The organism is Mycolicibacterium bacteremicum (assembly GCF_002086115.1).
In the GTDB taxonomy this organism is placed as follows: Bacteria; Actinomycetota; Actinomycetes; order Mycobacteriales; family Mycobacteriaceae; genus Mycobacterium; species Mycobacterium bacteremicum.
This window is the reverse complement of sequence record NZ_MVHJ01000007.1, coordinates 1-57,671: the sequence shown is the minus strand read 5'-3', so window position 1 is coordinate 57,671 and position 57,671 is coordinate 1. Positions and strand designations below refer to the sequence as shown.

Annotated in this window: 56 protein-coding genes and 1 tRNA gene (1 of these 57 running past the window's edge); 27 read left to right on the top strand and 30 right to left on the bottom strand. The window is 68.1% G+C overall.

Going from position 1 to position 57,671, the window contains the following annotated elements; genetic code table 11:
- Positions 1-530 carry the 3' portion of a DUF1295 domain-containing protein gene (locus BST17_RS10290; RefSeq protein WP_083057650.1) on the top strand. It extends 358 nt beyond the left edge of the window, so the window shows 530 of its 888 coding nt (coding positions 359-888); its start codon lies off the left edge, out of view; the stop codon is at positions 528-530.
- Positions 531-588: 58 nt separating this feature from the next.
- On the opposite strand, the gene BST17_RS10285 is transcribed toward BST17_RS10290, so the two are convergent.
- Positions 589-852 carry a hypothetical protein gene (locus tag BST17_RS10285; RefSeq protein ID WP_083057648.1) on the bottom strand — a complete coding sequence of 88 codons (264 nt, stop codon included), beginning with the start codon at positions 850-852 and terminating at the stop codon, positions 589-591.
- 224 nt (positions 853-1,076) lie between these two features.
- Here BST17_RS10285 and BST17_RS10280 point away from each other — a divergent pair, with 224 nt between their 5' ends.
- Complete coding sequence (locus BST17_RS10280; protein WP_083057646.1) at positions 1,077-1,655, top strand: TetR/AcrR family transcriptional regulator; 579 nt, start codon at positions 1,077-1,079, stop codon at positions 1,653-1,655.
- A gap of 7 nt (positions 1,656-1,662) precedes the next feature.
- Here BST17_RS10280 and BST17_RS10275 read toward each other — a convergent pair whose 3' ends face one another.
- Positions 1,663-2,430 carry a FadR/GntR family transcriptional regulator gene (locus BST17_RS10275; protein ID WP_083057645.1) on the bottom strand — a complete coding sequence of 256 codons (768 nt, stop codon included), beginning with the start codon at positions 2,428-2,430 and terminating at the stop codon, positions 1,663-1,665.
- 46 nt (positions 2,431-2,476) lie between these two features.
- Here BST17_RS10275 and BST17_RS10270 point away from each other — a divergent pair, with 46 nt between their 5' ends.
- Genes BST17_RS10270 through BST17_RS29485 form a run of 6 tightly spaced genes read left to right on the top strand, consistent with a single transcriptional unit; the run spans position 2,477 to position 8,878 of the window.
- Complete coding sequence (locus BST17_RS10270; RefSeq protein WP_083057643.1) at positions 2,477-3,634, top strand: acyl-CoA dehydrogenase family protein; 1,158 nt, start codon at positions 2,477-2,479, stop codon at positions 3,632-3,634.
- Positions 3,631-4,551: an acyl-CoA dehydrogenase family protein gene (locus BST17_RS10265; RefSeq protein WP_083057642.1), complete on the top strand. Its 921-nt coding sequence runs from the start codon at positions 3,631-3,633 to the stop codon at positions 4,549-4,551. The genes BST17_RS10270 and BST17_RS10265 overlap by 4 nt, the downstream gene beginning before the upstream one ends.
- Positions 4,548-5,717, top strand: a complete 1,170-nt coding sequence (locus tag BST17_RS10260) for an acyl-CoA dehydrogenase family protein (protein ID WP_083057640.1) — start codon at positions 4,548-4,550, stop codon at positions 5,715-5,717. Before BST17_RS10265 ends, BST17_RS10260 begins: the two co-directional genes overlap by 4 nt.
- Positions 5,717-6,736: an acyl-CoA dehydrogenase family protein gene (locus BST17_RS10255; protein WP_083057639.1), complete on the top strand. Its 1,020-nt coding sequence runs from the start codon at positions 5,717-5,719 to the stop codon at positions 6,734-6,736. Before BST17_RS10260 ends, BST17_RS10255 begins: the two co-directional genes overlap by 1 nt.
- Positions 6,737-6,779: 43 nt before the next feature.
- Positions 6,780-8,228 (top strand): neutral zinc metallopeptidase, encoded by a 1,449-nt coding sequence (locus BST17_RS10250; protein ID WP_083057637.1) that lies wholly within the window; start codon positions 6,780-6,782, stop codon positions 8,226-8,228.
- A complete protein-coding gene (locus BST17_RS29485) occupies positions 8,225-8,878 on the top strand; it encodes a DUF4333 domain-containing protein (RefSeq protein ID WP_083057635.1) in 654 nt (217 codons plus the stop codon). Before BST17_RS10250 ends, BST17_RS29485 begins: the two co-directional genes overlap by 4 nt.
- Here the strand turns inward: BST17_RS29485 and BST17_RS10240 are convergent, their stop codons facing one another.
- The gene (locus tag BST17_RS10240; RefSeq protein WP_083057634.1) at positions 8,879-10,135 is read right to left on the bottom strand and encodes an ammonium transporter; all 1,257 of its coding nucleotides are present in this window, start codon (positions 10,133-10,135) and stop codon (positions 8,879-8,881) included.
- A gap of 501 nt (positions 10,136-10,636) precedes the next feature.
- On the opposite strand from BST17_RS10240, the gene BST17_RS10235 reads away from it, so the two are divergent.
- Positions 10,637-12,877, top strand: coding sequence for a C39 family peptidase (locus tag BST17_RS10235; RefSeq protein WP_133053532.1), 2,241 nt, complete (start codon positions 10,637-10,639; stop codon positions 12,875-12,877).
- Between the two features lie 76 nt (positions 12,878-12,953).
- On the opposite strand, the gene BST17_RS10230 is transcribed toward BST17_RS10235, so the two are convergent.
- Together BST17_RS10230 and BST17_RS10225 are read right to left on the bottom strand one after the other, a co-directional pair.
- Entirely contained in the window at positions 12,954-13,793 is an 840-nt protein-coding gene (locus BST17_RS10230; RefSeq protein WP_083057630.1) for an SDR family NAD(P)-dependent oxidoreductase, read from the bottom strand.
- A complete protein-coding gene (locus BST17_RS10225; protein ID WP_083057629.1) occupies positions 13,790-14,128 on the bottom strand; it encodes a hypothetical protein in 339 nt (112 codons plus the stop codon). Before BST17_RS10225 ends, BST17_RS10230 begins: the two co-directional genes overlap by 4 nt.
- A 148-nt stretch (positions 14,129-14,276) precedes the next feature.
- Between BST17_RS10225 and BST17_RS10220 the strand changes: the two genes are divergently transcribed.
- Entirely contained in the window at positions 14,277-15,110 is an 834-nt protein-coding gene (locus tag BST17_RS10220) for a MerR family transcriptional regulator (RefSeq protein WP_083057627.1), read from the top strand.
- Positions 15,111-15,261: 151 nt separating this feature from the next.
- Here the strand turns inward: BST17_RS10220 and BST17_RS10215 are convergent, their stop codons facing one another.
- Together BST17_RS10215 and BST17_RS10210 are read right to left on the bottom strand one after the other, a co-directional pair.
- Complete coding sequence (locus BST17_RS10215) at positions 15,262-15,975, bottom strand: helix-turn-helix transcriptional regulator (protein ID WP_083057935.1); 714 nt, start codon at positions 15,973-15,975, stop codon at positions 15,262-15,264.
- Positions 15,976-16,149: 174 nt separating this feature from the next.
- On the bottom strand, positions 16,150-16,551 hold the full coding sequence (locus BST17_RS10210; protein ID WP_165762260.1) for a nuclear transport factor 2 family protein: 402 nt from the start codon (positions 16,549-16,551) through the stop codon (positions 16,150-16,152).
- A gap of 278 nt (positions 16,552-16,829) precedes the next feature.
- On the opposite strand from BST17_RS10210, the gene BST17_RS10205 reads away from it, so the two are divergent.
- The 4 genes from BST17_RS10205 to BST17_RS10190 all read left to right on the top strand — a co-directional run bounded on the left by BST17_RS10205 (position 16,830) and on the right by BST17_RS10190 (position 21,242).
- Complete coding sequence (locus BST17_RS10205) at positions 16,830-17,390, top strand: lipocalin-like domain-containing protein (RefSeq protein WP_083057624.1); 561 nt, start codon at positions 16,830-16,832, stop codon at positions 17,388-17,390.
- A 246-nt stretch (positions 17,391-17,636) separates the two neighbouring features.
- Entirely contained in the window at positions 17,637-18,080 is a 444-nt protein-coding gene (locus BST17_RS10200) for a (2Fe-2S)-binding protein (protein WP_308214671.1), read from the top strand.
- A gap of 1 nt (position 18,081) precedes the next feature.
- Positions 18,082-19,053 carry an FAD binding domain-containing protein gene (locus BST17_RS10195; RefSeq protein ID WP_083057622.1) on the top strand — a complete coding sequence of 324 codons (972 nt, stop codon included), beginning with the start codon at positions 18,082-18,084 and terminating at the stop codon, positions 19,051-19,053.
- Positions 19,050-21,242: a xanthine dehydrogenase family protein molybdopterin-binding subunit gene (locus BST17_RS10190; protein WP_083057621.1), complete on the top strand. Its 2,193-nt coding sequence runs from the start codon at positions 19,050-19,052 to the stop codon at positions 21,240-21,242. Before BST17_RS10195 ends, BST17_RS10190 begins: the two co-directional genes overlap by 4 nt.
- Positions 21,243-21,509: 267 nt before the next feature.
- Here BST17_RS10190 and BST17_RS10185 read toward each other — a convergent pair.
- Positions 21,510-21,593, bottom strand: a tRNA-Leu gene (locus BST17_RS10185).
- Between the two features lie 317 nt (positions 21,594-21,910).
- Here BST17_RS10185 and BST17_RS10180 point away from each other — a divergent pair.
- The 3 genes from BST17_RS10180 to BST17_RS10170 are packed head-to-tail and all read left to right on the top strand — an operon-like array spanning position 21,911 to position 23,168.
- Positions 21,911-22,402 (top strand): hypothetical protein, encoded by a 492-nt coding sequence (locus tag BST17_RS10180; protein WP_234807618.1) that lies wholly within the window; start codon positions 21,911-21,913, stop codon positions 22,400-22,402.
- A 26-nt stretch (positions 22,403-22,428) separates the two neighbouring features.
- A complete protein-coding gene (locus tag BST17_RS10175) occupies positions 22,429-22,818 on the top strand; it encodes a hypothetical protein (RefSeq protein ID WP_083057618.1) in 390 nt (129 codons plus the stop codon).
- Positions 22,815-23,168, top strand: a complete 354-nt coding sequence (locus BST17_RS10170) for a DUF3817 domain-containing protein (RefSeq protein WP_083057616.1) — start codon at positions 22,815-22,817, stop codon at positions 23,166-23,168. Before BST17_RS10175 ends, BST17_RS10170 begins: the two co-directional genes overlap by 4 nt.
- Here the strand turns inward: BST17_RS10170 and BST17_RS10165 are convergent.
- The 11 genes from BST17_RS10165 to clpS form a co-directional block, all read right to left on the bottom strand.
- Positions 23,116-24,591: an MFS transporter gene (locus tag BST17_RS10165; RefSeq protein ID WP_264001981.1), complete on the bottom strand. Its 1,476-nt coding sequence runs from the start codon at positions 24,589-24,591 to the stop codon at positions 23,116-23,118. The genes BST17_RS10170 and BST17_RS10165 overlap by 53 nt on opposite strands.
- A gap of 148 nt (positions 24,592-24,739) precedes the next feature.
- The gene (rdgB, locus tag BST17_RS10160) at positions 24,740-25,339 is read right to left on the bottom strand and encodes an RdgB/HAM1 family non-canonical purine NTP pyrophosphatase (protein ID WP_083057932.1); all 600 of its coding nucleotides are present in this window, start codon (positions 25,337-25,339) and stop codon (positions 24,740-24,742) included.
- Positions 25,336-26,118, bottom strand: a complete 783-nt coding sequence (rph, locus tag BST17_RS10155) for a ribonuclease PH (protein ID WP_083057612.1) — start codon at positions 26,116-26,118, stop codon at positions 25,336-25,338. The genes rdgB and rph overlap by 4 nt, the downstream gene beginning before the upstream one ends.
- Before the next feature lie 34 nt (positions 26,119-26,152).
- The gene (locus tag BST17_RS10150; protein ID WP_234807617.1) at positions 26,153-26,920 is read right to left on the bottom strand and encodes a cyclic nucleotide-degrading phosphodiesterase; all 768 of its coding nucleotides are present in this window, start codon (positions 26,918-26,920) and stop codon (positions 26,153-26,155) included.
- 167 nt (positions 26,921-27,087) lie between these two features.
- Positions 27,088-27,747, bottom strand: a complete 660-nt coding sequence (locus BST17_RS10145) for a rhomboid family intramembrane serine protease (RefSeq protein WP_083057606.1) — start codon at positions 27,745-27,747, stop codon at positions 27,088-27,090.
- 10 nt (positions 27,748-27,757) lie between these two features.
- Entirely contained in the window at positions 27,758-28,726 is a 969-nt protein-coding gene (locus tag BST17_RS10140) for a cysteine synthase (RefSeq protein ID WP_083057604.1), read from the bottom strand.
- A gap of 2 nt (positions 28,727-28,728) precedes the next feature.
- Positions 28,729-29,010, bottom strand: a complete 282-nt coding sequence (locus BST17_RS10135) for a MoaD/ThiS family protein (protein ID WP_083057603.1) — start codon at positions 29,008-29,010, stop codon at positions 28,729-28,731.
- 11 nt (positions 29,011-29,021) lie between these two features.
- Positions 29,022-29,441, bottom strand: a complete 420-nt coding sequence (locus tag BST17_RS10130) for a M67 family metallopeptidase (RefSeq protein ID WP_083057601.1) — start codon at positions 29,439-29,441, stop codon at positions 29,022-29,024.
- A gap of 1 nt (position 29,442) precedes the next feature.
- Positions 29,443-30,513: a P1 family peptidase gene (locus BST17_RS10125; RefSeq protein ID WP_083057599.1), complete on the bottom strand. Its 1,071-nt coding sequence runs from the start codon at positions 30,511-30,513 to the stop codon at positions 29,443-29,445.
- Positions 30,510-31,094 (bottom strand): oxidative stress transcriptional regulator AosR, encoded by a 585-nt coding sequence (gene aosR / locus BST17_RS10120; protein ID WP_083057598.1) that lies wholly within the window; start codon positions 31,092-31,094, stop codon positions 30,510-30,512. Before aosR ends, BST17_RS10125 begins: the two co-directional genes overlap by 4 nt.
- Positions 31,095-31,097: 3 nt before the next feature.
- A complete protein-coding gene (clpS, locus tag BST17_RS10115; RefSeq protein WP_083057596.1) occupies positions 31,098-31,400 on the bottom strand; it encodes an ATP-dependent Clp protease adapter ClpS in 303 nt (100 codons plus the stop codon).
- Positions 31,401-31,465: 65 nt separating this feature from the next.
- On the opposite strand from clpS, the gene BST17_RS10110 reads away from it, so the two are divergent.
- The 3 genes from BST17_RS10110 to BST17_RS10100 are packed head-to-tail and all read left to right on the top strand — an operon-like array spanning position 31,466 to position 36,269.
- Entirely contained in the window at positions 31,466-32,797 is a 1,332-nt protein-coding gene (locus BST17_RS10110) for a nicotinate phosphoribosyltransferase (protein ID WP_264001980.1), read from the top strand.
- Positions 32,794-34,776, top strand: a complete 1,983-nt coding sequence (locus BST17_RS10105; protein WP_083057595.1) for an ATP-dependent DNA helicase — start codon at positions 32,794-32,796, stop codon at positions 34,774-34,776. Before BST17_RS10110 ends, BST17_RS10105 begins: the two co-directional genes overlap by 4 nt.
- A gap of 59 nt (positions 34,777-34,835) precedes the next feature.
- On the top strand, positions 34,836-36,269 hold the full coding sequence (locus BST17_RS10100) for a neutral zinc metallopeptidase (protein ID WP_083057593.1): 1,434 nt from the start codon (positions 34,836-34,838) through the stop codon (positions 36,267-36,269).
- Between the two features lie 13 nt (positions 36,270-36,282).
- Here BST17_RS10100 and BST17_RS10095 read toward each other — a convergent pair whose 3' ends face one another.
- The 3 genes from BST17_RS10095 to glgP all read right to left on the bottom strand — a co-directional run bounded on the left by BST17_RS10095 (position 36,283) and on the right by glgP (position 40,719).
- Positions 36,283-37,044: an MspA family porin gene (locus tag BST17_RS10095; RefSeq protein WP_083057592.1), complete on the bottom strand. Its 762-nt coding sequence runs from the start codon at positions 37,042-37,044 to the stop codon at positions 36,283-36,285.
- 113 nt (positions 37,045-37,157) lie between these two features.
- Positions 37,158-38,021, bottom strand: coding sequence for a Vgb family protein (locus BST17_RS10090; protein WP_083057590.1), 864 nt, complete (start codon positions 38,019-38,021; stop codon positions 37,158-37,160).
- Positions 38,022-38,124: 103 nt separating this feature from the next.
- A complete protein-coding gene (gene glgP, locus BST17_RS10085; RefSeq protein WP_083057589.1) occupies positions 38,125-40,719 on the bottom strand; it encodes an alpha-glucan family phosphorylase in 2,595 nt (864 codons plus the stop codon).
- 218 nt (positions 40,720-40,937) lie between these two features.
- Here glgP and BST17_RS10080 point away from each other — a divergent pair, with 218 nt between their 5' ends.
- Both BST17_RS10080 and glgB read left to right on the top strand, forming a co-directional pair.
- Positions 40,938-43,007, top strand: coding sequence for an alpha-1,4-glucan--maltose-1-phosphate maltosyltransferase (locus BST17_RS10080; protein WP_083057587.1), 2,070 nt, complete (start codon positions 40,938-40,940; stop codon positions 43,005-43,007).
- Between the two features lie 8 nt (positions 43,008-43,015).
- Positions 43,016-45,232: a 1,4-alpha-glucan branching protein GlgB gene (gene glgB, locus BST17_RS10075; protein ID WP_083057586.1), complete on the top strand. Its 2,217-nt coding sequence runs from the start codon at positions 43,016-43,018 to the stop codon at positions 45,230-45,232.
- Between the two features lie 97 nt (positions 45,233-45,329).
- On the opposite strand, the gene BST17_RS10070 is transcribed toward glgB, so the two are convergent.
- From BST17_RS10070 to BST17_RS10060, 3 genes are all read right to left on the bottom strand, one after another.
- On the bottom strand, positions 45,330-46,217 hold the full coding sequence (locus BST17_RS10070) for a tetratricopeptide repeat protein (RefSeq protein WP_083057584.1): 888 nt from the start codon (positions 46,215-46,217) through the stop codon (positions 45,330-45,332).
- A 13-nt stretch (positions 46,218-46,230) separates the two neighbouring features.
- Positions 46,231-46,611, bottom strand: a complete 381-nt coding sequence (locus BST17_RS10065; protein ID WP_109750080.1) for a DUF3817 domain-containing protein — start codon at positions 46,609-46,611, stop codon at positions 46,231-46,233.
- Between the two features lie 65 nt (positions 46,612-46,676).
- Complete coding sequence (locus tag BST17_RS10060; protein ID WP_083057583.1) at positions 46,677-47,858, bottom strand: acetyl-CoA C-acetyltransferase; 1,182 nt, start codon at positions 47,856-47,858, stop codon at positions 46,677-46,679.
- Positions 47,859-47,942: 84 nt separating this feature from the next.
- On the opposite strand from BST17_RS10060, the gene mce reads away from it, so the two are divergent.
- Positions 47,943-48,419, top strand: a complete 477-nt coding sequence (mce, locus tag BST17_RS10055; RefSeq protein WP_083057581.1) for a methylmalonyl-CoA epimerase — start codon at positions 47,943-47,945, stop codon at positions 48,417-48,419.
- Positions 48,420-48,425: 6 nt separating this feature from the next.
- On the opposite strand, the gene BST17_RS29640 is transcribed toward mce, so the two are convergent.
- Both BST17_RS29640 and nucS read right to left on the bottom strand, forming a co-directional pair.
- Positions 48,426-48,710: an Rv1322 family protein gene (locus tag BST17_RS29640; protein WP_083057580.1), complete on the bottom strand. Its 285-nt coding sequence runs from the start codon at positions 48,708-48,710 to the stop codon at positions 48,426-48,428.
- A 16-nt stretch (positions 48,711-48,726) separates the two neighbouring features.
- The gene (gene nucS / locus BST17_RS10045) at positions 48,727-49,401 is read right to left on the bottom strand and encodes an endonuclease NucS (protein WP_083057578.1); all 675 of its coding nucleotides are present in this window, start codon (positions 49,399-49,401) and stop codon (positions 48,727-48,729) included.
- A 46-nt stretch (positions 49,402-49,447) separates the two neighbouring features.
- On the opposite strand from nucS, the gene BST17_RS10040 reads away from it, so the two are divergent.
- The gene (locus BST17_RS10040) at positions 49,448-51,064 is read left to right on the top strand and encodes an adenylate/guanylate cyclase domain-containing protein (protein WP_083057577.1); all 1,617 of its coding nucleotides are present in this window, start codon (positions 49,448-49,450) and stop codon (positions 51,062-51,064) included.
- Here the strand turns inward: BST17_RS10040 and glsA are convergent.
- Positions 51,061-52,350, bottom strand: a complete 1,290-nt coding sequence (gene glsA, locus BST17_RS10035; protein ID WP_083057575.1) for a glutaminase A — start codon at positions 52,348-52,350, stop codon at positions 51,061-51,063. The two genes, BST17_RS10040 and glsA, sit on opposite strands and share 4 nt — an antisense overlap.
- A 22-nt stretch (positions 52,351-52,372) precedes the next feature.
- Positions 52,373-54,370: a hypothetical protein gene (locus BST17_RS10030; RefSeq protein WP_083057574.1), complete on the bottom strand. Its 1,998-nt coding sequence runs from the start codon at positions 54,368-54,370 to the stop codon at positions 52,373-52,375.
- Between the two features lie 97 nt (positions 54,371-54,467).
- Here BST17_RS10030 and BST17_RS10025 point away from each other — a divergent pair, with 97 nt between their 5' ends.
- Complete coding sequence (locus BST17_RS10025) at positions 54,468-54,668, top strand: hypothetical protein (RefSeq protein ID WP_133053530.1); 201 nt, start codon at positions 54,468-54,470, stop codon at positions 54,666-54,668.
- On the opposite strand, the gene BST17_RS10020 is transcribed toward BST17_RS10025, so the two are convergent.
- Positions 54,657-55,310: a DedA family protein gene (locus tag BST17_RS10020; protein WP_083057927.1), complete on the bottom strand. Its 654-nt coding sequence runs from the start codon at positions 55,308-55,310 to the stop codon at positions 54,657-54,659. The two genes, BST17_RS10025 and BST17_RS10020, sit on opposite strands and share 12 nt — an antisense overlap.
- A 189-nt stretch (positions 55,311-55,499) precedes the next feature.
- On the opposite strand from BST17_RS10020, the gene BST17_RS10015 reads away from it, so the two are divergent.
- Both BST17_RS10015 and BST17_RS10010 read left to right on the top strand, forming a co-directional pair.
- Complete coding sequence (locus BST17_RS10015) at positions 55,500-56,990, top strand: DNA-3-methyladenine glycosylase 2 family protein (RefSeq protein ID WP_083057926.1); 1,491 nt, start codon at positions 55,500-55,502, stop codon at positions 56,988-56,990.
- Positions 56,990-57,487, top strand: a complete 498-nt coding sequence (locus BST17_RS10010) for a methylated-DNA--[protein]-cysteine S-methyltransferase (protein ID WP_083057570.1) — start codon at positions 56,990-56,992, stop codon at positions 57,485-57,487. Before BST17_RS10015 ends, BST17_RS10010 begins: the two co-directional genes overlap by 1 nt.
- Positions 57,488-57,671: the final 184 nt, after the last annotated feature.

The window sequence follows — 57,671 nt, the reverse complement described above, 5'->3', positions numbered from 1 at the left end:
TGCATCACGAGGATTGGCGCTACCCGATGTTCAAGGAGCGCGCCGGGCGCTTCGAGATCCTGGCCGATCTGGTGGCCATCCACCTCATCCCGACCCTGCAGGTGTTCCTGGGCATGGTGCCGGTGTACATCGCGCTCACCCGACCGGACCCGGGACTGGTCTGGCTGAGTTGGCTCGCGCTGGTGGTGGGCCTCGCGGCGGTCGCGCTCGAACTCGTCGCCGACGTGCAGATGCACCGCTTCGTCGCCGAGCGCCGACCCGGCCAGGCGATGGACCGCGGCGTGTGGAGTTGGTCGCGACACCCGAATTACTTCGGAGAGTTCAGCTTCTGGATGGCATTGGCATTGTTCGGCGTCGCCGCGGCCCCCTCGTACTGGTGGTTGTCCAGCCTGGGCGCCGTGGCCATCCTGGCCATGTTTCTGGGCGCCAGCATCCCGATGATGGAGGAGCGCAGCCTGGCTCGCCGACCGGCCTATCAGGACGTCATCGACCGGGTCTCCCGGTTCGTGCCGAGACCCCCACGACGCTGAAACGCATGATGGCTGCCCCCGACCGGGTCGGGAGCAGCCATCGGGCGATCCGGTGGGATCAGTAGGTCGGCACGAAGACGCCGTTGATCCAGACGCCCCAGTGGTTCCAGCCGCTGTCCCACACCTGCTGGTTGCCCTGAGCCCAGGCCGGGTCGACGGGCTTGGGCGGGGCCCAGGCCGGTGCGGTGCCGACGGACGGGCCCGCAGGCGGAGCGGGCGGCATCGGGGCGGGCTCGGCGGTTGCCATACCGGCGGCAGCAAGAGGTCCGGCGATGAGGCCACCGGCGACGGCTGCACCTGCGATCAGCTTCTTCACATTCATGTTGCGAGATCCTGTTCTTTAGAGCACCTACCTGAACGGCGGATACATACCGCCTCGGTCCACCGGGTAAACCACTACCCGCCCTTCTGTGAGCTGCTTCATATACCCCTGCGGCGACGGCCCAGGTCGGCGATTGACCGCGCAGAGCCAGGCAATGCCGGAAGCCAGACAGGGTCGGTGTCACTGCGCAACCCGTCGACTAGCCGGGCGGCTACGCTGGCCGCGTGAGCACCACCGGCAGACTGGCCCCGACGACCTACAGCGCGGCACAGAAGCGCGTCATCGTCGCGTCGCTGGATCTGTTCGGCACCCACGGGGTCAGCGGAACCTCGTTGCAGATGATCGCCGACGCCATCGGAGTCACCAAAGCCGCCGTGTACCACCAGTTCAAGAGCAAGGACGAGGTCGTCATCGCGGTCGCGGAGACCGAACTGGCGGCGCTGCAGGACGCCGTCGACGCCGCGGAGGCGGAACCCGATCAGGTGACCGCTCGTGACGTCCTGCTCACCCGGGTCGTCGACATGGCCGTCACCCGCCGCCAGTTGACCGGCGTGCTGCAGTTCGACCCGGTGGTCGTGCGTCTGCTCGCCGAGCACGAACCGTTCGCGGCCTTCATCGAACGGCTCTACCAGGTGCTGCTCGGCGAGGGGGCCGGCGTCGAGGCGCGGGTCAACGCGGCGGTCATGTCCGGGGCACTGAGCGCGGCGGTGATGCACCCACTGGTCACCGACGTCGACGATGACACGTTGCGCACCCAGATCCTGAAGGTGACCCGGCGCATCCTGGACCTGCCGCAGGGCTGACGGGCGGTCAGCAGCTGCGCCTCAGGTGCGGCTTGGCGTGCCGCGCCGCCCGAACCACGTCATCGGTGAAGCGATCCAGCAGCACCGCCTGGGTGGCCGCCAGATGCTTACGTGCGATCCGTTCGGCCGCCACGGCATCGCCGGCCGCGATCACCTCGACCATCCGGCGGTGGGTGCGCACCGCACCCCGGGCCCGCGCCGGTGACGGGTACTCGCCGCGCTTGACGACCGCGTCGGCCCACATCTGCTCCTGTGCCGACCACAGCGCCACCAGGCTGCCGACCACGTGGCGCACGGTGGCGTTCGGCGTGAATTCGACCATCAGGTCGTGGAATTCGCGGGCGATGCGGGTGAACGCAGCGCCGTCGGCGACCACCTCGGCGCACGCGTCGACATTTCGGCTCAGCGCCGGGACCGCGGTGCGCAGCCGATCGGGCCGACGCGCCACCTCCGCGGCACACATCGGCTCCAGCAGCTGCAGGCCCTCGGCCAGATCCCCCAGCGACACCGCGGCACCCTGCAGCGCCAGCCCGAGGTGATAGGCCGCCGACGATTCGTCGGGGCGATGCACCTCGGCGCCGCCCACGCTGCCGCGGCGCACAGTCACCAGCCCCTCGGTCTCCAGGATGCGCAGGGCTTCGCGCACCGAGGGATAGCTGACGCCGAACTCGGCGACCAGCTGATCCTGCGTGGGCAGCCGTTCCGCCCCGGCCAGGATGCGGTCGCGCAGCTCGCCGGCCACCGTCTCGGCGATGCGCTGCTGCGGTATTCGCATGATTCATACTAGCAATCCTTATAAGGATTGGCCTACGATCGCCGGTGTGGACTTCGACATGGGGCCGGCCGCCGACGCACTGCGCGGTGAGCTCCGCGACCTGGTGACAACCCATATCCCCGAGGACTACCTCGGCTCCTTCACCCCCGACCCCCGCGACCTGGAGGTGGCGCAGGGGTTCTGCCGGCTGCTCGCCGAGCGGGGACTGCTGTGCATGTCCTGGCCGACCGAGTTCGGCGGCCGCGCCTCCTCACCGTGGGAACAGACGGTGGTGCGCGAGGAGATGTGGGCACACCACGAACCGCGGGGTGCGCAGTACATGGGCGTCAACTGGGTCGGGCCGATCATCATGCGGCACGGCACCGCCGAACAGCAGGCCACCCATCTGCCGCCCATCGCTGCCGGCGAGGTCATCTGGTGCCAGGGATTCTCCGAACCGGAGGCGGGCTCGGATCTGGCGTCGCTGCGCACCACCGCGGTGCGCGACGGCGATGGCTGGGTGATCAACGGCCAGAAGATCTGGACCTCCTACGCCACCATGGCGCAGTGGTGCTTCCTGCTGGCGCGGACATCCAAGGTCGGCGAGGGTGCCATCCGAAAGAAGCAACAGGGCCTGACCATCTTCCTGGTGCCCATGTCGGATCCGGCGATCACCGTGCGGCCGATCCAGACCATGATGGGCCCGCATCACCTCAACGAGGTGTTCTTCGACGACCTGCGGGTCACCGACGCCGATGTCCTGGGAACCGTCGACGACGGGTGGTCGGTGGTACAGAGCGTGCTGGCCTTCGAACGGGTCGGCATCGCCCGCTACGCCCGCTGTGAGCGGTTGTTGCACCTGGCCCCGAAGGCATTGGGTGAGCACTGGTCCGAGTTGCCCGAGGAACTGCGTGGCCGCTGGGCGCGGATGCTGACTCACTGCCGGCGGGCCCGGCTGATGGCCTACCGCCTGGTCGCCCTGCAGGCCGAGGGCCGGGTGCGGCCGACGGACTCGGCCGCCTACCGGATTGCGGTGACGAAGTTGGACCAGGACAGTGCCGAGGTGCTGATGGAGATTGCCGCGGCACTGCCCGACGGCGCATCGCGGGTATTCGCCGCGGAGGTCGAGGACCACTGGCGTTACTCGCAACCGTCCACGGTGTCCTCCGGCAGCATCGAGATGCAGCGCATCCTGCTGGCCCGCACCCTGTTGGCGGCGTCGTGAACATCGATCTGAGCCCGGAGGCGCGCGAATACGGCGAGCAGGCCCGGCGTGCCTTCGACGCCGCGGGCGGCGACACGCTGCTGCAGCACGCCGAGGCCGATCCGACCCGGCGCGCATCGCTGGTTGCCGACGTCCTGGAGGGGTTGGGCGCCTGGGATCTGGAACCGCGCAGCGACAGCGATTCAGCCGAGGCCGCCGCCGCGCTGTGCCGCAGCGCAGGATACTGGGGGCTGCCCTACCCGGTGGCCGAACGACTGGCCCGGCCCACCGACACCGAGGCCGACGGGCTGTTCGTCGTCGCCGGGCCGGCGCCGGCCGCCACCCTCGCCGGTATCGGGGGCAACTGGGTCACGACGACGTTGGATGGCCGCCGGGAGCGGGTCACCGGCACCCGCGACCCACGAACCGCGTTCGTCACCTCCCTGGACCTGACCTCCATCGACGACGGTGGTGCCGACGATGTCGCGCTCGCGCTCGTGCTGCCCTGCTGGACGCTGCTCGGAATGCTGGATCGTGCAATGGAATTGACCGTGGCGCACGTGCAGCTGCGTCGGCAGTTCGGCCAACCCCTGGCGGGTTTCCAGGGGGTACAGTTCCAGCTCACCGATGCCGAGGTCGAACGCAGCGGGCTGGAGATGCTGGCCCGTCATGCACTGACGACGGCGACCGGTGCCGACGGCCCCGCCGATGCGCTGGCCCTGCGAATGGCCGCCATCGAGGCAGCCGAGGTGGTGTTCCGGGTGACACATCAGCTACACGGTGCGGTCGGATTCTGCGATGAGACCGTGTTGTCCTGGCTGTCGCGCTACAGCCAGCCGCTACGCCGGTTGCCACTGGGCCTGTCGGCCACCCGGGCGCGCCTCACCGAACAGTTGGGCACCCGCGGCCTGACCGGACTGTACAGCGACGCACCGTGACCCGGGATCTGGACGACTTCCGCCGGCAGGTGCGCAGCTGGTGCGCCGAGCATGTGCCACGCGACTGGCGGGCGGCACAGACCGGCGTCGGTGACGACGAGTATGTGCGGTTCCAGAAAGCCTGGTTCGCCGAACTGCATTCGGCCGGATACGCCGTGCCGCACTGGCCCGCCGAATGGGGCGGCGGCATGTCGGTCGCCGAGCAGATCGTCCTCTACTCCGAACTGGCCGCCGCCGATGCGCCGCGGCTGGTGCTGGCGTTCGTCGGGATCCATCACGCCGCATCGACCCTGCTGGCCGCCGGCACCGAGGAACAACGTCGCCGCCACCTCCCGGCCATCCTGGACGGCGAGATCTGGGTGCAGGGCTTCTCCGAGCCCGAGGCAGGCTCCGACCTGGCGGCGCTGCGTACCACGGCGCGCCGCGACGGCGAGGATTTCGTGCTCAACGGCCAGAAGGTCTGGGCCAGCGGTGGATTGCATGCCGACTGGTGCCTGCTGCTGGCTCGAACCGACCCGAACGCCAAGAAGCGGCACGGTATCTCATATTTCCTGATGGACATGGCCAGCCCCGGCGTCGAGGTCCGCCCGATCAGGCAGGCGACCGGCGAATCGCACTTCTGCGAGGTGTTCCTCAACGATGTGCGGGTACCCGCGGCGAATCTGGTGGGCCCGGAGAACAAGGGCTGGCAGGTCGCCCAGGAAACGCTGGGGGCCGAGCGCGGGATGACCATGCTGGAACTCGCGGAGCGGCTCGGCAACGCCGGTTTCAGCTGGTTGGTCGGCGAATGCCGGCGCGCCGGGCTGCTCGGTGACGCGCTGGTGTCGGATCGTCTGGCGCAGTTCGAGATCGAGATCACCGGGCTGCGCGGGCTGTGCCGCGATCTGGTGGAGGGCAAGACCAACTCCCCCGCCGACGCGTCGGTGGTGAAGTTGTTCTACAGCGAACTGTTGCAGCGGCTCACCGATTTCGGGGCGCAGATCAGTGGCCTGGCCGGGCACACGGTGCTGGCCAAACCGATATCCAGCGGCTGGGAATCCGGCGCCTGGGTGCTCGATTTCATCGGCTCGTGGGAGTGGACCATTCCGGGCGGCGCCAGCGAGATCCAACGCACCATCATCGGGGAACGCGGTTTGGGCCTGCCCCGCGAACCGGCGGGAGCCTGATGACACGCGAATACGCCGAGCTGCACGCCGAACTGCGATCGGTGGCCCGCGACGTGTTGTCGGGCGGCCATCCGGACTGGACGGTGATCACCCAGGCGGGCTGGCCAGGACTGGAGATCCCCGAGTCGCTCGGCGGATCGGGAGTGTCTTTCGCCGAGACCGCCGTGGTCGCCGAGGAACTCGGCCGCGCCGCGGCACCCGGTCCGCACCTGGGTGTGACATCGGGTATCGGCGCACTGCTGACGCTGCCGGCCGACGAGGATCGTGACCACCTGCTGGCGGCGACCGCCGAGGGCCGCGAGCGGCCCGTGGCGGTGCTGCCGACCGGTGCGGACACCGGGTCGCCGTTTCGTCTCGACGCCGACCACCGGCTCAGCGGGACAGCCGAATTCGTTCCCGACGCCGGCCAGGCCACCCGGCTGCTGATTCCCGCCGCCACCTCTGACGGCGGTGCGGTGCTGGTCGACATCGCCCCGAGCGCGCTCACCGTCGCAGCACAACCGGTCCTGGACGAGACCCGTGCGCTGGCCACGGTCACCGCAGAGAGTGCGCGTGCCGAACGGGTCTGGCCACTGCCCGCCGTGGCACCGCTGGTCGACCGCGGCGCGATCGCGGTCGCCGCCGACAGCCTGGGACTGGCCGAGGCAATGCTGGCCAGGACGGTCGACTACGTGGGCATCCGGCAGCAGTTCGGTCGCCAAATCGGCTCGTTCCAGGCCGTCAAACATGCCTGCGCCGACATGCTGGTGCAGATCCGGGTCGCCCGCCAGCTCGTCGATGCCGCGGTGGACGCGCTGACCGACGGCGGTGACACGGTCGCGGCGGCCGCCATGGCCAAGGCGTATGCCACCGACACCGCCGTGTCGGTCGCGGGCACGGCGATGCAGTTGCACGGCGGTATCGGCTACACCTGGGAGAGCGGGATCCACGTCTACCTCAAGCGTGCGACGCTGAACCGCGCCATGTTCGGCTCGCCCAGAACCCACCGCCGCACCCTGGCAGCCCGCTACGCCGGATAATCTCGGTCGCCATCGCCCTGCCCTGGCTTGTTAGCCTTCGACTATGGATCGACGGGTCGCAGGCCGTATCGCCTGGCTGTGCGGTGCGCTCACGCTCGTGCTGGTCCTGTCGGGCTGCGCGACGACAGTGCTCGACGGCCGTGCGGTGTCGATGCTCTACGACCCGCAACGGGCCGGTGGTCTGCCCGCCCACGACGGTCCCAGCGGTCCCCGCCCGGACGCCCCGCCGCCGACGAGCGTCGCCGCCAACAGTGATGGCGGCCCGGTCGACCAACTGGTGCTTCGTGCGGTCGACGACCTCGAAGAATTCTGGTCGCAGAACTGGGAGGGCGCGCTCACCGGCACCTACACCCCGGTGTCGGGTCTGGTGTCCTACGACGCCTCGGATCCCGACGGGCCGGTCGTGTGCGGGAACGACCTCTACGAGCTGGCCAACGCCTTCTACTGCTTCGACGATGACGTGATGGCCTGGGACCGCAGCGAGTTCATCCCCGGTGCGGCGAAATACTTCGGTGACATGGGCGTCGTCGGCGTGATCGCCCACGAGTTCGGCCACGCCGTCCAGGCGAAGGCACACCTGGTCGAGAAGTCGACCCCGGTCCTGGTCAAGGAGCAGCAGGCCGACTGTTTCGCCGGGGTGTATCTGCACTGGGTGGCCTCCGGTCAGTCCCCGCGCTTCGATCTGAGTACCGGCGACGGCCTCAATCACGTTCTGGCGGGGGCGATCTACATCCGTGACCCGCTGATGACCCAGGAGGAGGCCATTCTCACCGGTGATGCGCACGGCTCCGCGCTCGACCGCATCAGTGCCTTCCAGATCGGCTTCGCCGGTAACGCCGACCAGTGCGCGGCGATCGACATGGCCGATATCACCGAACGCCAGGGTGACCTGCCGCAGTTCCTGTCCTACGACTCCTACGGGGACCCGTCCGCCGGTGACAGCCCGGTCGACGAGCGGTTGCTCACCAACCTGATGGACACGCTGACCCGGGTGTACAACCCGACCAACCCGCCATCGCTGAATCTGGCGATGGCCACCTGTCCCGACGCCCAGCCGGTCTCGCCGGCCTTCTACTGTCCGACCACCAACACCATCAACGTGAATCTGCCTGCGCTGCAGGCGCTGGGTACCCCCAGGGCCGAGGATCAGGGCGTGCTGCTGCAGGGCGACAACACCGCGCTGTCCATCGTCACCTCGCGGTATGCCCTCGCGGTGCAGAAGGAACGTGGCTACCCGCTGGAGTCGGCACGAGCGGCGCTGCGCACCGCATGCCTGACCGGAGTGGCCCAGGGCCGGATGGCCGAGCCGGGCAGCGAGCTGATGCTGTCGGCCGGTGACACCGACGAGGCGATCTCCGGGTTGCTGACCAACGGGTTGGCGGCCAGTGATGTCAACGGAGCGACGGTGCCTGCGGGGTTCACCCGGATCCTGGCCTACCGGTCCGGTCTGCGTGGCGACGTCGACGCCTGCTACCAGCGGTTCGCGGCATGACCCGGCCGCCGAACCCGAATCAGCCGCCGGGAGAGGCCCCGCCGTGGTGGGTCCGGCCGGGCGGGGCGGCGCCGGCACCGGGTGGCCACCCCCCGCCACCGCCGGCGCGGCCGGCACCGCCGCCGCACCAGCGCCCGCCCCAGCCGTACCCGCTGCGTCCGCAGCCGCGCGCGCCGTACCCGTCGCCACCGCAACCGCCGCCACGGGTACCGGCGCCGCCCCCTCGGCAGCAGCCGACGGCCGGGCCCGCGGTGGATCCGTATCGATACACCCTGCGTCCGGAACTGCAGCCCGGCGGCCAGCACCGGCAGACCACGAAGTCGACCAACCGCCGCATCCTGGTCATCGCTGCCGTGGTCGTCGCCGCCGCCGCTGTCATCGGTGTCAGCGTGTGGCAGTTCGTCTTCCACCGGGATGCGGTCATCAAGGTCGAGCAGGCCGAGGCCGGTGTGCGGGCCATCCTGTCGGACCCGATCAACGGGTACGGCGCCAACACGATCAGCGCCATGCGGTGCAACGGCGGCAAGGATCCCTCGGCATCCCGGGGTGACAGCTTCACCTGTGATGTCGAAATCGACGGGGCGATCCGCCAGGTGTACGTCGAATTCACCGACGACGACGGGACTTTCGCGGTCGACGGTCCGCGCTGATCAGCTGCCCGGCCGTTTGTGCTGCTGGCCGTGCACCCCTTCGGCGTACGCCGTCTCGGCGTGTTGGGTGAAGTCGATGCCGGACAGCTCGTCCTCCCGGGTCACCCGGAAGCCCATCGTCACGTCGATCACCTTCGCGATGACGAACGACACCGTGAACGCGAACGCCGCCACCACGACGATGCCCAGCATCTGCTTACCGAGCTGGGTGATCCCGCCGCCGTAGAACAGGCCGGCGGGACCGCCGGACACCATCTCCGCGGCCAACAGGCCGATCAGGAAGGTACCGACCACTCCCCCGACGAAGTGCACGCCGACCACATCCAGGGAATCGTCGTAGCCGGCCGTGAACTTCCAGCCGATGGCATAGGAACACACCACACCGGCGGCCAGACCCACCACCACGGCGCCGACGGGCGTGACGAAACCACAGGACGGGGTGATCGCCACCAGACCGGCGACGACACCGGAGGCCGCTCCGAAGGTGGTCGGGTGACCGTCGCGGAACCGCTCGACCGCCAGCCAGCCGAGCATGCCCAGGCATCCCGCGATCAGCGTGTTGAGGAAGATGACCGCGGCCTTGCCGTCCACGGCGAATGCCGAGCCCGCGTTGAAACCGAACCAGCCGAACCACAACAGGCCGACCCCGAGCAGGACGAAGGGCAGGTTGTGCGGACGCATCGCCTCGGATTTGAATCCGATGCGCGGACCGAGCACCAGCGCCAGCGCCAGCGCTGATGCACCCGAGACGATCTCGACCACGAGACCGCCCGCGTAGTCGAGCGCACCGAAGCTCGCCAGCCAGCCGCCGGGGCCCCAGACCCAGTGCGCCACCGGTGAATACACGGTCAGCGTCCAGAGCGCGACGAAAACCACCCAGGCGGAGAACTTCGCCCGGTCGGCGATCGCGCCGCTGACCAGTGCCGCGGTCAGGATGGCGAAGGCCAGTTGGAAGGTCACGAACAGCAGTTCAGGGACATTGGAGCGCACCGCGGTCAGGTCGATGCCCGATAGGCCGATGTGGCCGAGCCCGCCGATCAGTCCGCCGCCGGCATCGGCCCCGAACGCAAGGCTGTAGCCGGCCAGGATCCAGGTCACGGTGACGACCGGGATCGCGATGAAGCTCATCATGATCATGTTGAGCACACCGGTTGAGCGGACCATGCCGCCATAGAAGATGGCCAGCCCGGGCGTCATCAGCAGCACCATGGCGGTACTGACGAGCAACCAGGCGGTGGCGGCGGGGTCGATCTGCACGCGGACTCCTTCGTCAGGGCACAACGCCCGGACGACTATGACACAGCGGGTACACCGAGGGCGCGGCGATGGGGCGATTTCAGCTACCTGACAGCATCAGGCGCGCACCGGATTTCGGCACCGCCAGTCCCGCGGTCGCGCGACGCGTCTCGCCGGGCATCCGCGCGCCACGGGCTGGTGCCGGCGAGCCTGACCGCTGTTGCCGCGATGTAGCCAGCGAACCTTGCACACGCGGCAAACCCATGTCACGAATGCAAAATTTGTCTATTGAAACTTTGCTGCATTGCGGGGGCCGCCAATAATCAGCAATTGAGCTGCGGTTTTACTGCGCATCTGCGTATTCTTCGCTCGCCTACATAATTTTACGTCGGCGTCAATCAGCGATGGGAGCAATCAATGGCGGTGGACCGGACAGGCGCGGGTCAATCCGCGTGCGACGCAGGCGAGGGGCGGGCTGCCCAGGCACGCCTATGGCTCGGCGCGGGCGCGGTGACCCTCGGCATGGGAGCGGCCATGCTCGGTGGTGCCGCAATAGCGGCCGCCGACCCAGGCGAGTCGGCCGCCGGCTCCGCGAGCGCCGGTTCCAGCGACAGCTCCGATGCGTCCTCGTCCGACACGGGATCGGCCTCCGGCGCCACCTCTCGCGACGACACCGCCGGACCCCGCCCCCGCGCAGGTGCCGTCACCCCATCGGACGACTCCGACGACGAGGATTCGACCGAGATCGGGCGGGATCCGTCCTCGTCGGACGAGCCGAGCGATGTCGACGAGGCGCTCGACGCAGCACACGAGGAGTCCACCGGGGACGCGGACTCGAGCGGGGATGTCGAGACGTCCACCGGCGAGGTCGACACCGAGGTCGAATCGCCGACGATCGAGGAAGACGGTGAGATCGACCCCGGCGCATCCGCCGGTCCGCACACCTTCCCGGCATCGGGCACGTCCACCTCGGGCGGCGCACCGCAGCCGGCGGCGGCAGACTCCGCTCCCGCGATCGATCTCACGACACCGGTCCGTGGTACTTCGGCCGCAGCCCCGGCGATCTCGGGTACCTCCCCCGGCAGCACCGGCTCCGCCGGTGCGACGACCGCGCACGCCGGCAGCTCGACGGTGACCACCGCCGCCCCGAACGGCCACACCACGGCCCCGTCCCCGGCGGTGGTTCCCACCGCCGTGGCGACCGCGGCCCGCAACCCCTTCGGGCTGCCCACCCCCAGCCAATTACTGCGCGGACTGCAGGATTTCGGTGCCGGCCTGTACGTCACCGTGATGAACCAGCTCTACGGGCTGCAACGCAGCCTGACCATGCTGCGCGACGATGTGCGCAGCATTCTGGGATTCACCCAGCAGGTGATCACCCGGGCCCTGCCGTTCGGTGACCCGAACACGAATGTGCAGTACTTCACCGCCGCCGACGACTTCATCACCGGCGCGCTGGCCACCGTCGCCATGGCCTACGGGCAGTTGACCAAGACCGTCGTCAACCTCCAGAGCTTCCTCGATGCCGCGACGAACACCGACAGCATCATCACGCTCGGCAGCAAGGTTCTCGGTCCGGACACCAGCATCGTGTACTGGCAGGACAGCTACGAAGTACTGCAGGACAGGGACGTTCGGATCATCTTGCGCAGCTATGGCCGCGACCAGTGGAGCAAGGCGTTCAACGATCTGACCAATGGCCTGCAGGATCCGACAAAGGCCATGATCGTGCCGATCATCGGACCGGCGGACGGCCGCACCGACCCCATCGCCAAGACGGTCGTCGTCATCGGCGTCGACAACGTGGACGGCACCGTCACCATCAACGACCCGACCCGCGCCGATGGTCAGGGTTTGACCATGGGCTACGACGACTTCATGAATGCCTGGGCGGCACAGAACTACAAGCTGGTCACCACCCAGTTGGCCAGTTCACCGAACGTGGCGCCGGCGGACTCCAAGTCCAAGTGGGTGTGGAAGTTGCCGTCGGTCCAACATGTCGCATCGGGCATCGCCGCGGCATTCGTGCATCAGGTCCAGGCCCTCTCCGAGAACATCACCGATCTGGGCGGCGATCTGTCCCGCACCTTCGGTGTGGCCCAACCGGAGCCGATCGATCCCCCGGCGATCGGTGACATCGAGTATGGCAACTACCTTGCCAACTACCAGTACTGGAAGTACCAGGGCAATTTCGGCACCTGCGCCCTCATGTCCACCGCCGCGGTCATCGCGCAACTGACCGGCAACGGGATGCCGGTCGACATGGTGGCACTGGCTCGCGAAGTTCAGACATTGGCGGAGACGTTGCCCAGCGGTATCAAGGTCGGCCAATCGATGTACACCGAGGGGTTGGGCGGCACATACCTGGCCGACGTGGTCACGCTGCTGAACAAGTTCGGTATCAACGCCGACCACACCACCTACCTCAAGACCGAGGGATCGCTGGCGCTGGACAACATGACCGCGGCGCTGAGTCAGGGACAGTCGGTGATCGTCGCCCTGAACAACAAACTCGTCTACGACGCGTGGAACAAGCAGTACTTCGGTGAGGACTATGCGTGGTACCGGGGCAGCGCCGACCAGGCCAATCATGCCGTCACCGTGCTCAGCGTCAACATGACCAAGGGTGTCGTCTACATCAACGACAGCGCACCCCGGCAGGGGCAGGGCCTCGCCGTGCCACTCGACCAGTTCATGAAGGCCTGGGAGGTCGGCTCATTCGATCTGACCACCGCCGAGCTCGCCGGCGGCGCGGCGGGCTGACGCGACTGACATCGCGGACGGGTGACGCAGCGACATCTGCTGCGTCACCCGCACGGGCAGCCCTGACGTGTACCGCTCAGGTCGGGAAATCGGCGCTGCGCGAGAGTGTCTCGTTGCGACGGAGATCGGCCAGGGTCTGCTCCAACGAGTCCACCACGGCGTCGTAGCCGCCGGCGCCCAGGACCAGCCGCCGCGGTGGCGGATCCTGGGCCATCGCCGTGATCACCGCACGAGCACCGCGGTGCGGATCGCCGGGCTGCACACCGTCCATCGCCACGAACGCGGCGCGGACCTCCGTCAGCATGTCGTGATACTCCGGGATCGGCTCGGCGACCGGCTCGTCTGCAAACCCGGTGTAGGCGTTGGTGCGGAACGCTCCCGGTTCGACGGTCAGCACCGAGATGCCCTGCGCGGCGACCTCGTCGCGCAGGGCATCGGTGACGGCTTCGACGGCGAACTTCGTCGCGCTGTAGTAGCCGAAACCCGGTGCCGCAACCAGACCCGCCACCGACGACACGTTGATGATCCACCCGTCCCCGCGGGCACGCATGCCCGGGAGTACCGCCCGCGTCACGGACAGCACCCCGAAGAAGTTCAACTCGAACATCCCCCGCAACGATGCCTCGTCCATTGCCTCGATCGACCCGAACCATCCGCGGCCGGCGTTGTTGAGCAGCACGTCGATGCCGCCGAAATGCTCTTCGGCGGTTCGGACCGCGCGCTGCACCTGATCTGCATCGGTGACGTCCATGGGCACGACGAGTACGCGGTCACCATACTGCTGGGCCCAGGTCGCCAGTTCCTGCGGGCGCCGGGACGTCAGCACGACGCGGTCCCCCGTCTCCAGCGCCGCCTCGGCGAAGGCCATCCCGAAGTTGCCGGGGGTACCACCGGTGATGAACCAGCGCCTGCTCATGGCTCGATCACCACCCGGCTGATCAACGCGCCGTCGAGGGTGAACCGGTAGTGCAGGTCGGCGACCCCACCGGGGAAGTCCCCTTCGAGATGCTGAGCGACGTCGATGGTGGTATCGGTGGTGGTCGCCCCGGTGATCTCGGTGGTGTAGGTGTACTCGCTGGCCGCGGTCGCGATCCAGGTACCGATGTCGCCATGGCCCGTGTAGTCATGGCCCTCGTCGGTGACGACGGCGTCCGGGGTGAGCGTGGCGAGCGCTCGGTCGGTGTCGCGGACGTCGACAGCGGTCATGAACGTCTTGATGTTTTCCGGGAGTGCATCCCAATCTGTTGTCATGAGACCACCGTGGAGCTTCCCGTAGGGGGAGGGTCAAGCGGTCGTACCGACATCTTTTCCCGGACGCCCCCGTCTTGACCTTGCCCCAGGGGGAAGTTGCAGGATGGCCTGACCGCTGACACGGGCGGAATTCGCAGAGGAGGACGCCATGGGCGCGAAGGTCTCGATCGGTGACTTCGCCGTGATGACGAGCCTGAGCCGCAAGGCGCTACGGCACTACCACGACATCGGCATCCTCGAACCGGCCCACATCGATGCCCACACCGGCTACCGCTTCTACGACACCAGCCAGGTCGATCACGCGCACATCATCCGTCGGTTCCGGACCCTCGGCATGTCGATTCCCGATATCAAGGCACTGCTGAGCACACAGGATGCCGCGGCCCGCACCGAGATCATCACGACCCATCTCGCACAGATGGAGGCGCAACTGCAGCAGACCCGTGACACCGTCGGCGCGCTGCGCGAACTGCTCTCCCCCGTCGGCGATCCCGCTCCCGTCGAGGTGCGCCGCGAGCCGGCGCTTCCCGTGTGGTCCGTCGGCGCCACGATCGAGACGGCCGAGATCGACGGGTGGTTCGGGGCGGCGCTGGGAACCCTACGCGACGCGGTGTCGGCGGCAGCCGGCGCCGATAGCGCCATCGTGCCCTGTGGTCTGTATGACCGCGCACTCTTTCTCGAAAGCCGCGGCGAGGCATCGCTGTTCGTGGCGGCGCCGCCGTCCGCGACCCCGCCGGCGGGCGTCCGCGCCGAGGTTCTGCCCGCGGCCGAATACGCCGTCCTGACCCACCGCGGCGGCCACGGCGACGGTATCGACCGCAGTTACGCGGCGCTGGGCACGTACGTGAACGAACGTCTGATCAGCCATCAGGGTCCGATCCGTGAGCACTACATCGGCAGCACACCCGCCGAACCGCTGACGTTCACGGCCACGGAGATCTGCTGGCCGATCTTTCGCACCACCGCACCGCCGCCGGACTGACGCCGGCATCACCCGCGTCCGGTCTCGCAGCGGTGGGAGTGCTCGATCGGAACCCGACGAGACCATCGCGCGCATCATCGGGACACATCCGGAAGTCCGATCCGCCCGCACTACTGTGATCGCGGCACCGGTGCCACTCACACGTCGGTGCCTAGGACGAACCGTCGGCATCACTGAACAGCTCGGCGCCGATGCGTGCGAGTTCGGCTTCCAGATGGCCACCACGGCGTGGCACCGTCTCGGGCAGAATCTGTGCTTCGATGATCCGGTCCGCTCGGAAACCGCGCACGGCCTTGCGAAGCCGGCACCAGGCCACCACGTACCACCACTCGACGTCGCGGGCCTTCACCCAGCCCATCGGCTCGACATCCCGGTCGGTGAGGTGACCGTCGCGTCCGCGGTAACGCAGCCGTATCAGTCGTCCATCGGCCAATCCCTGGTGGATTGTCGTCATGACAGCTGATCCCTCCACGCTGTCGCCGACGAAAGCAATCTGCTGAGCAAGGGTGCGCTGGTGAGCACGCACCGATCGTGGCAGCGTGGCAAGCACCTTCTGCTGGGCACTTCGCGCCGCACTTGACAACGGAGAGTTCGCGAGGGCCGACAGTGCCACCATGATGACGAGGGCTTCCTCGGCGGTCATACCCAACGGCGGAAGAGTGTGCGCGGTGTCGAGCACATAGCCGCCCCGCCGGCCGTTTTCGGCGTAGACCGGTACGCCTGTCTGCCGCAGAGCGTCCAGATCACGCTCGATGGTGCGGGTGCTGACCTCGAAGTGGGTTGCCAGCCACGCGGCGCTGCGAGGCCGCGGCGAGACCGCCCGCAACTCCTCGACGAGCGCGTACAACCGCTCGGTCCGATTCACACTGTCAAATCCTTGCTGCTTGTCTGCCACCAGCCTCACATGCGGGCGATCAGTGACGCCTGCCGGCCACAACGATTGTGCGGCGCGGAGTCTTCGCTCTGCCCCCGTTCGCCCCAACATCTTGGATCGAGTAGGCGGAGGGTGGGATCTGTGCGCGTCCAGAGTCCGGCCGGATCAGAACGGACGGGGTTCGGCCCCGCCCATGGACCACACCTGTCGAACCCGCCCCTGCTCGAAGGTGAACTGATCCACCCCACCCACCTCACGTTCACGATTATCGCCGGGCGGCGTAGATCGAAGAGTCCATACCAGCGCACCTCGGCCGGCGATTTCATCGACCGCCACCTCACCCGGCGTGAACCGGGCGTCAGGGAATTGAGTGCGATAGGTGGTGAGGAAGTGCTGGAAGGACGTCGGATCCACAACGCCGTCACCCGCTCCCGGGAAGGCTCCGAACCAGATGCGGAACTCGGGAGCACACAGATCCTCCGCAAGGTCGTGATCACCGTTCCACATCGATAGCCACTGGTTCAGGACATGGGTGAGTCGGTCGCGAGTGTTCTCGTGAGCTGTCATGGCGCCAATCATGCTGAGTCTTCGCGACAGCGTCCTGTCGGTGTTTACCGAGAATCTTCAACTTCGGGCGAGCGGTGCACAGGCGACTGCACTGGTCGACCCGTGACGGCCGTCGCCTTCCGTCGTGCACCGCCGCTTCCCGTCACTGCAAGCCTGATCGAGCCGTGAGCGTGACCGCACTCGTGTGGCTATGAGTTTCCTATGTGCTTCGCCCTACCACCCGCGGTTGCGCATACCGTTCAGACTCGAAGTGCTCGGACTGAACGGAACTCGATCCCTTGGCATTACGTACATCTCTCGTCGTATTGGTATGCGCAGCCGTCCTATTGAGCTGCGCCACCGCACCCCCGTCGCGAAACGACGTCGTCGGAACATGGCGGATGATCTCGGCGCAGACGGAGCGCAACGGCCACGTTGAGCCCGCCTACGGCGAAAAGCCCAACGGGATGCTCGTCTTCACAACCGACATGCGGTATGTCGAGGTACTCACCGATTCCTCGGTGCCGCCATTTGCATCCCCGGTGCGCGGCGAAGGAACCGACCAGGAGAACCGCGCCGCCATGGCCGGAAGCATCGGCATGTTCGGCACGTACACCGTCGACGGGGACGGCCGATTCAGCGGCAACCGTGTCGAAGGCGCAACGTTCCCGAACTGGGTGGGAGACATCCGGACCACAGAAGATCTTCGCATCGTGGTCGAGGGTGACCGGATGACGGAGAACTTCACCCGTCCGGACGGTACCCGGATAACGATCACCTTCGAACGTGTCAAGGGGACGGCCTCGCCGGTCCTAGGATTACGCCTCCCTGCCTCAACGTCGACGGAACTGGAAACGTGAATGACGCATCGACGTGTAGCAGCCGACGACGGAGAAGAAATGCCAGATAGCCCCGCCGCCATGCCGACCGAACCTGGACCCGAGAGTGTTTCGACGGCAGGGACATCAGGAGTGTCCCGGCGCAGCTTCATCGGATGGACCGGCACCGCCGTCGTGATATCGGCAGGCGGAGCCGTATGGGTTTCACGGTCAGGCGGCCCTTCTGACTCCGATGCCGATGCTGGTGCAATTCCGGTTACGTTCCGCGTGAACGACACTGAACACACACTCGATGTGGACCCACGGACGACGCTACTCGACGCGCTACGCGAACAGATCGGGCTGACCGGCACCAAGAAGGGATGCGACCACGGTCAATGCGGCGCCTGCACCGTGCATCTCGACGGCCGACGGGTGCTTTCGTGTCTGACCTTGGCCGCCACCGTGCACCGCCGCGCAGTCATGACCATCGAAGGCCTTGCGGACGGAGATGCATTGCACCCGGTACAGCAGGCATTCATCGACAATGACGCCCTCCAGTGTGGCTTCTGCACGCCAGGCCAGATCATGTCCGCGGTGGCCGTCATCGAGAGCGGGCACACCCGCACCGACGATGAGATTCGCGAACACATGTCGGGCAACATATGCCGTTGCAGCGCCTACCCTTTCATAGTCGAGGCCGTCAAGACGGCCCGTGATCGGATGTCCTGACATGCGACCCTATACCTACACCTTGGCTGACTCCGTGACCGCGGCCACCGCACACAGCAACGCCGCCTACCTCGCCGGCGGCACCACGCTGGTCGACCTCATGAAGCTGGAAGTTCTCACCCCCGAGCGGGTCATCGACATCAACGGCCTGCCGTTGACCGGTATCACCGTCGGATCCCGAGGTCTTCGCGTCGGCGCGTTGGAACGCATGAGCGATGTCGCCGAAAACCCTGACGTCCGCGGAAACTACGCACTGATCAGCCAAGCGCTGGAGTTGAGTGCCTCCCCTCAACTTCGCAACATGGCCAGCATGGGCGGAAACCTGTTGCAGCGAACCCGATGCGGCTACTTTCGCGATGTGTCGATGCCGTGCAACAAGAGAGACCCCGGTACCGGCTGCCCGGCCATCGACGGGTACAACCGCGCCCACGCGGTGCTCGGCACCAGCGACGACTGCACGGCCACCCACGCCAGCGATGTGGCCGTCGCACTGGTGGCCGCCGAGGCGACGGTGGAGCTCAGCGGTCCCGACGGCGAGCGCAGGATGGCCCTCGAGCAGTTCTACCGCAGGCCCGGCTCGACACCAGAAATAGAGAACGAATTGAGACCCGGCGAACTGATCACCGCCATCACCGCGCCTCGGTTCCCTGCGAACACCCGGACCGGGTACCTCAAGGTGCGTGATCGCCGATCCTATGAATTCGCATTGACGTCGGTGGCCGTCGCAGTGACCCTGCGCGGTGGCACGATCACCAGGGCGCGGCTGGCCGCCGGCGGCGTGGGCACGGTGCCCTGGCGGCTTCCCGAAGTGGAGACCCTCCTGGCCGGTCGACCCGCGACGCCTCGCACCTTCGACGAAGCTGCTGCCGTAGCGGGCACCGACGCCCGGCCGCTGCGGCACAACGGTTTCAAGCCGCATCTGCTGCGCAGGGCGATTGTTCGGGCCCTCTCCGACGTCACGGAAATCTCGTGAATCCCTCACCGCTGGGCGGCGAGATCTCCCGCGTGGACGGCCGCCCCAAGATCACCGGCGTCGCGCGCTATTCCGCTGACTACCGGGAACCAGAGCTGGTTCACGCTGTCCTGGTTTCTGCCACGATCGGGTTGGGCCGGATCAACACGATGAATATCGACGCAGCCCAGCGGGCACCAGGTGTCCTGGCCGTCTACACACCATTCGCACCGCTGCGGCTGCAGCCCGTCGCAGCAGACGCGCTCGGCGAGAAGTACCGTCCGCTCCAGGACCGTGAGGTGCAATTTTATGGCCAGGCCATCGGCGTGGTGGTGGCCGATAGTTTCGAGCATGCCCGCGACGCGGCGGCCATGATCATCACCGACTACCAGTCCCGCACTCCCAGAACATCACTGGATGCTGCGCGGCCCGGTACCAGCATCGCCTCGCCGGAATCGGGTAACCGGACCATCCTGGCGCCCGGGGTCACCTCGATCGACGCCGCGCTGCGCAACAGTGAGATCACCGTCGAGACCACTGTCACCCAGCCGGTGCAACATGCCGCGGCGATGGAACCGCATGCATCGGTGGCGGTGTGGCGCGATGACCGGCTGACCCTCTACACCGGCACGCAGTTTCCGGGCCGGGCGATCGCCGGAATTTCCGGTGCGCTCGGGCTGGTACCCGAGCGGGTACGGATCATCTCGACATACGTCGGCGGCGGATTCGGCAGCCGGGTACTCCCCTGGTCCGACGTCATCCTCGGCGCCGCGGCCGCTCGTGAGCTGAACCGTCCGGTCAAGCTGGTTTTGAGTCGCAGCCAGGTCTTCGGCGTTGTGGGGCACCGTTCGGCGGTACGGCAACGAGTGCGGTTGGGTGCCCGCGCCGACGGGACACTCACCGCTGTCAGCCACGAATCCGACGCCGAGGCTCCGGCGGTGGGCGGTTGGCCGATGCGCACGGCTGCCGAAACCAGCGCAGCGCTGTACCGCACGCCGAATCTGCATGTGGATCAACGCCAAGTCACGCTGGACACGCCGCCGACCTGGGCGATGCGTGCGCCCAACGAGGCACCCGGGGCATTCGCCATCGAAACGGCGATGGATGAACTGGCGGTGGCCATCGGCGTCGACCCGGTGGAGTTGCGGATGCGCAACTATGCGACGACGCTGCCCGGGACCAATCGCCGGTGGACCAGCAAGAGACTAGACGAGTGTTATCGGATCGGGGCCGGCCGATTCGGCTGGGAAAGCCGCGCACCTGCGACCAACCGCGATGGTCAGTGGCAGATCGGCTCGGGGATGGCCACCGCGATCTACCCGGCCGCCGGGCGTTCCGGAAATGCGGTTGAGGTGCGTTTCCGCGACGACGGCACGGTGCTGGCATCGACGGGGGTCATGGATATCGGCACAGGCGCCGCCACCGCGCTGGCGATTGTCGTCGCCGATGCAGTGGGCCTGCCGGTTGACCGTGTCGTCGCAGAGGTGGGTGACACCATCCTGCCGCCCGGTCCTGGCGCCGTCGGCTCTCGCGCCACCGGCAGCATGGCTCCGACCGCCCGCGCGGCCGCACGGGCCGCAGTCGACAATCTTGTCCAGGCCGCGTCGACAAGTCGACGCTCACCGTTGGCAGGTTCGCAGACACCGGTGTCCTATGCGGCGGGTACGTTGCGAAGCGGCAACGAGCGCATCGCTTTTGCCGATCTGCTGCGCAGCTTGGGAATACAGACGATCGATGCCATCCGCAGCAGCGACGACACGATCTCGCCGCAGTTCGCAGCGCATGGGTTCGGTGCGCATTTCTGCGAGGTGCGGGTGAACTCCTATACGGGGGAAACACGAGTCACCAGGTTCACCACCGTCGTCGACATCGGCCGGGTGATCAACGCCAAAGCTGCCCGTAGCCAGATCGTCGGCGGCGTCATCTTCGGCATCGGGCACGCGCTGCTGGAAGCCGATCCGATCGAACCTTCCGGGCGCCTGGCGGCCGCCAATCTCGCCGACTACGTCGTTCCCGTCAACGCCGATGTGCCGTTCATCGACGCGGTATGTCTCGACGGCGATGACCCCGACTTCAGCGACGTCGGCGCTCGCGGTGTCGGCGAACTGGGCACGGTGGGCTCGGCCGCGGCCATCGGCAATGCCGTGTTCAACGCCACCGGCATCCGTGTCCGTGACCTACCCATCCACCCGGAAGCCCTCCTGCGCTGAGCACTTCACCATGTGGCGCAGCATTTCCCCGAAGTGTGCGCAATTTGCCAGGCGCAGCTCATTGGAGAACGCGAAGGCCTGCCGATGCCGGCTTGCTCGTCCCGAAGGCGACCAACTCCGAAGCCGCGGCGATTGGGGCGCCCTCGAAGAGGCCGGCCAGATCCAACCAACCGACAAGCCGCCGGACTTGCACGGGCGGCTCCCTCGCTCTAGCGAAAGACCTGCACCGGGCCGTTCGCTCTCGCGATGATTGCAGTAAACACTCTGTGGTGCGCGAGGGGGGACTCGAACCCCCACGTCCGAAGACAATGGCACCTAAAGCCATCGCGTATGCCATTTCGCCACTCGCGCGAGCCCGTCCAGGATAGCTCCGCTCTTGAGGAAAGTGTCAGAGGGACCACTTAACCTCGATTCCAACGTAAGGGGGCTGAGTGCGCGCAGTCGACGACTTCGAGGAGGTTCGCCGACTCATTGCGGTTGGCCTCGATAATTCCGCCATTTCACGACACACCGGCGTGCCGAGGACCACCGTGTGCGACTGGCGAAACCGCCCTCCGCCACGCCTGGCCCACCCACTCGACTGCCGATCGCATAGCTACTCGTCGCTGCCATCGACGGATTACGCCTACCTTCTCGGCTTGTACCTCGGCGACGGCTGCATTTCACGGATGGGCCGCGTTTGGCGTCTCCGCATTGCCCTCGACACCAAGTACCCGGGCATCATCGACAGCTGCCGGAAGGCAATCGACGTCGTGATGGATGGGCAGCACGCCCACGTGCAGCAGCAGAAAGCGAACTACGTCGTAGTGTCGCTCTACTCCAAACACTGGCCGTGCCTTTTCCCGCAGCACGGACCCGGCCCCAAACACCTCCGGCCGATCGTCCTGGAAGCCTGGCAGCAGGCCCACGTCGACGCGGCGACCGAGGACTTTGTCCGAGGTCTCATCCACAGCGACGGGTGCCGGGTGGTCGCCAACGACCGCGGGGTGGCCAGCGTCCGGTACCACTTCACCAACCACTCCACCGACATCCGCAACCTGTTCTGTGCGGCACTCGACGCGCTCGGCATCCCGTGGACGCAGAACAGTCGCTACATGATCGCCGTCTACCGCAAGGCGGCCACGGCCCGCCTCGACGAGTTCATCGGCCCCAAGGCCTGAAAATCGGCGGGCGGTAAAGTTGACCCATGTCCACTACACGACGTAGGAGACCCGCGCTCATCGCGCTGGCCACCGTCGGCGCCACCGGCTGCATGCTGCTGGCGTGGTGGCAGTGGACCCGCTACGAATCGAACTCGGGGACCTTCCTGAACCTGGGCTATGCCCTGCAGTGGCCGATGTTCGCCGCGTTCTGTGTCTACGCCTACTACAAGTTCGTCCGGCTGGAGGAAGCTCCGCCGACCTACGACGAGCCGACCGACACCGCCCGGGCGACCGAGATCCCCGCCGGCCTGCTGCCCGAGCGTCCCACCGCCGCAGCGGGCGTCGAGGATGATCCGACGCTGCGGGAGTACAACGCCTATCTCGCCGAGCTCGCCAGATCCGACAACCCTGAGGACAGGACGAAGAAGTCATGAGCACACCCGACGGCCAGGACACCCAGACCCCGGTGGTTCCGCTGGCTTCCATCCAGAAGGCACTGGCTAGCTACCGCGTGCTGGCTTGGGCGACCGGTCTCTGGCTCATCGCGCTGTGCTACGAGATGGTGATGAAGTATGTCTTCAACGACGATTCGTTGAGCTGGATCGCCGTCGTGCACGGCTGGGTGTACTTCGCCTACCTGATCGCCACCGCGAACCTGGCCGTCAAGGTTCGTTGGCCACTCGGCCGCACGCTCGGCACACTGATCTCGGGCACGGTGCCCGTGCTCGGACTCATCGTCGAGCACTTCCAGACTCAAGACGTGAAGAAGCGCTTCGGTCTGTAACCGCCTCGGTCGGCCGCACGGCCGGGATCAGTAGCGCGCCGACCGCCGATGCCGCGGCCACCCCGGCGGCAACGATCAACGCCACCCGGAACCCGTCCAGCGTCGGCACCTCCTGCCCGCCGGCCGTCATCGTCATCCCCGCCAGGATCGCGCCGATCACCGCGCTGGAGATCGATGTGCCCAGCGACCGGGCCAGCGCGTTGAGTCCGTTGGCCGCGGCCGTCTCCGACATCGGGACGGCGGCGTTGATCAGCGCCGGCATCGAGGCATAGGCGAAGCCCACCCCGATGCTGACCAGGACGTTGAAGATCAGCACCTGCGGGCCGCCGCCCAGCAGCCACAACCCGGCCAGATACGACCCGGCGATCACCAGGCAGCCGACGAACAACGTGAACCGCGGTCCGCGCGCCGCGGCCACCCGTGCCGCGATCGGCGCCATCACCATCATGGCCAGTCCGCCCGGAGCCATCCACAGCCCGGCCTCCAGCATCGACATGCCCAGCCCGTAACCCGTCTCGACGGGCAGTTCGAGCACCTGCGGGGCGATCAGCGACAGCGCGAACATCGCGAAGCCGACGCCCACCGAGGCGATGTTGGTGATCAGCACGGGCGGCCGCGCCGAGGTACGCAGATCGACGATCGGCGAGTCGAACCGCAGTTGCCAGACCACGAAGACGGCGAAGACCGCCACCGAGGAACCGAACATCCCGACGGTCAGCCCGGACGTCCAGCCCCAGTCGCGGCCCTTGGTGATGCCGAGCAGCAGGGTCACCAGCCCGCCCGCCAGCAACACCGCCCCCAGCGGGTCGAGTCGGTCGGCGGAGCTCGCCGGGACCGCCGGCACCAGCACGACGAACAGCACCAGCAGCACCACCCCGATGCCCGCGGCGAACCAGAACAGCGCGTGCCAGGAGAACTGCTGGGCGATCGCCGCCGACAACGGCAGACCGAGCGCGCCGCCCACACCCAGCGACGAGCTCATCAGTCCCATCGCACCACCCACCCGCTCGGCGGGAACCGACGCGCGCAGCACACTGATGCCCAGCGGGATGATGGGGATGCCCACACCCTGCATGCCTCGGCCGATGACGAATGGGATCAGACTCGAGCTCGCGGCGGCGATCGACGAGCCGGCGATCAGCACCACCGCGCACGCGATCAGGATGGGTTTCGGGCCGTACAGATCGCCCAGCCTGCCGAACACCGGGGTGGCGACGGCGGCGGTCAGCAGGGTCGAAGTGATCGCCCAGGATGCGTCAGAAACGCTGGCGTCGAGCAGCTTCGGCAGTTCCGGGATCAGCGGGATCATCAACGTCTGCATCAGGGAGACGCTGATACCGGCAGCGCACAGCACGGCGATGAGCACACCGGGATGGGCCGCCGAGACTGTCCGGGAGGGCCGCCGCTGAACGGGGGGAACCACGCCCGCGAGCATTACACGTTAGTTGCGCTATGCAAAATTCCGCCTCGCCCTTGGCGAAACTCGCGTACCCGGGGTTCGGACTCGAGGATTCGCCCCCGGTACGCGTGTTTCGCCGCGGGAGTCCGCGGGGGGTCCGCGCGCGTCCGACTCAGACCAGCGTGCGCAGCGCGGGCAGCAGCAGCGCCAGCGCCCGGCCGCGGTGCGAGGCGGCATCCTTCTCCGCCGGCGACAACTCCGCCGCCGAGCGCGACGATTCGGTCGGCACGAAGATCGGGTCGTAGCCGAAGCCGCCGTCCCCGCGCGGCGCCCGCGCGATCGTGCCCGCCCACTCGCCGCGCACCACCGTCTCCCCTGCCGCGGAGACCAGCGCACACGCAGACACGAAGGCCGCGCCGCGCCGGTCGTCGGGGACATCGCGCAACTGCCCCAACAGCAGTTGCAGATTCGCCTCGTCATCGCCGTGCGCACCGGCCCACCGTGCCGACAGCACGCCGGGCATCCCGTTCAGTGCATCGACGGCCAATCCGGAATCGTCGGCCACCGACGGCAATCCGGTCGCGGCGAAGGCATCGCGCGCCTTGGCCAATGCGTTCTCCTCGAAGGTGGCACCCGTCTCGGGCGCCTCCGGGAAGTCGGGGACGCCCGTCAGCGACAGCAACTCCAACCCGGAGACCCCGGCCGCGTCGAGCACCCGGCGCAGCTCGGCCAGCTTCTTGGCGTTGCGCGAGGCAACCAGTAACCGGGTCAGCTTCCGAACGCCTTCTTGGCCGGCCCGGTGGGCTCGGGAAGGACGCCCGGATACGGCAGCTCGAGTGCCGCCCGCTGGATCGCGAACAGTTCCTCGCAACCGGCCAACGCCGCATCGAGCATCTTGTCCAGCGTCGACCGCGGGAACGTGGCGCCCTCGCCGGTGCCCTGGATCTCGACCAGGGTGCCGGTGTCGGTGGCGACGACGTTCATGTCGACCTCGGCACGGGAGTCCTCGGTGTAGGGCAGGTCCAGGCGCACCCGGCCGTCGACCACGCCGACCGACACCGCGGCGATGGCGCACGACAACGGCCGCGGATCGGAGAGCTTGCCGGCCGCCGCCAGATAGGTCACGGCATCGGCCAGCGCGACATAGGCGCCGGTGATCGCGGCAGTGCGGGTGCCACCGTCGGCCTGCAGCACATCGCAGTCGACGGCGATGGTGTTCTCCCCCAGCGCGCCGAGGTCGATGCACGCCCGCAGCGAGCGGCCGACCAGCCGGCTGATCTCCTGGGTGCGTCCGCCCACCTTGCCCTTGACCGACTCCCGCCCGGAGCGCTCGTGGGTGGCCGCCGGCAGCATCGCGTACTCGGCGGTGAGCCACCCCTGACCGCTTCCCTTTCGCCAGCGCGGCACGCCCTCGGTGACCGAGGCGGTGCACATGACCCGGGTCTGGCCGAATTCCACCAGGACCGAACCCGCGGGATGAGAGGTGAAACCGCGGGTGATGACCACTGGCCTCAGCTCGTCGTCAAGCCGGCCGTCTTCTCGTCTGGACACCGGCCAACCCTAACGCGGCATCCCGACCGATAACTCAGTGGCGGGTCACATCGATGGTCTCGCCGCACACCACCGCGTGCACGGGACCGTCGAACTCCGCCTTGGCCTCGCTGATGACGTCCTCGCGCGAGGTCCACGGCGGGATATGGGTCAGCAGCAGTTCGCCGACACCGGCGCGCGCCGCGATCTGACCGGCCTCGGTACCGGACAGATGCAGGTTCGGCGGACGTTCCGGCGAGTGCGTCCAGGAGGCCTCGCACAGGAACACGTCGACACCGCGCGCCAATTCCACCACCGCATCACAGATCCCGGTGTCGCCGCTGTAGGCGAATGTCACGCCGTCGCGGTCGGTGAAGCGCATGCCGTAGGACTCGGTCGGATGACACACGAGCCGGGGCTCGACGGTCAGCGCGCCCAGGCGCACCGCCTGTCCGTCGACCCAGGGCTGAATGTCGAAGATGTCGGTCACGTCGTCGATCTCGCCGCCCTCCGGCGACGACGCGGCACCCAGCCGTTCCCAGGTATGCGTCGGACCGAACAGCATGGCGCGCCCCTCGGGCGGGTTCGGATGGTAGCGGCGCCAGACGAACAGGCCGGGCAGATCCAGACAGTGATCGGCGTGCAGGTGCGAGAGCAGCACGTTGACCGAGCCGGGGTCGGCGTGGCGTTGCAGCGCGCCCAGCACCCCGCCGCCGAAGTCCAGGACCATCGGCACGGTGTCGGGCTCGGTCAGCAGATATCCGGACGCGGGCGAATCGGGGCCGACAACACTGCCGGAACAACCCAGTACGGTGATTCGCACATCACTAGCTTGCCACGTCCGCCAGCACAGCGACGAAAGCATGACCGCATTGGGCGACAAGTTTCATTTTGTGTCCGCACCGTGATGCGCGCCCCGGCACCCACGCCGACGCGGCGCGGATGGCATGGCGCCACCCCGCGCGATCGACGTCACAACAGCACAGGCGCTCAGTAGCGCAGCGCGGGCGGGCTGGTGCGCCGCTCGCGGGCCTTGCGCTCCGGACCGGACAGCACGTACGCCGCGATCACCCCGGCGATCGCGCCGGACAGGTGACCCTGCCAGGACACCCCCGGCGCACCGGGCAGCACGCCGAACAGGATGCCGCCGTAGACCAGTGCGACGATGACCCCCACCACGATCTCCCAGGCGGTTCGGGTGAAGAACCCGAACACGATCAGGAAGGTCAGCCAGCCGAAGATCAGGCCCGACGCCCCGATGTGGTTGGTGGTGCACTGCACGCCCACATAGGGGCAGTGCGCGCCGATGTTGCCGATCAGCCAGGTGCCGAACCCGCCGAGCAGCCAGATGATCGCGGTGGCGCCGAGGAATCGCCCCATCCCGGCCAACGTCATCAGGAAGCCGAGCACCAGGGCGGGCACGGTGTTGGCGATCAGGTGCGGCCACCCGCCGTGCAGCAGCGGCGCCCACAGGATTCCCCACAGCCCGTCGGTCTCCAGCGGGCGGATGCCGTCCTGGTCGAGTCGGTGACCGAGGACGGTGTCGACGATCTCCATGACGTAGAGCAGCGCCACGAAACCGACAATGGTGATGCCGCCGACCACCCACGCCGGCTTCTGCTTCGGCTCGGGGGTGACGGGGTGGTTCATAGCCGATGCCTCATGCCCACAACTGCCCTTCCAACGCGTCCTCCGCGTCATCCAGGCTACCGGCGTAGGCACCGGTGGACAGATACTTCCAGCCGGCATCGCAGATGGTGAACGCGATGTCGGCGGATTCGCCGGCCTTGACGGCCTTGGCGGCCATGCCGAGTGCGGCGTGCAAAATCGCACCCGAGGAAATACCGGCGAAGATGCCCTCCACCTGGACCAGCTCCCGGGTGCGCTTGATCGCGTCGAACGCACCGACCGAATAGCGGGTGGTCAGGATCTCCGGGTCGTAGAGCTCGGGAACGAAACCCTCGTCGATGTTGCGCAGCGCGTAGACACCTTCGCCGTAGCGCGGTTCGGCGGCCACGATCTGGACCCCGGGCACATGCTCGCGCAGGAACCGGCCGGTACCCATCAGGGTGCCGGTGGTACCCAGCCCGCCGACGAAGTGGGTGATCTCGGGCAGATCGGCCAGCAGCTCCGGGCCGGTGCTCTCGTAGTGCGCGGCCGCGTTGGCCGGATTGCCGTACTGGTAGAGCATCACCCACGAGGGATTCTGTGCGGCAAGCTCTTTGGCGTGCGCGACGGCCGTGTTCGAACCGCCCTCGGCGGGCGAGTAGATGATCTTCGCGCCGTAGAGCTCAAGGAGCTGGCGCCGTTCGATCGAGGTGTTCTCCGGCATCACGCAGATCATCCGGTAGCCCTTGAGCAGGGCCGCCATGGCCAGCGAGATACCGGTGTTGCCGCTGGTGGGTTCGAGCAGCGTATCCCCCGGCGTGATCAACCCGTCGCGCTCGGCCTGCTCGATCATCCGTAGCGCGGGCCGGTCCTTGATGGACCCGGTGGGGTTGCGGTCCTCCAGCTTGGCCCAGATCCGCACGTGGGGCTGCTGATCGGCCGCGTCCCACCGCGGCGACAACCGCTGCAGCCCGACCAGCGGGGTGTTCCCCAGGGCCTGCAGCAGCGAGTCGTAACGCATGCCTAGCCGCCCGCGACGGCGGGCAGGATCGTGACCGAATCGCCATCGGCGATCGCGGTGTCCAATCCGCCGGAGAACCGGACGTCCTCGTCGTTGACGTAGATGTTGACGAAGCGGTGCAACTTGCCCGCATTGTCGGAGTCGATGAGGCGCTCGGAGATGCCCGAGTAGTTGGCCTCCAGATCGGCGATGACGGCCTGCAGGGTCGCCCCGCTGGCTTCGACGCGCTTCTCCCCGCCGGTGTGGGTGCGCAGGATAGCCGGGATCGACACGGTTACGGACACGGTGGCCTCTCTCAGGATTCGTAGTTGTCGACGATGCTGACAGGTTCTTCGGTGACGACGCCGTCGAGGATGCGGTAACTGCGCAGTTCGTGCGCCTCCGGATCGCGCGTCGAGACCAGGACGTAGTGGGCGTCCGGTTCGGAGGCGAAGGAGATGTCGGTGCGGCTCGGGTAGGCCTCGGTGGCGGTGTGCGAGTGATAGATGACGACCGGGACTTCGTCGTTGTCGTCCATCTGGCGCCACACCTTGAGCTGCTCGCCGGAGTCGAACCGGTAGAACGTCGGGGACCGCTCGGCGTTGACCATCTCGATGAAACGCTCGGGGCGATCCGAACCCTCCGGGCCGGCGATCACGCCGCAGGCCTCGTCGGGATGGTCGGCGCGCGCATGGGCGACCATGGCGTCCACCAGGTCGGCGCGGATCACCAGCACGTCAGGACTCCGTCTCTCTTGCAGATGCGAACGCTCCGGGCAACAGGTCACGATAGGTCGGTATTCCGGCGACCGACTCGGCGGCCAGCACTCCGACCAGGACGGCGCGGGCCAGGCAGTCGGCCGCGGCGGCTCCGAGCGCGGTCACCAGTGCGGTCTCCGGGGACATCGCCGTGGGCACCTTCTCCGACGGCGCCACCTGCACCGCACCGGTGGCCAGCGCAAAGACGGTGTCACCGTCGACCGGGGTGTGGGCCGGCCTGATGGCATGCGCCAGCCCGTCCTGGGCGGCGACGGCCAGCCGACGGCATCCCGCCGGGCTCAACGCGGCATCGGTGGCCACGACGGCGATGGTGGTGTTCAGCGGGCCGCTCTTCTTATCCAGGGCCGCGAACTCGGCGATCTGCTCGGCCGGCGGGGCGCTCAGACCGAACCGGGCGATCAGATCGGCCATCCAGGGCAGGCCGGTGGCCGGATCGATGACATTGCCTCCGGAGTTGACCGCGACGACGGCGCCCACGGTGACCCCCAGCTCGGGCAGCCGGATCGAGGCGGTGCCGAGCCCGCCCTTGAGCACGCCGGCCCGCGCGCCCGCGCCGGCGCCGACGTTGCCGACCGCGACGGACCCACCCCTGTCACCGGAGTCGGCCGCGGATTGCACGGCGGCATAACCGAATTCGGCGGTCGGCCGGCAACCCCAGCCGCCCACCGGCAGGTCGAAGATGACCGCACCCGGAACGATCGGCACCACCCCGCCGTCCATCGCGACACCGCGGCCCTGTTCCTCCAGCCAGGTCATCACGCCGTCGGCGGCGGCCAGTCCGTAGGCGCTGCCACCGGTCAGCAGCACCGCATCCACATGGCGCACGCTGTTGGCCGGATCGAGCAGATCGGTCTCGCGACTGCCCGGCGCGCCGCCACGGCAGTCGACCGCGCCGACGGTGCCCACCGGGGCCAGCACGACGGTGCTGCCCGCGGCCCAGCCCGACCCGAGGGTGACATCGTCGTCGATGCGGTGATGATGCCCGACGCGGATACCGGCGACATCGGTGATGGCGCCGACATCGGTCATCGGTTCTGCCCCAGCAGGCCCAGCACGAGGTACTCCTGCAGCACGGTCAGCCACTGGTAGACGTCCAGGTGACCGGCCATCGGGTGGCCGACCGGCAGCTGGTCCAGCCCGCCGGGGCCGATCTCGAGCATGGTGCCCAGCGCCAGCCGCACATCGTTGACCGAGGACGCCCACGCCTGCGCATCGTCCTCGGACAGCTCGAACTTCCCTCCGCCGTCGGGCAGCGTGTCCAGAAGGCGCTGCGCGGCTTGCCGTTTCGCGTCGATGATGGCCGGTTCGTGCAGGCTGCGCAGCGCACTGTTGAGGCTGTCGGCGGCCGACGAGCCCGCCGGGTGCTCGGTGCGGGCCCGGTAGAAGTCGGGCAACAACCGCTTCATCGTCTCGTCCTCGGGCGGTGCCGAATGGCCGGTCCGGATGCCGGTGAGTTCACTGAGTTCATCGGTCGGAGCGGCGGATTCGCGGTCATCGAGCATCCCGGTCAGCGAGCTGACCAGGTTACGCAGCAGGTCCGCCTCGTGCGCGGCCAGCGAGGACCGGAATCGCGGGCCGTCGGCGCCCTCGACACGTTTCCATTTGCGCACGTGTCAGCGGTCCTGCTGCATGGTCGCCCACAGCCCCGCCGAGTGCAGCTTGGTGACGTCGACCTCCATCGACTCCCGGCTGCCCGCGGACACCACGGCCTTGCCCTCGGTGTGCACCTGCATCATCAACTTGGTGGCGTGCGGTTCGGAGTAGCCGAACAGCTTCTGGAACACATAGGTCACATAGGACATCAGGTTCACCGGGTCGTCCCACACGATCGTCACCCAGGGGCTGTCGGTCGCATCGCGACTCTCGGTGGCCTCGTCCTCACGGGTACCCGGCCGAGTCCGCGCTGGGGTAACCATGCCCGACAGACTACCGGGGTGCGACTTCGCGCCCGAATCGGAACCGGACCGATACGGTTGGGGACGTGAACGACCCCGTGAGCACCGCGCTGCTGACCGACAAGTACGAGCTGACCATGCTCGCCGCGGCGCTGCGCGACGGGTCGGCGCAGCGCCGCTGCACCTTCGAGGTGTTCGCCCGCCGGCTGCCCGACGGCCGCCGCTACGGGGTGGTCGCCGGTACCGGGCGCTTCGTGGATGCGCTGGCGCACTTCACCTTCGGCGAGGACGCCTTGGCAGGAGTCGCAGACTTCCTCGACGAGGGCACCCGCGAGTTCCTGGCCGGCTTCCGGTTCAGCGGGGACATCGACGGCTACCCCGAGGGTGAGCTGTACTTCCCCAACTCGCCGGTGCTCTCGGTGCGCGGCAGCTTCGCCGAGTGCGTCATCCTGGAGACCCTGGCGCTCTCGGTGCTCAACCACGACTGTGCGATCGCCTCCGCCGCGGCCCGGATGGTCTCGGCTGCGGGTGGGCGCCAGCTCATCGAGATGGGTTCGCGGCGCACCCACGAGCAGGCCGCCGTCGCCGCGGCCCGCGCCGCCTGGATCGCCGGCTTCGACGGCAGCTCGAACCTGGCCGCCCAGCACCGCCACGGCGTGCCCGCGCTGGGCACCAGCGCCCATGCCTTCACGCTGCTGCACACCGGACCGGGCGGCACCGCGGACCGGGCCGCGCAGGACGAATCCGAGCGCACGGCCTTCGCCGCCCAGGTCGAGGCGCTCGGCGTGGGAACCACCCTGCTGGTGGACACCTACGACATCACCGCCGGGGTGGCCAACGCCATCGCGGTCGCCGGACCCGAACTGGGTGCGGTGCGCATCGACTCCGGTGACCTCGGGGTGCTCGCCGGCCAGGTCCGTCGCCAGCTCGACGATCTGGGCGCCCACGGCACCCGGATCGTGGTGTCCGGTGATCTCGACGAGTTCGCCATCGCCGCGCTGCGGGCCGAGCCGGTGGACAGCTACGGCGTGGGCACCTCGCTGGTCACCGGTTCCGGGGCGCCGACCGCCGGAATGGTTTACAAGCTCGTCGAGGTCGACGGTGTCCCGGTGCAGAAGCGCAGTGCGCAGAAGGGATCCCAGGGCGGGGCCAAGGAGTCGGTGCGTGTCGCCAAACCGTCGGGAACGATCACCGAAGAGGTCGTCTTTCCCGCCGGCCACCGGCCCGACATCGAACCCGGCCTGACCGCCCGGCCGTTGAGTGTCCCGCTGGTGCGCGGCGGCGAACCCGTCGCCGCGCCCGATCTGAAGGCGGCCCGCACCCTGATGGCGGCCGGGCTGACCAGCCTGCCCTGGGACGGGCTGAAGCTCTCCAGGGGTGAACCGGCCGTGCCCACCCGGGTGGTCGCCGCGACGTGACCGACGTTCCCGTCACCGAGTTGCTGGCCGGAGCGGTCGACGCCCTCGGTGGTGCTCAGCGGCCCGGGCAGGTGCAGATGGCCGAGGCCGTCACCGAGGCATTCGAGACCGGCAGGCACCTGGCCGTGCAGGCCGGCACCGGTACCGGCAAGTCGCTGGCCTACCTGGTGCCCGCGATCGCCCGCGCGGTCGCGGCCGGCCAGCCCGTGGTGGTCTCGACCGCCACCATCGCGCTGCAACGCCAGCTCGTCGACCGCGACCTGCCGCGACTGGCCGACGCGCTGGCCCCGCGGTTGCCGCGCAAGCCCACCTTCGCCCTGCTCAAGGGGCGCGGTAACTATCTGTGTCTGAACAAGATCCACAACGGCGCCGCCGAGGGCGAGGATCTGCCGCAGGAGGAACTGTTCGACGCGGTCGCCGCGACCGCACTGGGCCGCGATGTGCAGCGGTTGACCGCCTGGGCGTCGGACACCGACACCGGTGACCGCGACGAGCTGACCCCGGGCGTGCCGGACCGGTCCTGGAGCCAGGTCAGCGTGTCGGCCCGCGAGTGCATCGGGGTGTCGCGGTGCCCCTACAGCGCCGACTGCTACTCGGAGAAGGCGCGCGCCAAGGCGGGCACCGCCGATGTGGTGGTGACCAACCACGCGCTGCTGGCCATCGACGCCATCGCCGACGCGTCGGTGCTTCCCGAACACGAACTGCTGGTCGTCGACGAGGCGCACGAACTCGCCGACCGCGTCACCGGCGTCGCGACCGGCGAGCTGTCGGCCACCGCGCTGGGCGCCGCCCAGCGGCGGATCGGCCGGTTGGTGGCCGACGAACTCGTCGAGCGGTTCGAGGCGGCCGGGGCGAACCTGGCCTCGGCGATCTACGATGCCGAACCCGGCCGCATCGACCACCTCGACGACGAACTGGCCACCTACCTGACCGCGCTGCGCGATGCCGCGTTCGTGATCCGGTCGGCGATCGACACCACGCCGTCGGACCCACAGGCCGCCGCGGCACGCACCGAGGCCGTCACCGCGGTCACCGAGATCGGCGATATCGCCGCCCGCATGCTGGACTCGTTCGGCCCCGCCATCCCCGACCGCGTCGATGTGGTGTGGCTGGATCACGAGGAGAACACCCGCGGGGCCGCGGGCAAGCGGGCCATCCTGCGGGTGGCGCCGCTGTCGGTGTCGGGTCTGTTGCGCACCAGGCTCTTTGCCCGCGCCACCGCCGTACTCACCTCGGCGACGCTGACGCTGGGTGGCAGCTTCGACGCCATGGCTGCGGCCTGGGGCCTGTCCGGCGGCGACTCGGCCGACACCTGGCGTGGGCTCGACGTGGGTTCACCGTTCGACCACGCCAAGTCCGGAATCCTCTACGTGGCAAAGCATCTGCCGCCGCCCGGCCGTGACGGCAGCGGATCGGCTGCCCAACTCGACGAGATCGAGGCGCTCATCACCGCGGCGGGCGGGCGCACGCTGGGCCTGTTCTCCTCGATGCGCGCGGCCAGGGCCACCGCCGAGGTGATGGCCGAGCGGCTGTCGACACCGGTGCTGTGCCAGGGCCAGGACACCACGGCCGCGTTGGTCAAGCAGTTCGCCGACGATGAGGAAACCTCGCTGTTCGGCACGCTGTCGCTGTGGCAGGGCGTCGACGTGCCGGGTCCCACCCTGTCGCTGGTGATCATCGACCGGATTCCGTTCCCGCGTCCCGATGATCCGCTGCTGACTGCCCGGCAGCGCGCCATCGCCGCCCGCGGCGGCAACGGGTTCATGGCGGTGGCCGCCAGCCACGCGGCGCTGCTGCTGTCCCAGGGCGCGGGCCGCCTGCTGCGCCGCGTCGACGACCGTGGCGTGGTCGCGATCCTGGATTCCCGGATGGCCACCGCCCGCTACGGCGGATTCCTGCGCGCCTCGCTGCCACCGTTCTGGGCGACCACCGACCCGCAGCGGGTGCAGGCCGCGCTCATTCGACTGCGCGCCGGCTGAATTTCACTATTCTGCTAGCGAGGTGGCGGCCCGCCCGGGCGCACCGGAAGGCGGGGCAGATGGGGCGACGGCTCATCCCGGGAGTGGTGCTGGCCGGTGGTGCGGCACTGATCCTCAGCGGCTGCGCGCAGCCGGTCCAGGGCAGCGCGGTGTCGGTGTTCGCCGATCCGTTCCGGGTGGCCGGGATGCCCGCCACCGACGGCCCCACCGGGCTGCGCGACGACGCAGCCGAACCCACCCGTGATGTCACCGGCACCGACGGCGGCGAGATCGACCACCTCGCCGCCAGCGCGATCAGCGATATCGAGGAGTTCTGGGAACAGTCCTACGGGGAGAGCTTCGACGGCGAGTTCGAACCGGTATCGGAGTTGATCTCCTGGGACGCAGATGGTTTCGACGGGGTGTTCTGCGAGAGCGACACCTACAATCTGGTCAACGCCGCGTTCTGTCACGATGACAGGACCATCGGCTGGGACCGCGGCGTGCTGCTGCCCTCGCTGTTGCGCGCCAATGGCGACATGGCCGTCTCGATGGTGATGGCACATGAGTACGGGCATGCCATCCAGGAGCAGGCCGGGCTGGTGTCGCGCTCCACCCCGACACTGGCGGCCGAACAGCAGGCCGACTGCCTGGCCGGGGTGTACATGCGCTGGGTCGCCGAGGGCAGCTCACCGCGTTTCACGCTGTCAACCGGTGACGGGCTGAACAATCTGATGGGTGCGATGATCGCGTTCCGGGACCCGCTGCTGAGCGTCGACGACTCCGAAGCCGGTGAGGACGAGCACGGTTCGGCGTTCGAGCGGGTGTCGGCGTTCCAGTTCGGGTTCACCGACGGGGCGGCGTCCTGCGCGGCGATGGACCCGGCCGAGATCAAACAGCGCCGTGGTGATCTGCCGGTGCTGTTACCCGAGGATCAGTCGGGCGAACTGCAGATCACCGCGGATTCGGTGCGTTCGGTCGTCGACGCGATGAACATCCTGTTCGAACCGGCCGATCCGCCCGAGCTCACCTTCGATCAGCCGGACTGCCCGGACGCGGACTCCGACGCCCCGGCCGCCTTCTGCCCGGCCACCAACACCATCGCGGTGGATCTGCCTGCGCTGGAACTGCTGGGCGCCCAATCCGATGACGAGGACGCCGGCCTGGCCACCGGGGACAACACCGCTTACTCGGTGTTGGTGTCGAGGTACATGCAGTCGATCCAGCATCAGCACGGCGGGGTGGAACTGGACACCGCGCAGGCGGCGTTGCGCACCGCATGCCTGACCGGGGTCGCGACCGCCAAGCTCGTCGACGAGGTGAACACCCCCGACGGCAACACGATCGCCCTGACCGCGGGCGATGTGGACGAGGCGGTGTCCGGGATCCTGCTCAACGGTCTGGTCGCCAGCGATGTCAACGGCGAATCGGTGCCGTCGGGCTTCTCCCGCATCGACGCCTTCCGGGTCGGTGTGCTCGGCGAGTCCGACCGCTGCTTCAAGCGGTTCCCCTGATCACCGACGAGCCTCAGACCACCTTCGTCTCGCCGTAGTAGGCCAACACCGCGTCGGACTCGTCGGTGGACCGGGTCAGGAACGCATACGAGCGGATGAACGACTGCCCGACGCAGCCGTCGATCTTCACCTGGAAGTTGCTCACCAACACCCAGGGGTCGGCGCCTCTGAATTCCTTCTCGGTCACCGGGACGATATTGATGATCCCCGGCTTGAGGCCGACCGCGACACCACCGGTGACGGGCGTCGTCAGCACCGGCACCAGACCGTCGAGTGCGGGATCGGCGACGTCGACACCGGCCAACCCGACCGACGGGGTCACCCCCGCCGTGCCGGTCAGCGTCACACCGTTCGAGGTGCTCATGTCGATACCGCAGCCGATCTGGTAGCCGACCTCCATGACGCCCTCGGGCGGCGGCCCGTCCGCCGGTCCGGTGATATTGCCCCGGAACGTGCCGCCCACGACGTAGCTGCGCGACGATATCGCGGTCGTCAGCGGAGCTCTGACCAGCTGGGTCTCGTCGGCCGCCGACAGGGTCAGCGTCCACCCGTCCGGCGTCCGGGTGGTCACCGGCGGCGGCGAGGACACCGACCCGTGTGGTAGCGGGCCCGGTGGCGGCGGCAGCGCCACCGCCGCGGGTTGGACTACCGGGCTCAGCGGCGGCTCCAGGGCCGGGTCGATGGCCGGCGCGAACACCGGGTCGACGTCCGGTTCGGCCGGGTCGATACCCGGATCGGCCAGCACGCCGGGTGCGCACGCGATCGCCGCGGTCATCACCACCGCAAGCAGGGCGAAGGGCCGTCCATCTCTGGGCACCTCGAGGAACTTACATCGCCTATATAACCGTCTGGCCACGACAAAGACACGGCCCGTACCGACCCGGCGGGTCAGCCCAGCGGGATGCGCAGCACGCTGCCGTGCTCCAGTCCACTCTCCAGCGCCACCCAGAGCGATCCGTCCGCGGCGATCGCGAGTCCGTGCGGTTCGCTGCCGGCCGGCAGGTCGATGGCGTCGACATCGCCGTCGGCGTCCACCCGCGCGATCTGGTCCGCGCCCCACAGGCTGACCCAGACCCCACCGGTCGGATCCGCCACCACGGCGTGCGGCTTACCGGGTAGGTCGAGTTCCTGGATGGCCTCGTCGGTCGGGATCCGGCCGAGCTTGTCGGCCAGGATCTCGGTGAACCAGACCGCGTCGTCGTGGGTTGCGGTGATACCGACCGGGCCGGCGGCACGGGTGGGCAGTTCGCGCACGGTCAGCTCGCCCGACAGATCCAGCCGTCCGACGGCGCTGCGCTGGTTCATCGTGAACCAGAGCGCACCGTCGGGACCGGCGGTGATCATCGCGGGCATGCCGCCGACCGGGTGCAGTTCGATCCGCCCGTCGGCCGGATCGAGCCTGCCGACCATGCCCGAGGTCATGGTGGTGAACCACAGCGCCCGGTCCGGGCCCGTGCACAGCCCGAAAGGTGCGCTGCCGGAACCGAGTTCGATCTCGCTCTGCACGCCGGACGTGGTGATGCGGCCGAGCCGGTCGTCCCCGTTACGGGTGAACCACAGCGCGCCGTCGGGTCCGGCGACGATGATCTCCGGCTTGCTGTCCGGCGCCACGTCGAACACCGTCAGCTCACCGGCATCGGTGACGCGGGCGATCTGCCCGCTGTGCACGCAGGTCACCCACATCGCCCGGTCCGGGCCGGCCGCCAGCGCGTACGGGCCGCCGGGAACCGCCACCTCGGTGATCCTGCTCATCTGCCACCCGCTCCCCACGCCCGGTGAAACTCGCGTACCGGGGGTGAAACCTCGACACCCGAACCCGGGTACGCGGGTTTCGCCGCCCAGAAAACCGGGTTGATCATGCCAGCGTGACGAGCCCGAGTTCGTTCGCCCCGGCCAGCAACCGGTGGTGCGGCAGCACCCGCACGGTATAACCGACCGGGCCGGCCACCGGCAGTGGTGTGGTGGTGGAGAACACCTGCCGCCCACCGTCGGCGCCACCGGTATGGTCCATCGGCACCGTCACCGGGTCGCGCAGGTTGTCGCCACCGTCGACACGGCCCAGAACCGCTTGCACCACAACCTCTTCGGGTGCCAGTCCGGCCAGATCCACGGTGGCGGTCAGGGTGAGCTCGCTGCCCAGCAGCGGGGTGTCCGGCAACCCGTAGCTGTCGACATCGGTGATCTCGATCAGCGGCCACTGCTGCTCCACCCGCTTGCGGTAGGCGGCCAGTTGCCGCGCCGCCCCGAACGGGACATCGTCGTCGTCGGGTTCGAGCGTGGCGCGCAGCGAGCCGGCCGCCGGCGCGTAGTACTTCTCGGTGTAGTCGCGCACCATCCGGGAGGCCAGCACCTTCGGGCCCAGCGCCTGCAGGGTGTGGCGCACCATCTCCACCCACCGCACCGGCACCCCGCGCTCGTCGCGGTCGTAGAACCGCGGGGTCACCGAGGTCTCCAGCAGGTCGTAGAGGGCGCCGGCCTCGATGTCGTCGCGGCGGGTCTCGTCGGCCAGCCCGTCGGCGGTGGGGATCTCCCACCCGTTCTCGCCGTCGTACCACTCGTCCCACCATCCGTCCCGGATGGACAGGTTGAGCCCGCCGTTGAGCGCGCTCTTCATGCCGGACGTACCGCAGGCCTCCAGCGGACGCAGCGGATTGTTCAGCCACACATCGCAACCCCAGTACAGCAACCGGGCCATCGACATGTCGTAGTCGGGCAGGAAGGCGATCCGGTGCCGTACCTCATGCCGGTCGGCGAACCGCACGATCTGCTGGATCAGCGACTTGCCGCCGTCGTCGGCCGGATGCGACTTACCTGCGACGATCAGCTGGACCGGACGGTCGGGATCCAGCAGCAACCGCTCGAGGCGCTGCGGGTCACGCAGCATCAGGGTCAGCCGCTTGTATGTCGGCACCCGCCGGGCAAACCCCACCGTCAGCACCTCGGGGTCGAACGCCGTTGCGATCCAACCGAGTTCGGCTTCAGATGCACCGCGTTCCAGCCACGACCGACGCAGCCGGGCGCGCACATCCTCGACCAGGAGGGAGCGCAACTGGGAGCGGATCCACCACAGATGGCCCGGATCGACCTGCTGCAGGCGCTGCCACGTCTCGGCCTCGCTGAGCGAACCGAGGTCCTCCCCGATCAGCTCGTGGGCCAGATCGACCCACTGCGGTGCCGCCCAGGTGGGCGCATGCACACCGTTGGTGATCGATCCGATCGGGACCTCGGCCGGATCGAAGCCCTGCCACAGTCCGTTGAACATCTCCCGGCTCACCTCGCCGTGCAGCAGCGAGACACCGTTGGCGCGCTGCGCGAGCCGCAACCCCATGTGCGCCATGTTGAACTTCGACGCGTCCTCTTCGGCTCCGAAGGCGATCACCCGTTCCAGCGGAACGCCCGGCAGCAGCCGCGAGACCAGGTCGGTGCCGCCGAAGTAGCGCCGCACCATCTCCACCGGGAACCGGTCGATCCCGGCCGGGACCGGGGTGTGGGTGGTGAACACCGTCGATGAGCGGACCACCGTCAGCGCGGTGTCGAAATCCAGCCCGGCCTCGATGAGTTCGCGGATGCGCTCGACGCCGAGGAAGCCGGCGTGCCCCTCGTTCATGTGGAACACCTCCGGCGCGGGCAGCCCCTCGACCTCGGTGAAGGCCCGGATGGCCCGGACCCCGCCGATACCGGCCAGCAGCTCCTGCTTGATCCGGTGCTCCTGGTCACCGCCGTAGAGCCGGTCGGTGACCCCGCGCAGATCGTGCTCGTTCTCGCCGATGTCGGAGTCGAGCAGCAGCAGCGGAACCCGACCGACCTGGGCGACGAGCACCTGGGCGTACAACCGGGCGCCGTCGGGCATGGCCAGGTCGACCAGCACCGGCTGCCCGGACCCGTCGGTGAGCAGCCTCAGCGGCAGGCCCTGCGGGTCCAGCGACGGGTAGTTCTCGTGCTGCCAACCGTCGGCGGTCAGCGACTGCCGAAAATACCCGGACCGGTAGTACAGACCGACCGCGATCAACGGCAGGCCCAGATCCGATGCGGACTTCAGGTGGTCGCCGGCCAAGATGCCCAGGCCGCCGGAATAGTTGGGCAGCACCTCGGCCACGCCGAACTCCATGGAGAAGTAGGCGATGCCGTTGGGGAACTGCCGACCGGCGTCGAGCTGCTGCTGGTACCACATCGGCCGGCTCAGATAGTCGTCCAGATCGTCGGCGCACGCGTCGACCTGCCGGGTGAACTCATCATCGGCGGCCAGCTCGTCGAGGCGCTGCGGGTGCACCGCACCCAACAGGGCCACCGGGTCGGCGCCGACCTGCTGCCACAGCCGCGGGTCGATTTCGGCGAACAGCTTCTGGGTCGGCGTGTGCCAGGACCATCTCAGGTTGACCGACAGTCGCTCCAGTGCTGAAAGCCGTTCCGGAAGGTGGGCTCGGACGGTGAATCGTCTCAGGGCTTTCACGCCAGTTCACCCTACCGACAACCGAGCGGGTGGCGGGGCAGGTTGTGGCCAACGAGATGTTGCACGGATCACCGGGAGTGACTCCATCACGCACGGCGATGTGTTCCTCACACTAGGTTGGGTACTCAGAGTCGGTATCGAGCGCGTCGAGTCATGAAGCAGAACAAGACGGATCGCGGTCACCGAAATGGGCGGCCGCACCAGTGAGGAGTTGGTGGGTGGCCGGTCGAATCGAGATCGACGACGTCGCGCCCGTGTTGTCCAATGGCCGGTTCCCGGCGAAAGCGGTGGTCGGCGAGGTGGTGCCGATCAAGGCTGCGGTGTGGCGGGAGGGCCACGACGCGGTGGCCGCCACCCTGGTGGTCCGCTATCACGGGACGGCATATCCGCGGCTGGTCGACGACCCGCCCGGCATCCCGCCCGAGGCACCCGCGCCGGTGACGCCGCCGCGGATCAAGCCCCTGCTGCTGCCGATGTCACCGGGGCGCACCCCCGATGTCCTGCACGGTCAGTTCACCCCCGACCAGGTCGGCATGTGGACCTTCCGGGTCGACGGCTGGGGTGACCCGATCGCCACCTGGCGCAAGGGTGTCATCGCCAAGCTCGACGCCGGTCAGGGCGAGTCGGAGCTGTCCAACGACCTGATCGTCGGGGCCCAACTGCTCGAACGTGCCGTCGCCGGGATGCCCCGCGAGCACCGCCAACCGCTGCTCGATGCCGCCGGTGCGCTGCGCCAACCCGGTGACCCGTTCGTCCGCGCCGGTGCGGCCCTGTCCCCCGGCATCGCCGACCTGCTGCACAGGTTCCCGCTGCGGGAGCTGCTCACCCGCGGCCAGCAGTACGGCATCTGGGTCGACCGTCCACTGGCCCGGTTCGGCTCCTGGTACGAGCTGTTCCCGCGGTCCACCGGCGGTTGGGACACCGAGGGCAGGCCGGTACATGGCACCTTCGCCACCGCGGCCAAGGAGCTGCCACGGGTGGCACGGATGGGCTTCGACGTCGTCTATCTGCCGCCGATCCACCCGATCGGCACGGTGCACCGCAAGGGTCGTAACAACACCGTCACCGCGCTGGACGGCGACGTCGGATCACCGTGGGCGATCGGCAGCAGCGAGGGTGGTCACGACGCCGTCCATCCGGACCTCGGCACCATCGACGATTTCGACGACTTCGTAGGCGCCGCAAGGGATCAGGGCCTGGAGGTGGCGTTGGACCTGGCGCTGCAGTGCGCGCCCGACCACCCGTGGGCCCAGTCCCATCCGGAGTGGTTCACGGTGCTGCCCGACGGGACCATCGCCTATGCCGAGAACCCGCCGAAGAAGTACCAGGACATCTATCCGCTCAACTTCGACAACGACCCCGCCGGTCTGTACGCCGAGGTCCTGCGGGTGGTCCGCTACTGGGTGTCGCACGGGGTCAAGATCTTCCGGGTCGACAATCCGCACACCAAGCCGCCGAACTTCTGGGCCTGGCTGATCGGCAAGGTCAAGAACGACGATCCCGACGTCCTGTTCCTGGCCGAGGCCTTCACCCGTCCGGCACGACTGTTCGGTCTGGCCAAACTGGGCTTCACCCAGTCCTATTCGTACTTCACCTGGCGCACCGCCAAGTGGGAGCTGACCGAGTACGGCCAGCAGATCGCCGAGTACGCCGATGTGGCGCGCCCGAATCTCTTCGTCAACACCCCGGACATCCTGCACGAGAGTCTGCAGCATGGCGGACCGGGCATGTTCGCCATCCGCGCCGTGCTGGCCTCGACATTCAGCTCGGTGTGGGGCGTGTACTCGGGTTATGAGCTCTACGAGCATCAGGCGGTCCGCGAGGGCAGCGAGGAGTATCTGGACTCGGAGAAATACGAGTTGCGGCCCCGCGACTTCGAGGCCGCCCTCGCCGCGGGTAATTCGTTGGAGCCATTCCTGAGCCGGCTCAACGAGATCCGTCGCCTGCACCCCGCGCTGGAACAGCTGCGGACCATCCATTTCCACCACGTGGACAACGACGCGCTACTGGCCTACAGCAAGTTCGACCCCCTCACCGGCGACTGCGTGCTCGTGGTGGTGACGCTGAACCCGTTCGGCGCGGAGGACGGCACCGTGTGGTTAGACATGGGCGCACTGGGTATGGAGCCCTACGACCAGTTCTGGGTCCGTGACGAGATCACCGGCGAGGAGTATCACTGGGGCCAGAGCAACTACGTCCGGTTGGAACCCAGCCGAGCGGTCGCGCACGTGCTGAACATGCCGCTGATACCGCAGGACGCCCGACTCAACCTGTTGCGTAGGGAGTGAGGAAAACCGTGACCAGAACCAATCCCGTGACCAATGGCCATCTGCGGCCATCGGACGCCGACCTCGGCCGGCTGTTCGCCGGCGAGCACCACGATCCGCACTCGATCCTGGGTGCGCACGAATACGGAGACCACACCGTCATTCGTGCGTACCGGCCGAACGCCGAATCGGTGACCGCCCTGATCGGCGGACAACGACATCCGCTCGAGCACGTCGAGGGCGGTCTGTTCGCCGTCGCCGTGCCGTTCACCGAGCTGGCCGACTACCGGCTCGAGGTGCAGTACCCGAACTCCGACCCGGTGACCGTGGCCGACCCCTATCGGTTCCTGCCCACGCTGGGCGAGATCGACCTGCACCTGTTCGCCGAGGGCCGGCACGAACGGTTGTGGGAGGTACTGGGCGCGCATCCACGCACCTACGGCACCCCCGACGGTCCGGTCGAGGGTGTGTCGTTCGCGGTCTGGGCGCCGAATGCCAAGGGCGTCACGCTGATCGGCGATTTCAACCACTGGGGCGGTAACGAGGCGCCGCTGCGCAGCCTGGGCTCCTCAGGCGTCTGGGAGGTGTTCTGGCCCGGCTTCCCCGTCGATGGGTTGTACAAGTTCCGGGTGCACGGCGCCGACGGCTCGGTGGTGGACCGCGCCGACCCGATGGCATTCGCCGCCGAGGTTCCCCCGCAGACGGCCTCGCGGGTCACGGTCAGCGACTACACCTGGGCCGACGAGGACTGGATGGCCCAGCGCGCGCTGAAGAACCCGGTGTTCGAGCCGATGAGCACGCTCGAGGTGCACCTGCCGTCCTGGCGGCCCGGGCTGTCCTATCGCGAGTTGGCCACCGAACTGGTCGACTACGTCGTCGAGCAGGGCTTCACCCACGTCGAGATGCTGCCGGTGGCCGCCCACCCGTTCGGCGGTTCCTGGGGCTACCAGGTCACCTCGTACTACGCGCCGATGCCGCGGTTGGGTACCCCCGATGACCTGCGCTACCTGATCGACACGCTGCACCAGGCCGGTATCGGCGTCATCGTCGACTGGGTGCCCGCGCACTTCCCCAAGGACGCCTGGGCGCTGGGCCGCTTCGACGGAACCCCGCTCTACGAGCACTCCGACCCCCGTCGCGGTGAGCAACTCGACTGGGGCACCTACGTCTTCGACTTCGGCCGAGCCGAGGTGCGCAACTTCCTGGTGGCCAACGCGCTGTACTGGTTGCAGGAATTCCATGTCGACGGCCTGCGGGTCGACGCCGTGGCCTCCATGCTCTACCTGGACTACTCACGGCCCGCGGACGGCTGGACGCCCAACATCTACGGCGGCCGGGAGAACCTGGAGGCCGTGCAGTTCCTGCAGGAGATGAATGCCACCGTGCACAAGATCTCCCCGGGAATCGTCACCATCGCCGAGGAATCGACATCGTGGCCCGGTGTCACCCGGCCGACGAACCTTGGCGGCCTTGGCTTCTCGATGAAGTGGAACATGGGCTGGATGAACGACACGCTGGAGTTCATCAAGCGTGATCCCATCCACCGCAGCTATCACCACCACGAGATCACCTTCTCCATGCTGTATGCGTTCAGCGAGAACTATGTGCTGCCGATCAGCCATGACGAGGTGGTGCACGGCAAGGGCACGCTGTGGGGCCGGATGCCGGGCAACGACCACACCAAGGCGGCCGGCCTGCGCGGTCTGCTCGCCTACCAGTGGGCGCACCCGGGCAAGCAGCTGCTGTTCATGGGCCAGGAGTTCGGCCAGCGCGCCGAGTGGTCCGAGGAGCGCGGCGTGGACTGGTATCAGTTGTCCGAGAACAGCTTCTCCACCGGCATATCGCAACTGGTGACCGATATCAACGGCCTGTACCGCGATCGGCGCGCGTTGTGGTCACGTGACACGGTGCCCGAGGGCTACTCGTGGATCGACGCCAACGATTCGGCGAACAATGTGTTGAGCTTCCTGCGATTCGGCGACGACGGTTCGATGCTGGCCTGCGTGTTCAACTTCTCCGGCGCCGAGCACGCCCAGTACCGGCTCGGACTGCCGCAGGCCGGCACCTGGCGCGAGGTCCTCAACACCGATGCCACCAGTTACAACGGCTCGGGCATCGGCAACTACGGGTCAGTCGAGGCGACCGCCGAGCCCTGGCACGGCCGTCCCGCCTCCGCGGTGATGGCGCTGCCGCCGCTGGCCGCGCTGTGGTTCGAACCCGTACCGGATCCCGCCCCCGAGCCGTAGCCGCCCTTCACGAGCAGACGCGTGTGTCCCTGATTTCCGCGGATTTCAGGGGCACGCGCGTTCCCCCGCAAGCGGGTGGTCCCCCAGCTCGCGGATATCAGTAGAGCGCGTTGGCGAGCTTGCGGCGCCCCGCGATCACCTCGGGGTCGGCGGCATCGAAGAGATCGAACAGCTCGATGAGCCGGGTGCGGGCCGCCGTGCGCTCGTCGCCGGCCGTGCGCTTGATCAGCTCGATGAGCCGGTCGAAGGCGGCCGTGACGTTCTGCTGCAGGATCTCGACATCGGCGGCGGCGAACGCGGCCTCGACGTCGCCGGGCGCAACGTCGGCCAGGGCCGGCGACTCGGGCGCGCGGGTGGTCGCCCGCTGCAGGAATGTGATCTGGCGGATGGCGCCGGTGGCCTCGGCGTCGTTGGGCTTGGCGGCCAGGATGTCCTGGTACGCGGTCAGCGCGGCGTCGAAGTCACCGTCGTCGAGATAGGCCCGGGCCTGCTCCAGCGCCGGGTCGGTCTGCTCGCCCTGCTCGGGGACGCCACTGAGCTTGCCTGCGGTGGCGCTGATCAGCGAGTCGATCCACTGCCGCAACTGCTCGGCCGGCTGCGGCCCCTGGAAGCTGGAGATCGGCTGACCACCGGCGAGGGCCACGACGGTCGGAACGGCCTGCACGCCGAACATCTGCGCCACCCGCGGGGTGGTGTCGACGTTGACGGTGGCCAGCGACCAGGTGCCGCCGTCTTCCTGCACCAGCGCGGCCAGCGTGTCGGCCAGCTGCACGCTGGCATCGCTGCGCGGGGTCCACAGCAGCACGACGACGGGGATCTCACCGGAACGGGCCAGCACCTCGGCTTCGAGATTGGCCTCGGTGACCTCCACCGCGCCGGCCGGCACCGTGGCCGCACCCTCGCGGCCCGGCGGCGGCGCCTTCAGGGCCGACAGATCGAAAGCACCGGCGAGCGCCGGACCGACAGTGGGGCGTGGTCGTGTCACGCCCCCAAGTTTGTCACGCCGCGGTTTGAGTCGTCACGGTGCCGGTGGCGACCGTGCGCGACGCGACGCCATCGATCCGGCCGAGCTTGTCGGCCCAGATGACGAAGATCACACTTCCCAGCGGCACGATGCTGCCCAGCAACGCCAGCGCCCAGGTGATGACGTTCCACTTCCGCTGGATACCGACCACCACGGCAGCCACGACGAACGCCATGAAGACGCCGCCGTGGATGGGCCCGAAGATCTTCACGCCGACCTCGGTGGGCGAGCCCGCCAGGTACTTGAAGTACATCCCGACCAGCAGGCCCGCCCAGCTGAGCGCCTCGGCGATCGCGACGATCCGGAACCAGCCCGCAGCGCTGCGGAGGTCATACTTGTTTGCCATGGGCGCCATTGTGCCCGAGTGCGGCGCCAGCTACTACATTGCGTCGTTGATCAAACTGAGGGCATTCTCAGCGGTCAGGGCCTCCGCAGCACCAGTGCGTCACCCTGGCCACCCGCGCCACACAGGGCCGCGACGGCGTAGCCGGAACCCCTGCGCGCCAACTCCAGCGCGGCGTGCAGGGTGATCCGCGCGCCCGAGGTACCGATCGGGTGGCCGATCGCGATGGCGCCACCGTTGACGTTCACCTTGGCCGGGTCGACCCCGAGCTCCTTGGTCGAGGCCAGCGACACGGCGGCGAATGCCTCGTTGATCTCGATGACGTCGAGCTGGTCGACGGTGATGCCCTCCCGGGCGATGGCCTTCTTGATGGCGTTGGCGGGCTGGCTCTGCAGCGTGGAGTCCGGGCCGGCGACCACACCGTGCGCGCCGATCTCGACCAACCAGTCCAGGCCGAGCTCGGTGGCCTTGGCCTTGCTCATCACGACCACCGCGGCCGCGCCGTCGGAGATCTGCGAGGCCGAGCCCGCGGTGATGGTGCCGTCCTTGCGGAAGGCCGGCCGCAAGCCGCCCAGCGACTCGGCGGTGGTGTTGGCCCGGATGCCTTCGTCCTCGGTGAACTCGATCGGGTCGCCCTTGCGCTGCGGAATCTGCACCGGCACAACCTCGTCGGCGTACACGCCGTCTTTCCAGGCGGCCGCGGCCCTCTGGTGGGACTGGGCGGCCAGCTCGTCCTGCTCGGCGCGGGTGAACCGGTCGACATCGTTGCGCTGCTCGGTGAGCGCACCCATCGGCTGGTCGGTGAACACATCGTGCAGACCGTCGTAGGCCATGTGGTCGACCAGCGTGGCATCGCCGTACTTGTAGCCCTCGCGGCTCTTGGGCAGCAGGTGCGGGGCCTGGCTCATGGACTCCTGACCGCCGGCGACGACGACCTCGAACTCGCCGGCACGGATCAGCTGATCGGCCAGGGCGATGGCGTCGATACCGGACAGGCACATCTTGTTGATGGTCAGCGCGGGTACGTCCCAGCCGATGCCGGCGGCGACGGCGGCCTGGCGGGCGGGCATCTGCCCGGCGCCGGCGGTCAGCACCTGACCCATGATCACGTAGTCGACCAGACCGGCGTCCACACCCGCCTTCTCCAGGGCACCCTTGATCGCGATGGCACCCAGGTCACTGCCCGAGAAGTCCTTCAGCGACCCCATCAGTTTGCCCACCGGGGTACGGGCACCGGCAACGATCACCGAGGTCGTCATTTGCATCCTCCAAGGGTTTCGTAACGGCCTAGTGTGGCCTATCACACAGGCTTAAAAAGCGCTGAATCAGGTTACCTTTACCCTATGACCACCGATCACGCCGATGCCCGCCCGGCGCTCGCCAGCGCCTTGGTGACCGCCATCGATCACGTGGGTATCGCCGTGCCCGACCTGGACGCGGCAGCCAAGTGGTACCACGACCACCTCGGCATGATCGTCCTGCACGAGGAGATCAACGAGGAGCAGGGCGTCCGCGAAGCGATGCTGTCGGTGCGCGGCGCCGCGAAGGGCAGCGCCCAGATCCAGCTGCTGGCTCCGCTGGACGAGAAGTCCACCATCGCCAAGTTCCTCGACCGCAACGGTCCGGGTCTGCAGCAACTCGCCTACCGCACCAGTGACATCGACACACTGTCGGAGAAACTTCGCGCCGACGGTGTCCGGCTGCTCTACGACGCACCCCGGCGCGGCACCGCGGATTCGCGGATCAATTTCATCCACCCCAAGGATGCCGGCGGCGTGCTGATCGAACTGGTCGAGCCCAACGCCGCGGCCGAACACTGACCGTTCTCACGACCACCGCCGGGTAGGCCCGCGCCGGGATCGATTGGTCCAGCACGCAGTGTGCCAGTGTCGGCGGTCCTCGACGTCGTCGAGTGGGATCGCCACGATGTGCGCCACGCCGGGTCGGATCTCGTGATCGCAACCCGGGCACCGATAAATCTTGTCGGCGCGCGACGCCGGGACCGATCGCACCTCGTGATCGAAACCGTCCGGGCCCGTCTCCACCCGTCGCGTGTGCAGCGCCGGTGGTGGCCGGTCCGGCTCACGGCGGGACCGATTACGGCGTCCCATTACGAGCAGTGCGCCATCAGAACAGCCGGAACTCGTCGCTGTCGAGCCCGCGCATCTTGTCGTAATCCAATATCAGACAACGGATTCCGCGGTCCTCGGCCAGGGTGCGCGCCTGCGGCTTGATCTGCTGGGCGGCGAACACACCGCTGACCGGGGCGAGCACGGTGTCGCGGTTGAGCAGGTCGAGATATCGGGTCAGCTGTTCGACACCGTCGATCTCGCCGCGCCGCTTGATCTCCACCGCGACCGCCCGCCCGGCCTCGTCGCGACACATCAGATCGACCGGACCGATGGCGGTCATGTACTCCCGGCGCACCAGGGTGAAGCCCGCTCCCAGCAGTTCGACGTGCTCGGCGAGCAGCGCCTGCAGGTGCGCCTCGACGCCGTCCTTGACCAGACCGGGGTCCACCCCGAGCTCATGGCTGGAATCGTGCTCGATGTCCTCCAGCGTGATACGCAGCTGCTCGCCGGCCTTGTTCTCCACCACCCACAGCAAGGCGCCCCCGTCGGCGCTCTGCTCGGTGGTCCAGCACGGCGGACTCATCCAGTTCAACGGCTTATAGGCACGATCATCGGCGTGCACGCTCACCGAGCCGTCGGCCTTGAACAACAGCAGCCGACGGGCCGACGGGAGATGGGCGGTGAGGCGTCCGACGTAATCGACGGTGCACTGGGCGATGACGAGGCGCACCGAACCACCATAGATGTTTCACCCGAGTCACTAGGCTGACGCCACGATGACGGCCAAGAAGAGCAGGGCGCAGAAACTCGGTCAGGTGCTGGAGAAGGTGACCGACCAGAGCGGTCGGGTACCGAACACCCCGGAGTACGGCTCGTGGATTCTCGGGCGGGTCTCGGAAACCCAGCGTCGGCGCCGGGTACGGATCCAGACGATCCTGACCACATTCGCCCTCGGCGCCAACCTGATCGGCGTCGGCGTGGCGATCCTGGTCGTGACCGTCACCTTCCCGGTGCCCAGCGTCTTCGACGACAAGGTCCTCTGGATCACCTTCGCGGTCGCACCCTCCTACATCGTGCTGGCCTTCATCATCGGTGTCGTCTGGGCGACCAACCGGGTGATCAAGACCGTCCGGTGGGCCATCGAGGAACGGGTCCCGACGCCCAAGGACCAGAGCAACACCTTTTTCGCGCCCTGGCGGCTGACCCGCGTGCTGCTCGCCCTGTGGGGTGGCGGCACCGTCCTGCTCACCCTGCTGTACGGCCTGCAGGACACCAACTACGTGCCCAAGGTGCTGCTCGGTATCAGCTTCCCCGGCATCGTGGTGTCGGCCAGCTGCTACCTCTTCACCGAGTTCGCACTGCGACCGGTCGCCGCGCAGGCGCTGGAGGTCGGTCCCCCGCCGCGCCGTTTCGCGCCCGGCATCATGGGCCGGACGCTGACGGTCTGGGCGCTCGGTTCCGGGGTGCCGGTGCTGGGCATCCTGCTGGCGGCCATCATCACGCTCTCGATACAGATCGTCTCGCCCACTCAGTTCGCCGTGGCGGTGATGATCCTGGCCCTGTTCGCGTTGGTCTTCGGCTTCATCCTGATGTGGATCCTGGCCTGGCTGACCGCGACTCCGGTGCGGGTGGTCCGTTCGGCGCTCAACCGGGTGGAACGCGGTGACCTGGAGACCAACCTGGTGGTGTTCGACGGCACCGAACTGGGCCAGCTGCAGCGCGGATTCAACTCCATGGTCGACGGATTACGCGAGCGCGAGCGCGTGCGTGACCTGTTCGGCAGGCATGTGGGCCGGGAGGTGGCCCTGCTGGCGGAGAAGGAACGGCCCCAGCTCGGTGGCGAGGAACGCCATGCCGCAGTCATTTTCATCGACATCATCGGTTCCACCAAGCTGGTGACCAGCCGGCCTGCCGTCGAGGTCGTCGAACTGCTCAACCGTTTCTTCGCCGTCGTCGTCGACGAGGTGGATCGACACCACGGCCTGGTCAACAAGTTCGAAGGTGATGCGGTGCTGGCCGTATTCGGCGCACCGGTCTCACTGGACAATGCCGAGGACGAGGCCCTGTCGGCCGCGCGGGCGATGGCCGAGCGGCTGCGTGCCGAGGTACCCGAACTCGATGCCGGGATCGGGGTGGCCGCCGGTCAGGTGGTCGCCGGCAACGTCGGAGCCAAGGAGCGTTTCGAATACACCGTGATCGGCGAGCCCGTCAACGAGGCCGCGCGGTTGTGCGAACACTCCAAGACGGTGCCCGGCCACCTGGTGGCCTCGTCCGACACCGTGGAGAATGCGTCCGAATCCGAGCGGGCGCATTGGTCGTTGGGCGAGCAGATTACCCTGCGCGGCCTCGACGAGCCGACCCGGCTGGCCGTACCGCATCAGCACGCCGACTAGCGGGCGAGCCCGGCCGTCGCGGCCGCGACGGCGTCCTCGACGGTGCGGAACCGGATCTGCTCGTACAGCGACCGGGTATCCGCGTCCTCGGGTGTCACGATGCCGTCCGGGTCGACGAGATAGCTCAGCTTGCCCAGCGCCCGCAGCTCGGCGCCCATACCGGCGAACATCCTGCGGGCCGCAGAATCGATGTCGTCGATGCGCGACACGTCCAGGATCGCGACATCCAGCTCGGCACAAGCCCGTTCGATGGTGCGGACGACCTGCTCGGCTCCCGGGAACAGCAGATCACCGTGTGTCTCGAAAACCCGCACGCCGGGACGCGGCTCATAGCTCGCCCGCATGGTGGCCCGCGAGTCCCGCGACACCGTCAGAAAGTGCAGGCCGAGCTCCTCGGAAAGCCTGCGGCACAACAACACCGAGCGGATGCTGTTGCCCTTCGGATCCAACAGGGGTGAGTAGGTTCCGATGCCCAACTGTCCGGGAAGCACTGCCAGCACTCCACCGCCCACCCCGCTCTTGGCGGGCAGGCCCACCTCGGTGACCCAGTCGCCGGCCCCGTCGTACATACCGCAGGTCACCATCACCGACAGCGTGCGGCGGACCACGGCAGCATCGGTGACCCGGCGCCCGGTCAGCGGGTTCACCCCGCTGCGCGCCAGGGTCGCGGCCATCCGGGCCAGGTCGACCGCGGTGACCTTCAGTGAGCACTGCCGGTAATACACGTCGAGAACCTCGTCCGGATCACCGTCGAGCACACCGAAACTGGCCAGCATGTAGGCGATCGCCCGGTTCCGGTTACCGGTCGCCTGCTCCGAGGCGTAGACATCGTGGTCGAGTTCGAGCCGTCGGCCGGCGAAGGCCGAGTAATAGTCCCGGATGAGCGCAAAACGTTCCTCGGCCGAGGACGCCGGTACCAGTGCCACCGCGGCGATGGCGCCGGCGTTGATCATCGGATTCTTGGGTCGTTTGGTGGCCGGGTCGACGCTGATCTCGTTGAAGGCCTCACCCGTGGGCTCCACACCGATCTTCGCATCGACCGCCGCGGGCCCCGATTTGTCCAGCGCGAGGGCGTAGGTGAACGGCTTCGAGACCGACTGGATGGTGAATTCTCGTGTCGCATCCCCTGATTGGTAGACATACCCGTCCGCCGAGGACAGCGCCAGGCCGAAGCCGGCCGGGTCGACCCGGGCCAGTTCGGGGATGTAGTCCGCCAGCTCTCCGTCGTCGACGCTCTGATACTCGTGGCGGATCCGGTCGAGGTAGTTCTGCACCAGCTGGGACACGACTGGATTCTAGGTGGAGCGCTCAGGGCTGCGGATACGGCGCGAAGCGCAGATCGAAAGCGGCCTTGCGCGCGGCGATCTGGGTGGCCCGCTCGGCCGCTGTCAGAAACCGAGTGGCCGGCGGCAGTTCGGCGGGCAGATCCTGCAGCCGGACCACCCTGGCGTTCACCGTCGGCAGACCGACCGCGTCGGGATCGAGATCCTGGAAGCGGATGGAGATGGTGCCCTGGTTCAGCCCGCCGGTGGAGACCCAGTTGGCCACTCCCGGATCGCCCGGCGACACCACGATCGTGTACGTGGTTGCGCCGGCATCATCGGCCTCGGCCTGGGCGTTGTTCAGGCTGGTCTGCTCATTCCAGTAGTCCTCGGTGACCGTCCAGTCGTCGGTGACCGGCACGACGAAATACCCGGCGCTGCCGCGATCGATCGTGATGACCAGGGCCTCGTCATCGGCCAACTGGAAGTACCCGGCGCTCTGCAACTGGGTGGCCAGGAACTCGGCATTGCGGGTCGGGTTTTTCAGTACGTTGGGGTCGATGCGCTCACCGGTGCTCGGGTCGGTGGTGGCGACCTTCATGTAGGTCTCCTCGCGCTGCACGCCGAGGGTCATGATGACCGCTGCCACGGCGCCGCGCAGCACCGTGGGCACATATGGCAGCGGCGGAATCAGCGAGACCAGCTTGGTCAGCACCGGATTGCGCACCACCGTCGGGCCGATACCGGGGATCGCGAACCCGCCGAGCTGACTGAACAGACTGTTCGGCGGACCACCCACCCGGGTGATCTCCAGGCTCATCGGCGTCTGAGTTGCCCAGTCGGACAGTGTGTTCCGGGTCGCGATGATGGTGGTGTCGGCGGTCAGCTGCAGATGGTTGGTGCGGCCACCGGCCGGGGTGCGGTCGACGGTGATGGTGAAGCTGCCATCGGGCCCGAGCACCAGCTGATCCTTGGTCAGCACCGCCGCGGTGTTGCCGGTCAGTCCGGTGAGCACGCTGAAGCTGGTGTCGGCGGGCAGGTTGTCGGGATCAGCGAACTTGCCGGTGATGACATAGGAGGAGGCGCCGTTGACACCCATGAAGCGGTAGATGGTGTCCGGGTTGTCATAGAGGATGCGCGAGGCCCCCACCGACTGGCCGTACCAGGTATGCGGCGGTGCGACCTGCATGACGACGGTCGGTCTGGCCGAGTTGAGCAGCTGCTGCTGGAAGGCCGCCGCCATGGCGTACGCGTTCACCGCCGCGTCCAGGCGGGCCAAATTTTCCTGGTCGGGTCCACCGACCCGGTCGAACTGCCGGTGGGCGGCGGTGGTGAAACCCGCTTTCAGGAACAATTTGACGAGCTTGACCGGGATCGAGTTCGCGATGCGCTGCGCCAGCCGCTCGGCGGCCAACTGCTGCGGTGTGCCCAGTGGACTGCTGCCGGCCACCGCAGGCTGTACCGTCGCGTCGGCGGCGGTCAACGCGGCGCCGGGGGTCACCGTCGAGGCGACCGAGACCAGCGCGGTCTTCTCCGCGGCGTCATGGCCCACTTCCCGCCGGGCGGCGCCGAGCGTGGCCGCCGCCGCGGCGTCGGCCGGTGTCGGCACCGGGTCGTTGCCGTCGGCGAGGGTATCGGTGAGCTCGGGGGCACGAGCGGTGCGGACCGAGCGGGTGCGCGGCGTGGTCGTGCGCTGTGGTGCCGCCCCGGTGCTGCGTGGCGCCGTCAGATCGGCCTGGGCCTCGGATCCGGACTCGGATTCGGACTCGGGTCCGGACTCAGCCTCGGATTTCGATTCGGGATGGGGTTTCGCCTCGGACTGGGGTTTCGACTCGGACTCGGATGCTCGCGCGGTCCGGGCGGGTGTCGCGGTCGATTCTGTCGAGCTGTTCGAAACCCCGGCGGAGCTCGTGTCATTCGAGCCGCTGCCGGCACGAGAGTCGGTGCCCTCGGCCGTCGCGACGGCGGTGCCGCCCGCTATCGCCGACCCGACGCCCAGGGCGACCGCAAGGGCGCCCACCCGACCTATGAACACCGCGCTCATCGCCGCACCTCCCTGGCCTGGGATTCGTTATAGCAGCGACGGACCGCCCGGCGGGTCAGAAAACGGCAGCAGGATTTCAATGGGCGACAATGGACGCATGCGACCGGTGCCGGCCCTCATGACCGCGGCTGTGCTCGTCCTCGCCGGTTCGGCCTGCGCGCGCGGACTGCCCGAGGTGGACTCGGTCGAACCTGCGCCGATGCATGCCCCGCCGACGGTGCTGCTGCCGCCGTCCTCGGCGACGTTCTCCCCGCCACTACCCCAGGAGCCGGACGGGCTGGTCGGTTCAGGCCGCTGAGTCAGCGGTCTCGGCGCGGCGACTACGGAGCCGCTTCCAGATGAACCAGCCGACCGCGGTGGTCGCCGCGGCGAGCACGATGTACTGCAGCGTCGCCGCGTAGGGATCGATGAGATGCCAGTTCGCCCCGAGCAGATAGCCGGCCAGCACGAACACCGAATTCCAGATCAGGCTGCCGAGCGCGGTCAGCATGGTGAACACCGTGAAGTTCATCCGCTCGATCCCGGCCGGGATGGAGATGAAGCTGCGGAACAACGGCAGCATGCGACCGAAGAACACCGCCTTGTGACCGTGCTTGTCGAACCAGTCCCGGGTCCTGTCGACGTCGGCGCCGTCCATCAGCGGCATCCGCGACACGATGCGACGGATGCGGTCATGCCCCAGCCACGCCCCCAGCCCGTACAGCATCCAGGCACCCAGCACCGACCCGGCCGTGGTCCAGATGATCGCGCCCAGCAGCGAGAGTTCGCCCAGGCGGGCAGCGAATCCCGCCATCGGCAGGATCACCTCGCTGGGAATCGGCGGGAACAGGTTCTCGACGAAGATCGCCAGGCCGGCGCCGGGACCGCCGAGGGTCTCCATCATGTCCACCGACCAACCGGCGATGCCGTCGAGCTCAATGGCCTCCTGTTGAGAGGTCATGCTGCGCCACTCCTCGCTTCTCATGGGATTTCCGAGGGGTACCCGCCGCAAGCGGCGTCGACCGCGACATCTCGGACCTCTCCAGTGTGCCGACAGGCCGCTGAGGACCGACTCAGCAAGATCGGTCGACATCACATCGATGTCGGTTTCCCGCCAGTGCTGTCGGTGTCCGGGTGTAAGGGTGAGAGCATGCACGACGACTTCGACAGCTGCTACCGGGCGGTGCAGTCCAAGGACGCCCGGTTCAACGGCTGGTTTGTGACGGCCGTGCTGACGACCGGCATCTATTGCCGACCGAGTTGCCCGGTTCGCCCACCGCTGGCGCGCAATCTGCGGTTCTATCCGACCGCCGCGGCCGCGCAGCAGGCGGGCTTCCGGGCCTGCAAGCGATGCCGCCCGGACGCCTCGCCGGGCTCGCCGGAATGGAATGTGCGCAGCGACGTGGTGGCTCGCGCGATGCGCCTGATCGCCGATGGCACCGTGGACCGCAGCGGTGTCACCGGGTTGGCCGAACGCGTCGGCTACACCACCCGACAACTGGAGCGGATGCTGCTGGCCGAGGTCGGCGCCAATCCCCTCGCGTTGGCGCGTGCCCAACGCACCGAGACCGCGCGGGTCCTCATCGAGACCACCGACCTGCCGTTCAGCGACGTCGCGTTCGCGGCAGGCTTCCGCAGCATCCGACAGTTCAACGACACCCTTCGCACCATCTGCGCGTCGACGCCCACCGAGCTACGCCACCGGGCCCGCGCTCGCGGTCCGGGGAGCCGCTCGGGTGCCGGGTGGCTCTCGCTACGCCTGCCGGTGCGCACCCCGTTCGCCTACGAGGGTGTCTTCGGCCATCTGGGAGCGAGCGCGGTCGCGGGGGTCGAAGAGGTCCGCGACGGCGCCTACCGGCGGACCCTCCGGTTGCCATCGGGTGCGGGCATCGTCGCGCTGACGCCCTACCCCGACCACGTGCACTGCCGGCTGCTCGTCGACGATCTGCGAGATCTGTCGGCGGCGATCGCCCGGTGCCGGCGGATGCTCGATCTGGATGCCGATCCGGCTGCCGTCGTCGACGCCCTCGGCGCCGACCCGGCGCTGGGCGCGGTGGTGGCCAAGGCACCTGGACAGCGGATCCCCCGCTCGCCCGATGAGGAGGAGCTGGCAGTGCGGGTGGTGCTGGGCCAGCAGGTGTCGGTGAAGGCAGCCCGTACGCATGCCGGCCGGCTGGTGCAGGCGCACGGGACCACCGTCACCGACCCCGGGGGCGGGCTCACCCACGTCTTCCCCACGACCGAGCAGCTGACCGCCATCGACCCGGAGTCGCTCGCCATGCCGCATTCCCGGCGTCGGACGCTGACAACGTTGATCAGGGCGATGGCCGACGGTGACGTCGAACTCGACAGCGGAGCGGACTGGAACCGGGCCAGGGCCGCGCTGACCGCTCTGCCGGGCATCGGACCGTGGACCACGGAGCTGATCGCCATGCGCGGCCTCGGCGATCCGGATGCATTCCCGGTTACCGACCTGGGCGTGAAGCTGGCCGCAAAGGCGTTGGGCCTACCGGACAAGGCAGAAGAGTTGACCGCACTCAGCACCCGGTGGCGCCCGTGGCGGGCATACGCCACCCAGCACCTGTGGACCTCACTCGACCACGCGGTCAACGAATGGCCGCCACACCAGCAGGAGAGATGATGACCGGGATGCGAATGCGTGTGGTCGAGAGTCCGGTCGGCGTGCTCACGCTGGCCGGCACCGGTGGTCGGCTCCGGCATCTGCGGATGGAGGATCAAACCTATGAGCCCAGCCGCGATGGCTGGGAGATCGACGAAGACGCCTTCTCGGACGCTGCGGCACAGCTGCAGGCGTACTTCGCCGGCGAGCTCACCGAGTTCGATCTCGATCTCGACCTGGCGGGGACGCCGTTTCAGCGCAAGGTCTGGGAGGCATTGCTGACGATTCCGTACGGCCAGACGCGGACCTACGGACAGATCGCCGCACAGGTCGGATCGCCGACGGCGTTCCGGGCCGTGGGGTTGGCCAATGGGCACAATCCGATCGGCATCATCGTGCCGTGCCACCGCGTCATCGGGGCCAACGGAAGCCTGACCGGATACGGCGGCGGATTGGATCGTAAGCGGTCGCTACTCGATATGGAGAAAAGTCGATCGGAATTCACCCTGTTCGACTGAATACGTGCGAATTCGCAACGGGCATTGTTTGTGACGCCATTCTTCGAAATACCCCCGAAAAACACAAATGCCGCGGCCCTCCAATGTGCATTGGAGGGCCGCGGACTTAATGTGTGTTCGGCGGTGTCCTACTTTTCCACCCTGTTGGGTAGTATCATTGGCGCTGGTAGGCTTAGCTTCCGGG

Bases quoted from the DNA above. Each gene is read 5' to 3' on its own strand.
- BST17_RS10285 (WP_083057648.1), bottom strand. From the start codon at position 852: ATGAATGTGAAGAAGCTGATCGCAGGTGCAGCCGTCGCCGGTGGCCTC.
- BST17_RS10275 (WP_083057645.1), bottom strand. From the start codon at position 2,430: ATGCGAATACCGCAGCAGCGCATCGCCGAGACGGTGGCCGGCGAGCTG.
- BST17_RS10255 (WP_083057639.1), top strand. From the start codon at position 5,717: ATGACACGCGAATACGCCGAGCTGCACGCCGAACTGCGATCGGTGGCC.
- BST17_RS10250 (WP_083057637.1), top strand. From the start codon at position 6,780: ATGGATCGACGGGTCGCAGGCCGTATCGCCTGGCTGTGCGGTGCGCTC.
- BST17_RS29485 (WP_083057635.1), top strand. From the start codon at position 8,225: ATGACCCGGCCGCCGAACCCGAATCAGCCGCCGGGAGAGGCCCCGCCG.
- BST17_RS10235 (WP_133053532.1), top strand. From the start codon at position 10,637: ATGGGAGCGGCCATGCTCGGTGGTGCCGCAATAGCGGCCGCCGACCCA.
- BST17_RS10230 (WP_083057630.1), bottom strand. From the start codon at position 13,793: ATGAGCAGGCGCTGGTTCATCACCGGTGGTACCCCCGGCAACTTCGGG.
- BST17_RS10225 (WP_083057629.1), bottom strand. From the start codon at position 14,128: ATGACAACAGATTGGGATGCACTCCCGGAAAACATCAAGACGTTCATG.
- BST17_RS10220 (WP_083057627.1), top strand. From the start codon at position 14,277: ATGGGCGCGAAGGTCTCGATCGGTGACTTCGCCGTGATGACGAGCCTG.
- BST17_RS10210 (WP_165762260.1), bottom strand. From the start codon at position 16,551: ATGACAGCTCACGAGAACACTCGCGACCGACTCACCCATGTCCTGAAC.
- BST17_RS10195 (WP_083057622.1), top strand. From the start codon at position 18,082: ATGCGACCCTATACCTACACCTTGGCTGACTCCGTGACCGCGGCCACC.
- BST17_RS10180 (WP_234807618.1), top strand. From the start codon at position 21,911: ATGGGCCGCGTTTGGCGTCTCCGCATTGCCCTCGACACCAAGTACCCG.
- BST17_RS10175 (WP_083057618.1), top strand. From the start codon at position 22,429: ATGTCCACTACACGACGTAGGAGACCCGCGCTCATCGCGCTGGCCACC.
- BST17_RS10170 (WP_083057616.1), top strand. From the start codon at position 22,815: ATGAGCACACCCGACGGCCAGGACACCCAGACCCCGGTGGTTCCGCTG.
- BST17_RS10145 (WP_083057606.1), bottom strand. From the start codon at position 27,747: ATGAACCACCCCGTCACCCCCGAGCCGAAGCAGAAGCCGGCGTGGGTG.
- BST17_RS10140 (WP_083057604.1), bottom strand. From the start codon at position 28,726: ATGCGTTACGACTCGCTGCTGCAGGCCCTGGGGAACACCCCGCTGGTC.
- BST17_RS10125 (WP_083057599.1), bottom strand. From the start codon at position 30,513: ATGACCGATGTCGGCGCCATCACCGATGTCGCCGGTATCCGCGTCGGG.
- clpS (WP_083057596.1), bottom strand. From the start codon at position 31,400: ATGGTTACCCCAGCGCGGACTCGGCCGGGTACCCGTGAGGACGAGGCC.
- BST17_RS10100 (WP_083057593.1), top strand. From the start codon at position 34,836: ATGGGGCGACGGCTCATCCCGGGAGTGGTGCTGGCCGGTGGTGCGGCA.
- BST17_RS10095 (WP_083057592.1), bottom strand. From the start codon at position 37,044: ATGACCGCGGCGATCGCGTGCGCACCCGGCGTGCTGGCCGATCCGGGT.
- BST17_RS10090 (WP_083057590.1), bottom strand. From the start codon at position 38,021: ATGAGCAGGATCACCGAGGTGGCGGTTCCCGGCGGCCCGTACGCGCTG.
- BST17_RS10065 (WP_109750080.1), bottom strand. From the start codon at position 46,611: ATGGCGCCCATGGCAAACAAGTATGACCTCCGCAGCGCTGCGGGCTGG.
- BST17_RS10060 (WP_083057583.1), bottom strand. From the start codon at position 47,858: ATGACGACCTCGGTGATCGTTGCCGGTGCCCGTACCCCGGTGGGCAAA.
- mce (WP_083057581.1), top strand. From the start codon at position 47,943: ATGACCACCGATCACGCCGATGCCCGCCCGGCGCTCGCCAGCGCCTTG.
- BST17_RS29640 (WP_083057580.1), bottom strand. From the start codon at position 48,710: ATGGGACGCCGTAATCGGTCCCGCCGTGAGCCGGACCGGCCACCACCG.
- BST17_RS10040 (WP_083057577.1), top strand. From the start codon at position 49,448: ATGACGGCCAAGAAGAGCAGGGCGCAGAAACTCGGTCAGGTGCTGGAG.
- BST17_RS10030 (WP_083057574.1), bottom strand. From the start codon at position 54,370: ATGAGCGCGGTGTTCATAGGTCGGGTGGGCGCCCTTGCGGTCGCCCTG.
- BST17_RS10025 (WP_133053530.1), top strand. From the start codon at position 54,468: ATGCGACCGGTGCCGGCCCTCATGACCGCGGCTGTGCTCGTCCTCGCC.
- BST17_RS10020 (WP_083057927.1), bottom strand. From the start codon at position 55,310: ATGACCTCTCAACAGGAGGCCATTGAGCTCGACGGCATCGCCGGTTGG.
- BST17_RS10015 (WP_083057926.1), top strand. From the start codon at position 55,500: ATGCACGACGACTTCGACAGCTGCTACCGGGCGGTGCAGTCCAAGGAC.
- BST17_RS10010 (WP_083057570.1), top strand. From the start codon at position 56,990: ATGACCGGGATGCGAATGCGTGTGGTCGAGAGTCCGGTCGGCGTGCTC.